This window comes from Pseudomonas sp. GW821-FHT02B10, from assembly GCF_059421865.1.
The window spans coordinates 431053-488723 of sequence record NZ_JBWKVU010000004.1; the positions used below are offsets into that span (position 1 = coordinate 431053).

41 protein-coding genes (1 of these 41 running past the window's edge) are annotated in these 57671 nt (G+C 64.4%); 17 read left to right on the forward strand and 24 right to left on the reverse strand.

What is annotated here, in order from left to right; all coding sequences use genetic code 11:
- Positions 1-146: 146 nt before the first annotated feature.
- Positions 147-1052: a LysR family transcriptional regulator gene (locus AC07VU_RS12370; protein ID WP_495029932.1), complete on the forward strand. Its 906-nt coding sequence runs from the start codon at positions 147-149 to the stop codon at positions 1050-1052.
- Between the two features lie 53 nt (positions 1053-1105).
- On the opposite strand, the gene AC07VU_RS12375 is transcribed toward AC07VU_RS12370, so the two are convergent.
- The 22 genes from AC07VU_RS12375 to tssA form a co-directional block, all read right to left on the reverse strand.
- Entirely contained in the window at positions 1106-2350 is a 1245-nt protein-coding gene (locus tag AC07VU_RS12375; RefSeq protein WP_495029933.1) for a TIGR02270 family protein, read from the reverse strand.
- 75 nt (positions 2351-2425) lie between these two features.
- Entirely contained in the window at positions 2426-3349 is a 924-nt protein-coding gene (locus AC07VU_RS12380; protein ID WP_495029934.1) for a hypothetical protein, read from the reverse strand.
- Between the two features lie 43 nt (positions 3350-3392).
- The gene (locus tag AC07VU_RS12385; RefSeq protein ID WP_495029935.1) at positions 3393-4388 is read right to left on the reverse strand and encodes a DUF4150 domain-containing protein; all 996 of its coding nucleotides are present in this window, start codon (positions 4386-4388) and stop codon (positions 3393-3395) included.
- 36 nt (positions 4389-4424) lie between these two features.
- Complete coding sequence (locus AC07VU_RS12390; protein WP_495029936.1) at positions 4425-5432, reverse strand: beta-ketoacyl synthase N-terminal-like domain-containing protein; 1008 nt, start codon at positions 5430-5432, stop codon at positions 4425-4427.
- 41 nt (positions 5433-5473) lie between these two features.
- The gene (locus tag AC07VU_RS12395) at positions 5474-6619 is read right to left on the reverse strand and encodes a DUF2169 family type VI secretion system accessory protein (protein WP_495029937.1); all 1146 of its coding nucleotides are present in this window, start codon (positions 6617-6619) and stop codon (positions 5474-5476) included.
- A gap of 329 nt (positions 6620-6948) precedes the next feature.
- Complete coding sequence (locus tag AC07VU_RS12400) at positions 6949-7842, reverse strand: beta propeller repeat protein (RefSeq protein ID WP_151264290.1); 894 nt, start codon at positions 7840-7842, stop codon at positions 6949-6951.
- 20 nt (positions 7843-7862) lie between these two features.
- A complete protein-coding gene (locus tag AC07VU_RS12405) occupies positions 7863-8942 on the reverse strand; it encodes a PAAR-like domain-containing protein (protein ID WP_495029938.1) in 1080 nt (359 codons plus the stop codon).
- A complete protein-coding gene (locus AC07VU_RS12410; RefSeq protein ID WP_495029974.1) occupies positions 8942-9982 on the reverse strand; it encodes a hypothetical protein in 1041 nt (346 codons plus the stop codon). The genes AC07VU_RS12405 and AC07VU_RS12410 overlap by 1 nt, the downstream gene beginning before the upstream one ends.
- The gene (locus AC07VU_RS12415) at positions 9979-11091 is read right to left on the reverse strand and encodes a DUF2169 family type VI secretion system accessory protein (protein WP_495029939.1); all 1113 of its coding nucleotides are present in this window, start codon (positions 11089-11091) and stop codon (positions 9979-9981) included. Before AC07VU_RS12415 ends, AC07VU_RS12410 begins: the two co-directional genes overlap by 4 nt.
- Before the next feature lie 15 nt (positions 11092-11106).
- Positions 11107-11553: a DUF6484 domain-containing protein gene (locus tag AC07VU_RS12420; protein ID WP_495029940.1), complete on the reverse strand. Its 447-nt coding sequence runs from the start codon at positions 11551-11553 to the stop codon at positions 11107-11109.
- A 17-nt stretch (positions 11554-11570) separates the two neighbouring features.
- On the reverse strand, positions 11571-13796 hold the full coding sequence (locus tag AC07VU_RS12425) for a type VI secretion system Vgr family protein (RefSeq protein WP_495029941.1): 2226 nt from the start codon (positions 13794-13796) through the stop codon (positions 11571-11573).
- 30 nt (positions 13797-13826) lie between these two features.
- Positions 13827-16550 (reverse strand): type VI secretion system ATPase TssH, encoded by a 2724-nt coding sequence (gene tssH / locus AC07VU_RS12430; RefSeq protein WP_495029942.1) that lies wholly within the window; start codon positions 16548-16550, stop codon positions 13827-13829.
- Positions 16543-17577: a type VI secretion system baseplate subunit TssG gene (gene tssG / locus AC07VU_RS12435; protein WP_420801028.1), complete on the reverse strand. Its 1035-nt coding sequence runs from the start codon at positions 17575-17577 to the stop codon at positions 16543-16545. The genes tssH and tssG overlap by 8 nt, the downstream gene beginning before the upstream one ends.
- On the reverse strand, positions 17559-19418 hold the full coding sequence (tssF, locus tag AC07VU_RS12440; RefSeq protein ID WP_150051949.1) for a type VI secretion system baseplate subunit TssF: 1860 nt from the start codon (positions 19416-19418) through the stop codon (positions 17559-17561). Before tssF ends, tssG begins: the two co-directional genes overlap by 19 nt.
- Complete coding sequence (tssE, locus tag AC07VU_RS12445; RefSeq protein ID WP_009044342.1) at positions 19415-19930, reverse strand: type VI secretion system baseplate subunit TssE; 516 nt, start codon at positions 19928-19930, stop codon at positions 19415-19417. Before tssE ends, tssF begins: the two co-directional genes overlap by 4 nt.
- Positions 19918-20046 carry a hypothetical protein gene (locus tag AC07VU_RS12450; RefSeq protein ID WP_255313573.1) on the reverse strand — a complete coding sequence of 43 codons (129 nt, stop codon included), beginning with the start codon at positions 20044-20046 and terminating at the stop codon, positions 19918-19920. The genes tssE and AC07VU_RS12450 overlap by 13 nt, the downstream gene beginning before the upstream one ends.
- Positions 20047-20092: 46 nt before the next feature.
- Positions 20093-20533, reverse strand: a complete 441-nt coding sequence (locus tag AC07VU_RS12455) for a hypothetical protein (RefSeq protein WP_150051947.1) — start codon at positions 20531-20533, stop codon at positions 20093-20095.
- Complete coding sequence (locus AC07VU_RS12460) at positions 20530-20961, reverse strand: type VI secretion system amidase effector protein Tae4 (RefSeq protein ID WP_037005248.1); 432 nt, start codon at positions 20959-20961, stop codon at positions 20530-20532. The genes AC07VU_RS12455 and AC07VU_RS12460 overlap by 4 nt, the downstream gene beginning before the upstream one ends.
- Before the next feature lie 75 nt (positions 20962-21036).
- Positions 21037-21525: an Hcp family type VI secretion system effector gene (locus AC07VU_RS12465; protein WP_007923461.1), complete on the reverse strand. Its 489-nt coding sequence runs from the start codon at positions 21523-21525 to the stop codon at positions 21037-21039.
- 97 nt (positions 21526-21622) lie between these two features.
- A complete protein-coding gene (tssC, locus tag AC07VU_RS12470; RefSeq protein WP_495029943.1) occupies positions 21623-23116 on the reverse strand; it encodes a type VI secretion system contractile sheath large subunit in 1494 nt (497 codons plus the stop codon).
- Positions 23117-23131: 15 nt separating this feature from the next.
- The gene (gene tssB / locus AC07VU_RS12475) at positions 23132-23647 is read right to left on the reverse strand and encodes a type VI secretion system contractile sheath small subunit (protein WP_009049566.1); all 516 of its coding nucleotides are present in this window, start codon (positions 23645-23647) and stop codon (positions 23132-23134) included.
- A 65-nt stretch (positions 23648-23712) separates the two neighbouring features.
- Positions 23713-24735, reverse strand: coding sequence for a type VI secretion system protein TssA (gene tssA / locus AC07VU_RS12480; protein ID WP_457276765.1), 1023 nt, complete (start codon positions 24733-24735; stop codon positions 23713-23715).
- 381 nt (positions 24736-25116) lie between these two features.
- Here tssA and tagH point away from each other — a divergent pair, with 381 nt between their 5' ends.
- The 16 genes from tagH (at position 25117) to AC07VU_RS12560 (ending at position 48810) form a co-directional block, all read left to right on the forward strand.
- Positions 25117-26508, forward strand: coding sequence for a type VI secretion system-associated FHA domain protein TagH (gene tagH / locus AC07VU_RS12485; protein WP_495029944.1), 1392 nt, complete (start codon positions 25117-25119; stop codon positions 26506-26508).
- Between the two features lie 107 nt (positions 26509-26615).
- Positions 26616-27086 carry a type VI secretion system lipoprotein TssJ gene (gene tssJ, locus AC07VU_RS12490; RefSeq protein ID WP_495029975.1) on the forward strand — a complete coding sequence of 157 codons (471 nt, stop codon included), beginning with the start codon at positions 26616-26618 and terminating at the stop codon, positions 27084-27086.
- Between the two features lie 21 nt (positions 27087-27107).
- Complete coding sequence (gene tssK, locus AC07VU_RS12495; RefSeq protein WP_053261650.1) at positions 27108-28442, forward strand: type VI secretion system baseplate subunit TssK; 1335 nt, start codon at positions 27108-27110, stop codon at positions 28440-28442.
- Positions 28443-28448: 6 nt separating this feature from the next.
- Positions 28449-29816, forward strand: coding sequence for a DotU family type VI secretion system protein (locus tag AC07VU_RS12500; RefSeq protein WP_007930440.1), 1368 nt, complete (start codon positions 28449-28451; stop codon positions 29814-29816).
- Positions 29813-33325 carry a type VI secretion system membrane subunit TssM gene (gene tssM / locus AC07VU_RS12505; protein ID WP_495029945.1) on the forward strand — a complete coding sequence of 1171 codons (3513 nt, stop codon included), beginning with the start codon at positions 29813-29815 and terminating at the stop codon, positions 33323-33325. The genes AC07VU_RS12500 and tssM overlap by 4 nt, the downstream gene beginning before the upstream one ends.
- Positions 33322-34014, forward strand: a complete 693-nt coding sequence (tagF, locus tag AC07VU_RS12510; protein ID WP_495029946.1) for a type VI secretion system-associated protein TagF — start codon at positions 33322-33324, stop codon at positions 34012-34014. The genes tssM and tagF overlap by 4 nt, the downstream gene beginning before the upstream one ends.
- A gap of 34 nt (positions 34015-34048) precedes the next feature.
- Positions 34049-34774, forward strand: a complete 726-nt coding sequence (locus tag AC07VU_RS12515; protein ID WP_274303659.1) for a PP2C family protein-serine/threonine phosphatase — start codon at positions 34049-34051, stop codon at positions 34772-34774.
- 34 nt (positions 34775-34808) lie between these two features.
- Positions 34809-37865, forward strand: a complete 3057-nt coding sequence (locus tag AC07VU_RS12520; RefSeq protein ID WP_495029976.1) for a serine/threonine-protein kinase — start codon at positions 34809-34811, stop codon at positions 37863-37865.
- Positions 37865-38581 (forward strand): ABC transporter ATP-binding protein, encoded by a 717-nt coding sequence (locus AC07VU_RS12525; RefSeq protein WP_495029947.1) that lies wholly within the window; start codon positions 37865-37867, stop codon positions 38579-38581. Before AC07VU_RS12520 ends, AC07VU_RS12525 begins: the two co-directional genes overlap by 1 nt.
- Positions 38581-39768: an ABC transporter permease gene (locus AC07VU_RS12530; protein WP_495029948.1), complete on the forward strand. Its 1188-nt coding sequence runs from the start codon at positions 38581-38583 to the stop codon at positions 39766-39768. Before AC07VU_RS12525 ends, AC07VU_RS12530 begins: the two co-directional genes overlap by 1 nt.
- 73 nt (positions 39769-39841) lie before the next feature.
- On the forward strand, positions 39842-41506 hold the full coding sequence (locus tag AC07VU_RS12535; RefSeq protein WP_495029949.1) for a formylglycine-generating enzyme family protein: 1665 nt from the start codon (positions 39842-39844) through the stop codon (positions 41504-41506).
- A 144-nt stretch (positions 41507-41650) separates the two neighbouring features.
- A complete protein-coding gene (gene tagQ / locus AC07VU_RS12540; RefSeq protein ID WP_274303652.1) occupies positions 41651-42589 on the forward strand; it encodes a type VI secretion system-associated lipoprotein TagQ in 939 nt (312 codons plus the stop codon).
- 448 nt (positions 42590-43037) lie between these two features.
- The gene (locus tag AC07VU_RS12545) at positions 43038-44813 is read left to right on the forward strand and encodes a type I secretion system permease/ATPase (RefSeq protein ID WP_495029950.1); all 1776 of its coding nucleotides are present in this window, start codon (positions 43038-43040) and stop codon (positions 44811-44813) included.
- On the forward strand, positions 44806-46119 hold the full coding sequence (locus AC07VU_RS12550; RefSeq protein WP_495029951.1) for an HlyD family type I secretion periplasmic adaptor subunit: 1314 nt from the start codon (positions 44806-44808) through the stop codon (positions 46117-46119). Before AC07VU_RS12545 ends, AC07VU_RS12550 begins: the two co-directional genes overlap by 8 nt.
- Positions 46120-46122: 3 nt before the next feature.
- Positions 46123-47520: a TolC family outer membrane protein gene (locus tag AC07VU_RS12555; RefSeq protein ID WP_495029952.1), complete on the forward strand. Its 1398-nt coding sequence runs from the start codon at positions 46123-46125 to the stop codon at positions 47518-47520.
- Positions 47521-48093: 573 nt separating this feature from the next.
- Positions 48094-48810 carry a response regulator transcription factor gene (locus tag AC07VU_RS12560; protein WP_495029953.1) on the forward strand — a complete coding sequence of 239 codons (717 nt, stop codon included), beginning with the start codon at positions 48094-48096 and terminating at the stop codon, positions 48808-48810.
- Between the two features lie 244 nt (positions 48811-49054).
- Here the strand turns inward: AC07VU_RS12560 and AC07VU_RS12565 are convergent, their stop codons facing one another.
- Both AC07VU_RS12565 and AC07VU_RS12570 read right to left on the reverse strand, forming a co-directional pair.
- Positions 49055-56941 carry a beta strand repeat-containing protein gene (locus AC07VU_RS12565; RefSeq protein WP_495029954.1) on the reverse strand — a complete coding sequence of 2629 codons (7887 nt, stop codon included), beginning with the start codon at positions 56939-56941 and terminating at the stop codon, positions 49055-49057.
- Positions 56942-57270: 329 nt separating this feature from the next.
- Positions 57271-57671, reverse strand: partial view of a T1SS-143 repeat domain-containing protein gene (locus AC07VU_RS12570; protein ID WP_495029955.1) — the final stretch only. 4189 nt of this gene lie beyond the right edge of the window; only the last 401 of its 4590 coding nucleotides appear in the window; the start codon falls outside the window, past its right edge — the gene reads right to left on this strand; it ends in the stop codon at positions 57271-57273.

Genomic DNA, 57671 nt, shown 5'->3' on the forward strand with positions numbered 1-57671 from the left:
ATCGCGGTCCCTGTAGCCGCTGGCGTAGCCTGCGATCGGCGGCGTAGCCGGCGTAAAACCAGGCGATGTGGTTTTCCAGGTGGAATGAGGTGCCGGAACGCGAAAAAGCCGCTATAAAGCGTTCAGCTGTCAACCAGAGAGTGACAATGAACCCGTTCGAAGACATGCGTATTTTTTGCCAGGTCATGGACGCCGGCAGCTTCACCGCGGCGGCGGATCAGCTGGGCCTGTCCAAGCAGTTCGTCAGCCGGCGCCTGATGCAGCTGGAAGAGCGCTTGGGCGTGCGTCTGCTCAATCGCTCGACCCGACGCCTGGACGTGACGCCCCTGGGCCAGAGCTACTACGAGTCGGCCCTGCGCCTGCTCAGCGAAGTCGAACAGGTGGAGCAGGGCATCGCCGGCCAGACCGTCGAACCCCGGGGCACCATTCGCCTGAGCGCGCCGCTGTCGTTCGCCATGGCCCATCTGGGGGAGCTGTTGCCGCTGTTCCTGCGGCGCTATCGCGACGTCACGGTCGAGGTCGATCTCAGCGACCGTCCGGTGGACTTGCTCGGCGAGGGCTACGACCTGGCCTTGCGCATCGGCGTGCTGGAAGATTCGACGCTGATCGCCCGGCGCATCGCCTCGATCCAGCGGGTGTATTGCGCCAGCCCGGCGTACCTGGCCGAGCGCGGCACCCCGCTCAGGCCCGAGGAACTGCAGGGCCACGATTGCCTGCCTTACGGCCATGGCCGCCAGGTGCAGTGGCGTTTCGAAGGGCAGGGCAATAAGCCCTTGCTGGTCAACGTCACCGGCAGGATGCGGGTCAACAACGGCGAATTGCTCAAGGACGCGGCCATCGCCGGCATGGGCATTACCTACCTGCCGACCTTCATCGTCGAAGCGGCGCTGAACGACGGGCGGCTGGTATCGCTGCTGGACGGCTTCGAACCCGCGCCCCTGGCCTTGTCGGCGGTCTACCCGCAGCACCGCCAGGGTTCGCGGCCGGTGCAGGTGTTTATCGAATTCCTGCGCGAACAGTTGAATCGCGGCGTGGTGCCGGGATCGCGATAAGCGCTAGGGAGAATGCAGTGCGTTAGCGGGGGCAGTCCGGGGCAGTTGCCTGTTCATCGTCGCCCGAACGCCGCCGGCTCTCCCAACAATGCCTTTTGCCGCCAGGCGGGTGCGCTGGTGGGGAACAGCACTTCGCTCGGCCGCAAGCGCGCGATGCCGCAGGCCGCGGCGATTCGCTGGCGTTGCTGGCCGCGGACAAGCGCTTGCCGATAACTGCTTTCGCTCTGTTGCAACCCCAGCACATAGCCCACGCCCGCCTGGAAATCGCCTCCATGGGCTTGCCACCAGGCTGCGATCAACTTCGGGTCGGGCCAGGGCAGGTTCTCATCGGGATCCATGACGACATTGGCATCCTCAGGGTCGTCGTTCGGGCCGGCATCGAAATCCGGCAGGTCCTGCAATTCCAGATCGAGCAGCGCCAGGTCGGCGCCAGTCATCAGGCTGAAGGCCTCGCCAGCGACGCGGGCATGCGGCAGGTCGCTCATCTGCTGGATCAGCCAGGGCACGCTGACCGGATCGCCCAGCAGCCCGACGGCCTGGATGCCAATGCGCCGCTGCCCGGGGTTCTGCATCAACTGGCGGATCCAGGCGATGCTGTGCTCGCGCTGTTGCCAGGCCAGCCATACGCAGAGCGCGCGGTACTGGAATTCGCCCGGTTGCTCGGCGAACTGGCGCAGCGGCTCCAGCGCTTCTTCATCGCCCATCTGCGCGGTGGCCCAGTTGGCCCAGAAGCGGGTGGCTGCATCCTGATGCTGGCGGTGGGCACGAATCGCCGGCATCAGGTCACGACGGCGCAACTCGCCGGCAGTACGCGCGGCCCGCGCCAGCACGCCGGGGTCGGCATGGGACAGTCCGGCCAGCAGGGCGGAGCCTGGATCGTGGCGGTGCATACTGCAGGCGGCCAGGCCCAGGCGGCGGAACAGGGGCTCGGGGGAGGCGAGCATGCGCTCGATCCAGGGCTCGACCAGGGGCCATTCCAGCCAACCCAGGGCGGCAGCCATAAAGCGCTCGCTGCCTTCGTGGGTGCGCACCTGTTCGGCCAAGGTGGCCATGGCTGCGATATTGCCGGTTTCGAATGCCGGCACCGTGGCGGCAAATACCTCGCCCTGTGCGTGGGGGCTGAGTTGCTGCAGCACGGCGTCCAGTCCGGGCAGGCCAGCGATGCGCAGACCGTCCAGATGGGCTTCGATGCGCTCGTCGAGCTTGTCCAGGTCATCCAGGTCGTAATGCGGCGCATGTATCGCCTGGTCGCGCAGAAGGGCGAGGAAGCTGGCTTCTTCGGCGTGTTGGTCAATCATCTTCACAATCAGGGGCATTATAAGAGTCCCGTAGGGAAGTGGCCGTGGTAAGGCGGCGAAAACATTCCGCTGATTTCACTCTGGAATACGATGACTAAAAAAATAGCGGACGCCATCTTCGTATTGTGTTGACGCGTTGCTGTCTAGGAATACTTCGAGGATGGCGGTAGCGTTGAGCGGTTGGAGCACGCCGTTGCGATAACATCCCGAGCAGTTGATCCCTGTTGTGGCCTCGAATTTGTGGCGCATTGGGATGAATAGACCATGGAGTGGGCCAGCTGCTGGGTCGCTCACCAGGGCGTACATCTTCTTAGCAAGACGGCTTACACTGAAGGGCTCACCCTCCCACAGTACTGTGTGTTCACCGAGTTGTTTCCGAAGTTCATCGAAACGGGTGAGAACCTGCATCTCGAAATCGGTGGCTGTCTGCTTGGCAATGCGCTGTTTGGTCATTTCCAACATTTCTGGGTTCTTCAGACGAGTCAGAATGTTGGGATCAAGGTTGTACGAACCAGCATGCTGGGCTATCAGGCCGCCGGGAGCCTCGAGAAGAAGAGAAATGGCGTTGCCGATTATTTCGTGATGGTCGCGGCTGGTTACGCATTTCCATGCTTCAAGCATGAAAGGTACGAGCCACAGTCGCCCAGTCATTGACGCCGCATTTGCGGCATGAGCTCGGGTAGAGTCCGAACCATATTCTAGTGCTGCCTGAAGAATTGAAAGATCAGTTTCCCTGCCAGCGTCGCCGATCAACTGCATCGCGGCAATTTCGAAACCTTGTCCACCGTTGAACTCACAATAAGCCGACATGCGTGGAATATGGCTGTGGTTAGTGCGCTTGGCGTGCTCTAGGACCGCCGCAACAATCAGCCAAGGATTGGCCGAGGACAGAACGGTGGATGCTAACAAATCTATTGGGGGGCGTTCGGCAAAGAAATAACCGAGGTAGGTCCAAGCAAAGGTGCCTTTGAGAAACGAAGGCTGCTGATATTGTGTCATTTGACATTCTCTCTAGTTGGTTCCGAGCAAGGCGAGATCGAATCTAATCGAGGGTGTGGTCGCGTGCGATTAGTACAACTTCGTTTTGCACGCTACCCAATACACCATCGAACTCTGCACAGTCCGAATCCGTAACCGCTCGGGTATTACCCATTCCGACTGGGCAACCACCACCTGACCGTGGTACTCGGTGGGCAATCATCTTTACATTGGATTTTGCCCAGGCTTCTGGACGATCTTTATTGGTCGGGTTGTTCAAGGCCTCAAAGAGTTTATCAGCGGCTTGCTTTTCCGGAGCTGATACTCGGTAGTAGTAGTCGCAAGGCCCTTCAGGAGGATTATTGGGTACCTGATCGGGACATTCCTCTCGCATCAACTCGATTGCAGCCTGAGCTTCCCCAACTTTGCTCTCCATATTTTTCGTGAGAGGTTGGGGTTCTAGAACTAGCTTATTTCTCTTTTTATTCACTTTCCGCAACCCCGTCTGACTCGGGGCATGGAACTCTTCTTCGGTTATATGCTCTCCCCGAGCCTGAGCTGCCGAATGTGCAGCACCACCACAACACTCACACTTAGCGCTTTGAATCTCTTCAGATGGTGCTTTGGATGCTACGTTGGGGGTTGGGAGGTTGGCATTCGCCATCGGACTGGCATGATTAGACGTCGTGATGTCTGTATGTCGATCGACGTTCTGCCCTTCGAACAGCACATCCATGGACCAGGAGACAAAATAGGTCTTGCCGGTGATGACGTGGGTGATAACCCCTGCGCCCTGGCTTTTCGTCGCCGCCTCGTCACCCAGAGGGGAGGTCTTGTAATAGGAGAGGTCCTTCAACATGACTTCCTTTCTCTTGATCTTCACCGTCTTGCTGCCCTTCTTCATGTCCTTGGAGAAGGAGGTGTCGGGGTATGGCACCGGAATCGGGCCGGCTGGTGGGGCAGGAGGGGTCAGGCAGACGTCTGGAAAGGCGGCGATCACCTTGCCAGCGCCGGCTTTGCAGGCGATCTCGTCCCCGTTTGCATAGACCTTACAGCCCATGGTTGGTCCCTCCGTCCGTTGGTGGGTTGAAACGGCTCACTGTGCAGCGCGCAGGACGCTGACCGCCCTGCCGCCCGCGATCGAACTGGTCAGGCCTATTGCTCGTGGCCCTGGAGCATAGCCTTTGCGAAACGCCTGATCGGCAAGCACCAGTTGTGCAATGCCGGCAGCGGCCCCGGAGTCGCCGATGGCCTCTGCCCAATGCCACAGCGGTTGCGCCTGTTTTCGGACAACCCGCATGAGCCGACCCTCCATGAGGGGGAGTTCCTTGAACCCATACAACTCGCCGGTGACATCCGACAAGCGCAGATCGATCTCATGCAGGCCGAGTTTTGCTTCGGCGAGCGCAGAGCGTGCGGCGGCGGTGAGGCCAAGCCCGAGCAACGGTTCGCCTGAAAGGATCGATGCTTGCTCCTGGCCGAAGCCGATCCCGATGACCTCGGCGTGCCTATCGCCCCAGGGCTCTGCCTGGACCAGCACGGCGGCGGCGGCTTCGCCGGGAATCACGCCGTCCCGGTTGGCTGGCGTCTTCAACCGGTGGTGCTCATCCAGCCACTGGAGCGTCGTCGCGTTGAGCAGAGAATCGACTCCGCAGACCAGGCACGCGGGGACCTGCTCCTGCTGAATCAACCGTCGTGCTTCATGCAGGGCCAAGAACCCCGCGGTGTGGCCCGTTGGAAACACCCGTGAACTGGAGGGATGGAAGTGAACGTCGAACGCGTCGTATAAGTGGTTCACGATTGATTGGACCAGGCCCGCGTTACGGCTCCCACCTCCGGGGCGTTCCGGTTCGGCCAGGCACAGGAGCAGCGGTATCTGGTCCCAGGGCATATCGGCTGGCCCGTGCAGCAGATCCGCCAGCGCCTGGCTCAGCAATTCAATCAAGCGAGAGGCGCGTGGCAGCGTCCAGTCCAGGCCGGGCACCATGGCGCCAACGATGGGTTCGCATGAGTTGTCGAGGTAGGGCAGGTTTTCCAAGGCCGAGAGGCCGGCGCGTTTGGCCGCGCAGGCGCTGGCGGAACTCAGGCCGACAGGACAGGCCATACCGCTGCTCGTTATGAATATGTTGTTATTTCTTTGCATGATCAGTCATCGTCCAGGTCGTTCGGATGGCGCGTTGTTTTTGACCACTCGACGACTTCGGCCAGTGACTTGAACCGGCGCTTCCCGCGCATGCGTTCATCCCTGGCCCGATCAAGCGCCATTTGCCGGCTGCTTGTCCCGAGCTTGACTTGCGATATCTCATGGATGTTGCGTCGCAGCGGTATAGATGCCCGCCACACCAGGGTCAGCCGTCCTTCGTCCGGCTCCAGCAACACGGTATCGACGACCGCCGGAACCTCGGTGATTCCATCTTCCCGGGAGAGGAACAGGACAGGTAGACGAAGATCGGCCGGAAGCCTGAACGCTGTCCTGCCTTGACGGGTCAGGTTCATCAGCGCCACGTCCTCGCCTCCGTGGGGATAGTCGATCTGCTGGTCCTCCGGGGCGCTTTGGAAGTAGCGGGTGTCAAAGTCTGCCGGTAGAAACGGGAATTGATGATCCAGCCACTTCTGATCGTAGGTACCCGCCCACCGTATGCGTTGTTGCCAAGCGCGACCGATCGGACCGAATGCCATGGGTCTATAGCTGCCTTGCGGCTTGGTTACAGGATTGTCCAGTTCCTCGGTGTTGGGTAGCGGCTTGCCATGCAGTTGTGCCGCATCAGCCTTGGGGTGAAAACCGACGCCAGCGTGGTTCAGTGGGTACCAGCGATGCTTGGCTGGGTCTTGATGTGTTCGGTCGACTCCCCCGTAGGCGTTGTTGTAGCTGATTGGCAACGTGGTGAACGGCTGAGGTGTGGCGGGCGAGGCTGATAGCAGTCCTGCCTCGTACGCGCGAGGCCCCACCACCTTGAATGCTTTGACGAGGGAGCCCGCCTTGATCGCGACGGTAACGGCGGTTGCCGGCTCCCCGTGCGGGGCATAGCAACTCCCATTGAGCAGTACGTCACAGCGAGGCTTGCCAGGTGCGAAGTCATTCTCGTATAGCGGCGCCGATGAACCGGGCTCGCCAGTGAAGATGTCCGTCATCACCAAGGGACGCTGATCTTCCAGCAGTTGCGGTTCCCGCTCTGGACGGTCGGGAATGGCATAGGTTCCCTTCGCCACGACCACGAGCCATTCGCGGCCGACCTTGTCGGTGGAGGTCGTATAGCCGGCTACCAGCCTAGTGGTGTTGAGCAGTTCCATGCGTGTGGTGCCTCGGTTGATCTGCAGCGAACCGCCGCTGACGCGGTTCGCCCCTCAGGAGCGGCTGGACAGGTGGGCATCCGGGGTGATCGCCTGGCCTGCGCTGGGCGCGCCGCTGGTTGCCGTCGGCGCGGGTTTCGCTGCTGGTTGTCCAGGGGCGAGAGTGGCTGGCGCTCATCGCGCGGCGCACGCCCGACAGGGGGGCGCATGGGCGGGAGGCAGGACGCGCGCTCCCTGACTCGTTCGAGCCCAGCGCAGGTGACGGGTAGGCCCATTCTGTGTCCGTCGCCGCCGCGCGGCTGCAGGAGATGCGCGTAGTCGACATGGATTCAGTAGGCGGGGTCATTGTAATCAACCGGCGTCCAGTTCTTGCCGTCCGAGGTAAACGCCAGATGCCGATTGCCGACCGACCAGAGAACGCCATCGCCTGCTGATAAAAAAGACGCCGACCCTATTCCGTCAGATCCAATAGCGGCTTGCTCGAGGCGTTCATCCGCTAGCTTGAAGACTGCTTTGGAGGAGGAAACGAACACATCGTCATTCAAGCTTTCCACTCCCCACAGATCATCGCTGAAGTCGCCCAGATCGATGACTTCCCAGCGGTCTTCCCTTCCGGCAAGAACCACCCCGGCTTGCCCAACGATATAGGTCTTGCCATTGGGCGCGCAGTGAACACGCTGCAGGGCAACGGAGGTCGGGCTGTCTATGGGCTGCCATTGCGCGCCGTTGAATAGCCATATTTCACCATCCAAGCCCACCGCATAGATTTCATTCGCCGAGTATCCATCGATGGAATTGAATCCCTTGATCCCCCCTCTGTTGAGAATTGGGGCGCTGAGCGGTAGCCAGTCACCGGAACTGCTACGCCGATAGACCTGTCGCTGCATACCCGCGACGTAATTGCTACCCGCGATAACCCGCATGTCACGCAGTGGGCCAGTTTCCCTTGGGCCAGTGATGGACTCATGGGTCTTGGCGCCACCCTGGAATACATGAATGTCGCCATCCAGGCCCATACAGAACAGTGTCATTGGGCTAGCGAAAGCAGTGATGGCGGTAGCCGTCCAATCGATCATGAAATGCGCAAACGCACCGTTTTTCCAACGGATAACCTTGGTATGGCCGATATCCTGATTATTCAAATCGGTTATCTGCGCGGTGATAAATACCAAGTCTTTCCTGATGACGGTGCACTCCGAAAATGTAACTGCCCCGTTATTCATATGAGTACTCCATGAGGTTCTCAGCCATCGAGGTCCATCAACTGTTCTGCGCCATATTCCTTTTGCTCGTCGTTGAGGGGAGACCTGTCGGCACGCAACGGCGTCTTGTTATCGGTGACGCCGACCTGTTTGTGATAATTATCCATTTGAGCTTCAAGGCATTCTTTTTTACAGGGCTTGCCGTCTTTACCCGAAGCAGGGAAGGTCTTTTGATGCGCAAATACTGCGCTTTCCTTGGCCGCGCCATAGTTCCACGCATTGTCCTTGCCCCCCATCTGAGAGCGTGGGCCATCGGCATCCATGGCCCCCTTCTCGGCAGTGTTCTGAATGGCATGCATCTGACCGTGTGTCTCTTTGTAGCGGGAGCCAGTGACGCAGACACAAGGTGCACGCGTATCGTCATAGCTCTTGAATTCCTCCAGGCGTTTTTTCGAGGAACGTCCCGAGGCCTCCGTAAAACAATGAACTTCGATCAAATGGTGAGGCGTCTCACCTTTGCAGCAGCCCTGTTGGTTTTCAGTCGAACGTGGGGTATGAGGAACCAGCATGCATTTCTTGGCGCGCTGGCAATCGTCGTTCTTGCAATCTTTGTCATGATCGCCAGAGCATTTGTCTTCGACTTCCTTGCGCTCGTCTTCGCAGCCCTTGCCGGGCGGACCGCCGGCAACCTCGTCGAGATACGGCCAGGTGGGCGTGTTGCCGGGATACGACGCATGATTGTGGGTGGTCATATCCAGGTTTCTAACTACGTTTTCGCCTTCGAACTTCACATCCATGGACCAGGAAGTGAAGTAGACCTTGCCTTTGATTTTGCTAGTGACTACCCCCTTCTTCGGGGCACAGCCTGCTTCGTCACCATAGCTGGTCTTGAAGTAACTCTTGTCCTTAAGCATCACCTCTTTACGGCTGATCTTGACCGTTCGCGTACCCTTGGTCGTGTCCTTGGCCATGCCGGTATTGGGGTAGGGAATGGGCACTCCCATCGGAGTCGGCGGCGCCTGGGGCGGGGTAAAGCAGACATCGGGGAAACAGGCGATGGATTTCCCAGCCGCCGCCTTGCAGGACACTTCCATATTGTTGGCAAAGACCTGGTTGGCCATCACGCAGCCCTCACCGTCTGATAACTGAGCAGCGCAGTGGCGCGTTGGCCGGCGTCGTTGCCGAGGTGGCAGAAGATATTCGGGCCTTCGCCATAGCCCTTGCGGCTGGCGGCCAGGGCCACGGCGAGCATCGCCGGGCCGATGGCGGCGCCGGTTTCGCCGATGCAGTCGGCGGGGTGCCAGAGGTGGAAGAATTCCTTGCGCACCCGCAGGGTGCGGCTCAGGGCCAGGGAGGCTTCCTTGAAGTAGTACTGCTCGCCGGAGATATCGGTCAGGCGGTAGTCCATCTGCTCCAGCCCGCAGCCGGCTTCGCTCAGGGCAGCGCGCACGGCCTGGGTCAGGCCGTCGGCGCGCAGCGGAAGGTCTTCGGCCTCCACCGTGGCTTTTTCCACGCCGAAACCCAGGCCGATGCAGGCCAGCTGCGGTGCTTCGCTGGCGGTCGGGGCGTTGACCACCACGGCGGCGGCGCCTTCGCCGGGGATAAAACCGTTGGAGTTCTGGCTGGTGAGCAGGCGTTCGCGCTCTTCGAAGGCGGCCAGGGTCGCTCCGCTCAGGAAGGAGTCGACGCCGGCGATCAGCACGTGGCGATGGCCTTGCTGGTAAATCAGTTTACGCGCATTGAGCAGGGCGACCGCGCCGCTGACCCGACCACGGGCAATGACATTGGAGCTGCCATGAAAACGCAGGCCCAACTCATGTTCAATGTCGTGCAGCAGGCTGAGGTCCAGGCCGTCGAGACGGCCGGGGCGGTCGGCCTCCGCCACCCCGAGCAGCAGCGGGGTTTGCTCCGGGTCGACGCCCGGCGTGTCCTGCAGCGCCTCGGCGATGGCCCGCGCCGCCATCTTGATCAGCTTGCTGCGCCCGCGCCAGGGCTGTTCCAGGGGCACGCTGGCAGCGATCAGCCATTCGCCGCCGCGGTCGATAAAACGGGTTTCCTGGAAGTTATCGATAGCGCAACGGATCGCCGCGCAGCTCGCGGGGGCGCTAAGGCCTACGGCGCTGACCATGCCGGAACCGACGATGCACAGCGCGGTCATCAGGGCGTCTCCTCGGGCGTGCGTTTGGCTTTCACCAGGGCCGACAGCGACGGGTAGTAATCCTTGCCCAGTTCGCGGGCGCGCCACCAGCCCGTGGACATAGTACCGACCAGCACCTGGGCGATTTCGAACAGGTTGCGTTGTAGCGGACGGGAGACACGCCAGGTCAACTGCACCTGGCACGTGTCGGTGTCGATCAGCAGGGTGTCGATCACCGCTTGCACAGTCTCGTGACCGCCTTTTTTCAGGAAGAAGGTCACCGGCACCTCCATCTGGGGAATGCGAAAGCCCGCGCGCTCCTGGGGCGTGAGGTTGAGCAACAGCACATCCTCGCCACCGCGCAGGTAGTGGGTCTGTTGATCGTCGGGGGCCGCCTGAAAGTAGCGGTTGTCGAAATCCGCCGGCAGAAAGGGAAAGCAGTCGGCCAGCCAGGCCTCGTCGTAGGTGCCGGCGAAGCGGGCGCGTTGTGGCCAGCCACGGCCAAGGGGGCCGAGGGCCATGGGGCGGAAGTCGCCAGAGGGACTGTCGATCGGTTTGCCCAACTCCTCGGTACTCGGCATCGGCATGCCGACGATGTCGGCACTGTCGGCGCTGCGTGGGTACCAGCCGCAACCGATCGGATTGTCCAGGTAGCAGTGGCGCAATGCGGGGTCGTTGGCGATCGGATGGCTGCCGCCAAACGCCCGGGCGTAGGAGATGTCCTGCTCGGTAAACGGCTGCGGCAAGCCGGGAGCAACGCCCAACAGCCCCGACTGCCATTGCCGTGGACCGAGGACGGAAAAAGCCTTGCTCATCCGCCCGACGCGAATGCCCGCGGTCAGCTGCGTCACGGGGCGCCCGCCTGGGGCGTAGGCCTTGCCGCGGACCAGGACATCGCAGCATGGCTTGACCGGGGCGAAGTCCATTTCCTGCAGCGGCGCGCTGAGGCCGGGCTCGCCGAGAAAAGTGTCGGCCATCAGCAGCGGTTGCTGGGTGTCGGCGAGGGTGGCCGCGCGGCCGTCCAGGGGCAGGTTGAACGTGCCCTTGGCCACCACCACCAGGGATTCGCGGCCATCGGGCGCCAGGCCCTGGGTATAGGCCGCAAGCAGTTGGCTGGTATTGAGCAGTTCCATAGGCCGGATACCTGTCTAGTTGATCTGCACCGAGCCACCCTTGATGCGGTTGACCCCGCTGGAGCGGCTGGACAGGTAGGCGCCCTGGATGATCACCTTGCCCGCGCGGGTCAGGGTGATGCTGGCCTTGCCGCAACGCAGCACGATCTCGCGTTCGGCGCTCAGTTCCAGGCAATGGTCGTCCAGCCGCACGCTGGCGGCTGGCTCGGGCGGGGCATCCGCGCCGAGCAGGCGGCCGATCACCAATGGGCAGGCCGGGTCGCCGCCTTCGAACATCAGCGCGACCTGGCCGCCGATATCCGCAGGCTCCAGCAGCGCGGTGCAGCGGGCAACGACGCCGCTGCCATCCGGGCAACCCGGGTAAACGACCCTGGGCGCACTGGCGTGCGGTAGCTCGAGCAGGGTGCCGATGACCACTGCATCGATGCGGGCTTGCATGGGTAGCGGGTGTTGAACCGTCATTGCATGCCTCCACTGTGCTAGTTCTGCAGGATCTTCTGGCCCTTGACCACCACGTTCCTGTTGGCCTTGATGTTGATGGCGCCGGAGCCGTCGATGGTGATGTCCTTGCCGCGAATCATGATGGTGCCGTCCTTCTTCATGGTGATGCTGGCCGCGCCTGTGGTCAGGGTGATGGAGTCGCCGGCGGTGAGGGAGAAGTTCTTGCCGACGTCCAGGCTGTCGTTCTGCTGGATGTTGGTGGTGCGGTTCTGGGATACGTCGCGGGATTCGTTCTGGCCGATCTGGGTGCTCTGGTTGCCGTTGATCTCGATACCTTCGTTGCCCTTGACCGTTTCGTTGCGGTTGCCGGTGATGTCGATGGTCTCGTTGCCGCCCACGTCCTCGGTGCGGTTGCTGACGATGCTGATGGTTTCGTTGGCACCGACCTTTTCCGTGCGGTCCGCGCCTATGGTGATGGTCTCGTTGTTGCCCACCTTCTCGGTGCGGTTGGCGCCGATGGTGATTTTCTCGTCGCTGCCGACATCCTCGGTACGGTTCACCCCGATGGAGATGGTCTCGTTATTGCCGACCTTTTCCTTGCGGTCCACGCCTATGGTGATGGTTTCGTTGTTATCGACGGTTTCGGTGCGGTCGTGTTTGACGTGCACGGTCTCGTCGTTGTCGATGGTCTTGCTGCGGTCGTGGCCGACCCAGTGGGTCTCGTCGTTCTCGACCTCGATGTCCTGGTTCTTCTCGGCGTGGATGAACAACTGCTCCGCGCCCTTTTTGTCTTCCATGCGGATTTCATTGAAGTTGGCGGGCGAGCCCTCCTTGCTCGAGCGGCTTTTCACCCCGCTCTGGGTGGCATTGGCCGGCAGTTCGTAGGGCACGGTCTGTTCGGCGTTATAGACCCGGCCGGTGATGATCGGGCGATCCGGGTCGCCTTCGAGGAAACCGACTATCACTTCCTGGCCGATCCGCGGGATCTGCACCGACCCCCAGTTCTTGCCGGCCCAGGCCTGTGACACGCGCATCCAGCAGGAGCTGTTTTCGTTGGACTGGTCGTGGCGATCCCAATAGAAATGCACCTTGACCCGGCCATACTGGTCGGTCCAGATCTCCTCGCCAGCGGGGCCTACCACCCTGGCGGTCTGCGGCCCGCGGACAATCGGCAGGGGCGTCAGGGGCAGGGGGCGGAAGGCCTGGCTGGCATCCATGCAGTCCAGTTCGCTGGTGAACTGCTCGGCCAGGTCCAGTTGCCCGCTTTCATAAAGCTCCTGGCGGATCTGATAGCGGGCGACCACCACCAGGTATTCGCGATTCTGGTCGGCGCGTTCGTAGCCGGTCAGCTTGAACAGATGCCCGCAGCCCAGGCCTCGCGCACGACCGCGCAACTGCACGCGCTCGAACTGGCTGTGAATGGCCTGGATACGGGTGCGTGCGTAATGCTCGCCATCCTTGCTCTGGACGTATTCGCCCGGGTAGTCGTAGAGCGGATGGTCGCCGTTGCTGTGGCTGCGCGACACGCTGGAGCGCACTTCGAGGCTGGCGCCGGGGCGCTGGAAGTCGTAGTCGTTCAACGCCAGCGAGCCCGGCTGGACTTCCCGCGCCAGTTGCCAGTCGTAGAAGTGGTCGCGCTCGCGCATCTGCTGGTCGGGCGGGTAGAAGGGCACCGAGGCGTAGTCGGTCACCGTCGAGTGGGCGCCGTAGGCGTCGGCCAGCACCAACACGTGACGCGCTTTCTCATGGCGGAAGTAGTAGTAGATGCCTTCCTGCTCCATCAGCCGGCTGATGAAGTCGAAGCTGGTTTCGCGGTATTGCACGCAGTATTCCCACTCGCGGTAACTGCCGCTCAGGTTGTCTTCGAAATCGGAGAAACCGAGGTCGCGGAACACCTGCTTGATGATGTCCGGCACCGTTTTGTTCTGGAAAATCCGGCAGTCCGAGGTGCGCGTGAGCAGCCAGAACCAGGGCCGCAGGCTGACCCGATAACCGGCGAACTGGCCGTGGCCGGTCAGTTGCCGGCAGCCGCAGGCAATCCCGTGGAAATAGCGTTTGCCGCCGCCGTGTAGCTCCAGGGTCAGGCCCATCGGTTTGCCCAGCAACTGGTCGAACTTGATCGCCCGGTCTTCGGACGTGAGGTCCAGTTCGTAATGGAACAACCGCCCCAGCTCCTCGCTACCTTCCATGCCCTGCAGCAGCAGGACCTCGCCGCCGAGGGGGCTGTCGACCTGCACCAGGCGGGTGCTTTGCGTGATTGCCATAAACGGCTTCCTCCGGCTCGCGTTCGGGCGTCAGTCGGTCGTCTCGCCAACATGCGGGTCGAATGCGTAATGCAGCGCATTGTCCCGTTGGCTGATGCGCACGCCCGCCAGCGGCTTGCCCTCGAGCATGCGGGTGAGAAATTCCCGGCTCATATCCGGCAACAGGGTATTGGTCAGGATGGCGTCGATCATCCGTCCGCCGCTCTCGATCTCGGTGCAGCGCGAGACGATCAGGTCGACCACGCTGTCGTCGTAGGCGAAGGGCACTTTGTGCCCGCTTTCCACGCGCTGCTTGATCCGTTCCAGTTGCAGGCGGGTGATGGCCTTGAGCATCACGTCGCTCAGCGGGTAGTAGGGGACGGTCACCAGGCGCCCGAGCAGGGCCGGCGGGAACACCCGGAGCAACGGCTCGCGCAGCGCCTTGGCGATGGCATCGGGATCGGGCAGCTGTTGCGGGTCACGGCACAGGCTGGCGATCATCTCGGTGCCGGCATTGGTGGTGAGCAGGATCAGGCAGTTCTTGAAGTCGATCAGGCGGCCTTCGCCGTCCTCCATCACCCCCTTGTCGAACACCTGGAAGAAGATTTCGTGCACGTCCGGGTGGGCCTTTTCCACCTCGTCCAGCAACACCACGCTGTAGGGTTTGCGCCGCACCGCCTCGGTCAGCACGCCGCCTTCGCCGTAACCGACATAGCCGGGCGGGGCGCCCTTGAGGGTGGAGACGGTGTGCGCCTCCTGGAACTCGCTCATGTTGATGGTGATGATGTTCTGCTCGCCGCCGTACAGGGCCTCGGCCAGGGCCAGGGCGGTTTCGGTCTTGCCCACGCCCGAGGTGCCGGCGAGGAGGAACACGCCAATCGGCTTGCTGGGGTTGTCCAGCCCGGCGCGGGAGGTCTGGATGCGCTTGGCGATCATCGCCAGGGCATGGTCCTGGCCGATGATGCGTTTTTTCATGTGCTCGTCGAGCCTGAGCACGGTGTCGATTTCGTTGCGCGCCATGCGTCCGACCGGGATGCCGGTCCAGTCGGCGACCACCGCGGCCACCGCCTGGTAATCCACGGTGGGCAGGATCAACGGGTTTTCGCCCTGCAAGGTGGCGAGGCGGCTCTGCAGCTCGCCAAGCTTGTCGCGCAATGCCGTGCGTTCGGCTTCAGCCAGCTGTGGCGATGGCGTATCGGCCTCGCTACCGCTGTCGTCCAGCGGTTCGGCGGCGGCGCGCAGGGTGGCGCGGGTTGCCAGCAGTTCATCGACCAGGGCTTTCTCTTCGCTCCAGCGACTCTCCAGGGTCGCCAGGCGTTGGCGTTCCTCGGCGAGGGCCGCCTCGACCTCCTGCTGGCGAGTGCCGATGGCGATGCCAATGGCCTGCTCGCGGCCGATGATCGCCTGCTCGGTGCTCAGCGCCTCGATGCGTCGGCGGCTGTCGTCCACTTGCGCCGGTACCGCATGCAGGCTGATGGCGACCCGCGCGCAGGCGGTGTCGAGCAGGCTCACCGATTTGTCCGGCAGCTGCCGGGCCGGAATATAACGGTGCGACAGCTTGACCGAGGCCTCCAGCGCCTCGTCGAGGATCTGCACCTTGTGGTGCTGCTCCATGGTCGAGGCGACGCCGCGCATCATCAGGATCGCCTTGGCCTCGGACGGCTCGTCGACCTGCACCACCTGGAAGCGCCGGGTCAGGGCCGGGTCCTTCTCGATGTGCTTTTTGTATTCGGCCCAGGTGGTTGCCGCCACGGTGCGCAGGGTGCCACGGGCCAGGGCCGGCTTGAGCAGGTTGGCGGCATCGCCGGTACCGGCCGCGCCGCCGGCGCCGACCAGGGTATGGGCCTCGTCGATAAACAGAATGATCGGCTTGGGCGAGGCCTGCACATCCTCGATGACCTGGCGCAGGCGCTGCTCGAACTCGCCCTTCATGCTCGCGCCGGCTTGCAGCAGGCCGACGTCCAGGGTGCGCAGTTCGACGTCCTTGAGGCTCGGCGGCACGTCGCCGGCGACGATACGCAGGGCGAAGCCCTCGACCACCGCGGTCTTGCCGACCCCGGCTTCGCCGGTGAGGATGGGGTTGTTCTGCCGGCGGCGCATGAGGATGTCGACCAGTTGGCGAATCTCCTCGTCGCGCCCGACTATGGGGTCGAGCTTGCCGCTGCGGGCCTGTTCGGTGAGGTCCACAGTAAAGCGCTTGAGCGCCTCCTGCTTGCCCAGCGCGCTGGGCGCCAGGGCGCCGCTCGCTTCGCCCGGCGCGGCGGTGGCGTTGAAACCGTCGCTGGCGGCCAGGCCGTTTTCCGGCGAGTCGCCGAGGTATTCGTCGAAGCGCTCGATCAGGTGCTCCACCTTGATCTTGTCGAACTCGCGGGAGATGGCCGAGAGGGCGTGGCGCAGGCTCGGTGTCTTGAGCATGCCGACGACCAGGTAGGCGCTGCGCACCTGGCTCTCGCCGAACAGCAAACTGCCATAGACCCAGCCGCGCTCCGCGGCTTCCTCGACCTGCAAGGACAAGTCGGTGATCGAGGTCGAGCCGCGCGGCAGGCGGTCCAGGGCGTCGGTGATATCCCTGGACAGGCGCGCCGGGTCGAGGCTGAACTGGCGGACCAGGCGGTGCAGGTCAGAGTCCTGCAATTGCAGGAGCTGATGCAGCCAATGCACCAGTTCCACATAGGGGTTGCCGCGCAGTTTGCAGAACACGGTGGCGGCTTCGATGGCCTTGTAGGCCGGGCTGTTCAACTTGCCGAACAGCGCGGCGCGGCTGATCTCACTCATGATCGCTGCTCCTTGAGGGGATGGTATGGCTGGCGTATTCGCGGGCCAGCAGCAGGTCGCCGGCATCCGTCGACGGGCTGCCGAGCCAGGTGTCGAAGCCCAGGCGGGTCTGGCCGTCGAGATCGATGCGCGGCACGTCCTGGTGCCGCAGCAGCAGATTGACTTCCCAATCCAGCTCCTCGCCCTGGTACTCGGCGACCCAGGCGGCCAGTTCGCCGAAGCTTTCCTGGCCGGGCAGCAGGCGGCGGTATTGCTCCAGGCTCAAAGGCCCCAGGCGGATGCGGAATTTATGCTGGCGATCCCAGACGTGGGTGCCCAGGCTCAGGTCGCTGCCGAGCGAGCAGAGCGCCACGCCCAGCTGGCTGCGCTGTGGCAACTCCAGCCACTGGCCGACGTATTCCTCGATGCTCACCGGCACGCCGAAGTAGTCTTCCAGGATCGCGCGCAAGCCGTCCGGGTAGCGGGTTTGCGCCGCCAGGTGGCCGGTGAAGTGGTAGCGCGCCGAGTCGGCGATCGGGCCCTGGCCGAGCAGGCTGGTCATGCCCCGCCCGGACAGCGCGGCCAGGCGCATCGACCAGTAGTCGTGGGCGGGGCGGTCATGGCTGACGGTCGGCCGCGCCTCGGCCCAGGCGCGGTAGAACAGGCATAACAGGCGGTGATTGAACACGTCGAGAAAGCGCGTGAAGCTGGCGTCGTCATTGTTGCGCTGGCGATCGCGGGCGTATTCGGTCAGGTGCAGCGGCAGCGGGCCGTTGGGCCCGGTGAGGCCGAAGAACAACTGCTCGATGCGCGGCGCGGCGCCCTCGGGGCCGGTCTCGATGCTGGCCAGGGTCGAGGGGGCGAAGCCGCAGTCGGGTTTCTGCCCCAGGCGCAGCGGGTCGTCGTGCAAGCGCAGGGAATGGCCGATGCGCGGCCGGTCGCTGGCCTCGCACTCGATGCGCCGTAGCGCCTGGAAGAAATCGAGGGCCCAGGGCTCGTCGGCCATCCGCTCGATGCTGTGCAGCGGTTTCAGAGGTTCGGTCGACATCCGGGGTGCGCCTGCCATCGCATGATTTCGCCGCGCTCGGTGGTGCGCAGCACGGTTTCGGTGAAGCTGTTGATCGACACGTAACGGGCCAGGAAGCGCTCGAACACTGCGCCCAGCAGGTACACGCCGGTGCCGCGGAAGGCGTTTTCGTCGAACTCCAGGCTGATCTCCAGGCCACGGCCAAAAACGATCGGTCCCGGCATCGGCAAGCGGCGGGTGCAGGGCGTGCTGCGCACCTGGCGCAGGCCCTCGATCTGCAACTGCAGCGCCGCATCACCGGGGTCGCCGTACAGGCGCAGCAATTCACGCAGCGCCGCGGCCCCCTGGCCCTGTTCGCTCAGCGACAGGTAGTTCAGCGACAGCTGGCTGATCAGCCGCCAGGCGCTGGCATCGTGCGCGCGGCTCGGCCGCGGCCGGCTTGGCCCGGCCAGGCAGCGCACGGCCAGCACCGGGGCGCTGTCTTCCAGGGTGAAATCGCTTTTGCCGGTACCCACCGGCATCAGCAGCGGCAGATCGCGGTTGGTGCACAGGGCGCTGAGACCAAGCTGGCGCAAGTCGTGGCGATAGGGCGCCTGGTTGACATCCACCAGCGAGACGAAGGTTTCGCTGCCGATATAGGTCGAGCGTGGCCCGCGTCGCCGTTGCTGGCTGGACAAGCGACGCGGCTCGCGGCGGACGATGTAGTAGGCCTGCTCGCGGCCATAACGCAGCGGGTCGCGGATCGCATAGAACGGCTGGAACGGCTGCTCGGGGCCGCTGCCATGGCCGGTGACCTGGGTCAGGGAATGGATCTCGAAATCCAGCGGCCGGGTGCGGTCGGCGATCACCTGGTGCTCATGCACCCGCTCGCTCAGGTGAATGCGATCGGTGCGGCGTGCAAACAGGTTCACCGCCGGGGTGCAGAAGGGCACGAATTGGGTCGCCGACACCGTGCCTTCCAGGGTGCTGTCGAGGCGATCGAACAGCACCACCACCTCCAGTTCCTGGCTGGTGCAGCGCTGTACACCGGCGCTCAGCCCGGTGAAGTCGACGAACAAAAAACGATTGGGCAGGGCGAAATATTCCTGCAGCAGGCGATACCCCTGGAAGGCCTGGGGCACCACCGGCAGCACCGCGTCCCGATCGTCGAAGCCGCGCGCCTTGAGGCTCTCCACAGGCAAGCGCTCGGCCCAGTCGCCGTCGACGCTCTTGATAAACACCGCGCAGGCGTTGCCGAGCAGCTGTTCGTACAGACGGAAAGGTTGCTCGTCGGCGCCGTTGAGGTAGAGCGGCAGGCTGTCCAGCGCCAGGGCGTTGAACGGCAACCCGGCGCCGCAGCGCAGGCGCAGGCGCAACCCGGCCTTGGCCTTGGGTTCGCTGGCGGCCAGTCGACCGAGGGTCGCGGCCGGGTTGCCGAAGTATTCGGCATGGCTGACCTGCAACGGCCACAGCGTCACGGCATGGGCGCTACGGTATTCGCAGGCGGTCTGCTCGCCATGGCCCAGCTGGCCGCGCAGGGCGGCGTGGCGTTCGACCGTGAAGCCGCTGGTCAGCGAGCCCTCGTTGGGGTCGGCGACCAGCTGGACCACCACCACCGAAGGCGTTGGCGCCAGGTAATGGGGGTAGGCGATTTCCAGCAGATTGTGGGTGAAGGTCGGGTATTCGGCGTCCAGCTTCAGGTGGACCCGCGCGCTCAGGTAGGCGAAGCCCTCCAGCAGACGCTCGACATAGGGGTCGGCGCATTCGATGTCGGACAGGGTCAGGCGGCTGGCAATCTTGGGGAACTCCTGGGCGAACTCGGCGGCGCTCTCGCGGATATGCTGCAGCTCCTGGTTGTAATACTCGAGCATGCGCGGGTTCATTGGCGTCTCCTGGCGGGCTCGGCCGGCGTCACCTTGACGTGCCCGGTTTCCAGGTCGAGGGCGGTGCTGAGCAGCAAGCGCAGGGGCACCGGCTCGGCCCACAGATCGCCCTCGATCTCGAAGCTCAGGGCGTTGTGGCTCATGTCATTGCCGTCGAGTCGCGCGCGAACCTTCAACGAGCCTTTGAGGATGCGCGGCTCAAAAGTGGCGATGGTGTCGCTGAACAAGGCTTCGATGGCCTGAACATCGACACTTGAGGCGGTGTGTCCGGCCAGGGGCGGCAGGCCGAAATTCAGCACCGAGTTGCCCGCTGGCATCTGCGCGGCCTGCTCCGGATCGAACAGCACGCAGGTGTTGAACAGCCAGGCCAGATCGCGCAGCACGCAAGCTTTCAGCTGGGTCAGCGACATGACGCGGCGCTCGGCGGCTTCTTTCGGGTTGTGCGGATCGTCGTCGGTCAGGCGATCGAGCAACGAGGGTTGCAGGCGTTCTTGCAGGGTCAGCTCGGCCATCTTCGGTTATCCCTGTCGGTGAAGCTGAGGCTGTGCCGTTCGAACAGCCCGGTTTCGCCGTTGTCGGTGGTCAACGGGCGCTGGCCGACGGCGTGCGCCGGCTCCTCGGCGTTCATCGTCATCTCCTGGTTCGCAGGCTTCGCGCCGAGCCCTGGCGTGCGTTCAAGCGTCGGGTTCGAACAGGCCGATAAACATTTTCTCATCCCACTGGAAGGGCGGGCAGGCCGTCACCCGGCTCACCGCCGACGAGGCTTCCAAACCCTGCCCGGTACTGCGTATCGCCTGGATCTCGGTGCGGCAATCCCGACTGGGCGAGGGCAGTTGCTCGCTGCTTTCCACCAATATCACCTGGCGCGTACCCACCTGCTTGGTGCGCAGGGTGCCGCTGGGGTCACGGTGGAACTGGCAAGGCCATTTCAGGCTCAGGTCGATGCCGGGTTGCTGCGGGACCAGCACACGACAGTTGCCATTGCGCTCTTCCAGCAGCAGGTCCCGGGCCAGGAAGCGCGCCTGGGTGGCGCTATCGGCCGGGTTCTGCGCACAGGCGGGCAACATCAAACCCGCCAGGCCCGCGACGATAAGGCGAAGCAGGTGCCGACTCATGACAGCTCCCAGAACCACACCTGGGCGGAGTGGTTGGCCGGGTCGTCGTAGGTCTTGGTGAAACCGCGGCTCCACAGGTCGATATGGTCGCCGGCCGCGCGACTCTCGCCACTGCGGGTAAAGCAATCCTTGAAAAAAATGATCCCGTTCTTCTCATTGAGCTGCAGCTTGGCCTTGGCCGCATCGGTGAAAATGCTGGGTCGGCCCAGATGCTGGCGCCACAGCCAGTTCGCCAGCGACTCGGCACCGCGGGCGTGGCCGTGGCTGCAGCGCGGTTCCGAATAGGTGTGGCCATCCACGAGGATGCTTCGCTCGGCGTTGAGCGTAATGCTCAGGCGGATCGCGCATTGATTTTCCCAACCGCCATCGCAAGGCTGGCTTTCAGCCGGGTAGTTGTTCCACAGATTGATGAACGCGGGTCTGGCCATCATCGAACCTCCTGTTGCGCCGTGGCCCCTGGTACAAGCCGAGCACCCTGCGGCAGGGCTGCAGGGTGGCTGGCGTCACACCTTGACGTTTTGGCGGATATTCCAGCCGTACTTGACCGGGCCGCCGTCCTTGGAGCCGTCCTGCTTCTGCGGTTGGTAGTCGACCAGCACCTGGCCGAAATTCAGCGCGATGTTTTCGGTCAGGCGATCCGCGCCGCCACTGCCGCCGGTGCCGATCGAGGACACCAGGACCTCCTTGAGGGTGATGGTCAGGTACTCGACCGGATCGTCGCCGCCGGCCTTGCGCACCGTCAGCTTGGCCTCGTCGTAATGCTTGCCGCTGGAGCAGGCCATCATCAGGTTGGGGGAGGATTTATCCACCCACTTGGTCAACGTCAGGTCGTGGATATTGACCTTGCCGGCACCGCCGCCACCGCCCACATGCATGTTGCCGGCCTGGGCCATGGCCCAGCTCCAGGAGAGCACGTCGATCTCCTCCTTGTGGTTCTTGTCCTGGGACTCGCCCTTGACGTCGCCGATCTTGATAAACATATCAACAGCCATCATGCCTCCTTAAGTGGTTTGCACCACTGTGTGCCAGTGATTCGCCACGCTGCGTCGCAGGGCACCCGCCACCACGGCGAATGCCTCCTGAGATGAATCAAACCGCCTTGGCGGATGGAAGTTTGGATACCAGCCGCAGCGATACCGTGAGCCCTTCGAGCTGGTAGTGCGGGCGCAGGTAGAACTTGGAGCTGTAGTAACCGGGGTTGCCCTCGATCTCCTCGACCACCACCTCCGCCGCAGCCAAGGGGTGCTGCGCCTTGGTGGTTTCGGTGGAGTGGGCCGGGTCGCCGTCCACGTAATTGAGAATCCAGTTTTGCAGCCAGCGCTGCATGTCGTCCTTTTCCTTGAACGAGCCGATCTTGTCGCGAACGATGCACTTCAGGTAATGGGCGAAGCGGCAGGTGGCGAACAGGTAGGGCAGGCGTGCCGCCAGGTTGGCGTTGGCGGTGGCGTCGGGGTCGTCATACTCGGCCGGCTTCTGCAGCGACTGGGCGCCGATGAAGGCGGCGAGGTCGGTGTTCTTCTTGTGCAGCAGCGGCATGAAACCGTTCTTCGCCAGCTCCGCCTCGCGCCGATCGGCGATGGCGATTTCGGTCGGGCACTTCATGTCCACCCCACCGTCGTCGGTCGGGAAGGTGTGCGTCGGCAGGTTCGGCACCTCGCCGCCGGACTCCACGCCGCGAATCCGCGAGCACCAGCCATAGAGCTTGAACGAGCGGTTGATGTTCGCCGCCATGGCATAGGCCGAGTTGGCCCAGGTGTACTTGGAACTGTCGGCGCCGTTGGTTTCCTCTTCGAAGGCGAAGGCGTCCACCGGGTCGGTCTTGGCGCCGTAGGGCAGGCGGGCGAGGAAACGCGGCATGGTCAGGCCGATGTAGCGCGAGTCCTCGGAGTCGCGCAGCGAACGCCAGGCAGCGTATTCCGGCGTGGTGAAGATCTTGGTCAGATCGCGCGGGTTGGACAGCTCCTGCCAGGAGCCCATGCCCATCATCGTCGGCGAGGCCGCGCTGATGAAGGGCGCATGCATCGCCGCGCAGACCTTGGCCAGCTCGCCGAGCAGCTCGACGTCCGGCGACGACTGGTCGAAGTAGTAATCGCCCACCAGGCAGCCGAACGGCTCGCCGCCGAACTGGCCGTATTCCTCTTCGTACATTTTCTTGAAGATCGGGCTCTGGTCCCAGGCGGTGCCCTTGAACTTCTTCAGGGTCTTGTGCAGGTCGCCCTTGGCGATGCTCATCACGCGGATCTTCAGCTGCTCGTCGGTTTCCGTGTTGTTGACCAGGTAGCTCAAGCCGCGCCAGGCGCTTTCCAGTTGCTGGAAATCGGCGTGATGCATGATCAGGTTGACCTGCGCGGTGAGCTTGGCATCGATCGCGGCGATGATCGATTCGATGGATTTGATCGCGTCGTTGGAGATCAGCTCGGTCTTGCTCAGGGCCTGTTCGGCCAGGGTGCGCACGGCGCTTTCCACGGCCTCGCGGGCGTGCTCGGTCTTGGGTTTGAACTCTTGCAGGAGCAAGGCGGCGAAGTCGCTCGGTGCGGTCGCGGCGTCTGCCTGGACCTGCGGGTCTTTCATCAATTCGGCCATGGTCTGCGTCCTCTGTCAGGCTTGCGGCTCGGGTTCGGTCGGTTTCGGCGCACTGGCCAACGCCTGCAACAGGGCCGGGTCCTTGATCGCCTTCATGATCATGTCCTCGGCGCCGGTCTTGCCGTCCATGTAGGTCAGCAGGTTGGCCAGCTGGGTGCGGGCTTCGAGCAGTTGGTTGAGGGCATCGACCTTGCGCGCCACCGCGGCCGGGCTGAAGTCGTCCATGCTCTCGAACGTGATGTCCAGGCTCAGGTTGCCTTCACCGGTCAGGGCATTGGGCACATTGAACGCCACCCGCGGTTTCATCGCCTTGAGCCGCGAGTCGAAGTTGTCGACATCGATCTCCAGGAACTTGCGGTCGGCCACCGCCGGCAGCGGCTCGGCAGGCTTGCCGACAAGGTCGGCCATCACCCCCATGACGAAGGGCAACTGCACCTTCTTCTCCGCGCCGTAAAGCTCTACGTCGTACTCGATCTGCACCCGGGGAGCACGGTTACGGGCGATGAATTTCTGGCTGCTGGTGTTAGCCATTTTTCCTCCTGCGCTGCCTATGCGGCTGTGTTGGATGGGCGTCGGTTAAAGCGTTTTCACTCGGACTATTCACCCTCGGGCCCGCGCAATTTTTCGAACTGGGAAAAGCCGTCCGGAATCAGGTTGCTCACGATGGTGGCGAAATCGGCGCTGACCAGTTTCTTGGCGCGGCTCAGGAGCACCGGCACGGGGCTTGAGGGCTCGTGCCTGGCGTAATAACCGAGGATCCGGTCGAGGCTGCGCAGCACATCGTCACGGCTGCCGATCTCGCCGGCGATGCGCGGCGCGGCGGCGCCGGGGGCCGGGGACATGGCGGCATCGACAGGCTCGCCGGCCTGCGCGACAGCGCCGGGAGCGTCCGACCGAGGGGCGTGCTCGGCGATGATTTGCACGGCATGCCGAAGCAGTTGCTTGATCGTGCCCAGGTCCGCGCCGTGGGTGGAGCCGACCCGTTCGTTGACCTCACGCTCTATGGTCAACAGCGTGCCATGGGCATCGTTCAGGGCGGCGCGGCAGGCCTCGAGCTGTTCGCCCGCGCAGTCCTGAAAGGCCGCGCCGAGCTGGTCCGGGCTGAGGCTTTCACTGGCGAAGCGCTGCAAGCCCGCGGCATTCAGCGCGGCCCGCAGGCCGACGCTGCCAAATGCCCGCGAGCTGATCAGCGGCATGCCCCAGAGCAGGCGAATGACCGGCTCGGCGTTGAGGCCGGCGAGAGCGTTGATCCTAAAGGTGGGGTCATTGTTATCTTCTGCATCCAGCTTGGGATGCAGGTCGTCCCAATACTGCGCGAGCAACTGCTGGATCAGCTGTAACCCTTGCACCAGGCCGGGCAAGCCGTGCAGGGCAATGGCGCTTTGCAGGAAGTAGTTGGCGATGCGCAGGTCTTTGCTGCGCGTGAACAGCTCGACGCAGAGGTCGCGGACCTGGCGCCATTCCGGCGGTGCGGCGGGTAACACGGCATCGCCCATCTGCCGTTCGGGTTGGCCTTGCGCCGCGCGTTCAAGCTCGAGAAAGGCGGCGTCGTACTCGAGGTCGCCGCCACAGGGGGAGTCGGGGGAAATGGTTTCCAACAAGCGCTGTACATCCACCACGGACGTGATCTCCATATCGGCCCGGCAATCGGCGCCCGGTCAGGGTGAGCGCACGACTAAATCCCTTTTGCTGCGGATGAGTGTTCTATCCAGAGCCACTTTCTGGCGTCATTTCTTAATTCAACAATTGACCTGAAGTTTTAGCCCAGTTCAATTGTTGTCAAGAAACTCTCCGACCAGTGGGGGAACACTGTGATGTTTGAAGATAGGCGGTCGGCGGTGGTTTTTTTAGTTTCTTTTGTTATAGGGTTTATTTGAAAAAAGCGAATATAAGCGCAGGAACTTTGAGGGCGCGGAAATCTTTTAGGGGGCTATACTCGCTTTGCACTCGCTGGCATGCCCGAGCTGTTGTTATTGAGCAATACCGTACAAGGAGTTCCAATGCCGCTGCGTTTGACAATCACCAGTTATCACAAGCTGACTCCCGGCCAACGCGCGGAGTTCGAGCTTGATCGCGGTGAGCTGAAAATCGGTCGCAACCCCGAGAACGACTGGGTACTTCCAGACCCGGAGCGCCTGGTGTCCGGCCAGCATTGCGTCATTCAACTGCGCGACGGCACCTACTACCTGACCGACACCAGCACCAATGGCGTACAGCTGGTGAATGCCGGCGTGCGCATGCACCGCGGCAACAGCGAACCCTTGCGCGACGGCGAACTGCTGCGCGTCGGCGAGTACGACATCCTGGTGCAGATCAACGGCGCGCCCGGGATGAGCGATCCCTTTACCGGCTTCGATGCGCTGATCAAGCGCCAGGCGCCCGGCGAGATGCCCGGCGCAGCGGCGGCGCCCCCCGCCAGGGTGCAGATCCATGCGGGCGGTTCGCCCCTGGACACCAAGCCCGACCTGTTCGATTTTCTTGCGTCCCCGGCCGTTCCCCCTCCGGCCCTGGCCGACCACGTGCCGCCCGAACGCCATGATTTTCGCCCGCCTGAGCCACAACGCCCGAGTGCCCCTGCGGCCAGCGAAACCGGCGCGGCACCGGCGATTCCGGCGGATTGGGACCCCTTCACCGAACTGGGGGCGGGCCCGGCGCCGGTGGCGCCGGCCACTGTGCAAGCCACCGCGCAGGCCCAGCCGCAACCATTGCCAGCGGCATCGGAGAATATTGCCGGCAGCGCACCCGAACCGGCCGTGCAACGGGCCGCGGTTGCACCTGCGGCGCCGGCAAGCGGGGGCGACAAGGAAGAGGTGCTGGAAGCCTTTCTCAGGGGCGCGGGGCTCGAGCCATTGCGTATCGACAGAGGCGAAACCCGCGCGCAAATGGAGGCCATCGGCCGCAGCTACCGGCATATGGTCGAGGGGTTGATCGAGGTGCTGCGCGCCCGTGCCAGCCTCAAGGGTGAGTTCCGCATGGCCCAGACCATGATCCGCCCGGTGGAGAACAACCCCCTCAAATTCGCCCCCAATGTCGATGAGGCGCTGCTGTTATTGCTGCGTTCCGGCAACCAGGCCTTCATGCCGGCCGACCAGGCGATCAAGGAAAGCTTCGACGACCTGAAAGCGCATCAACTGGCCGTCATGGCGGGCGTACAAGCCTCGATCCAACACCTGCTCAAGCGTTTTCAGCCAGCGGTATTGGAAGCGCGTTTAAGTCAACCTTCGGCTATTGGCGCTTTGCTGCCCGGTAGACGTCAAGCGCAATACTGGGAGTTGTTCACGGAACTCTATGCGAGCATTTCCAGGGAGGCCGAAGATGATTTCGAGGATTTGTTCGGGCGCGAATTCAGTCGTGCCTATGAAGAACAAAATACCAAGTTGCGAAAAGGCTGAGCGCCATCGGTTAGTTGGATAAAGGCCAGTGGCTATTAAATAGTGAGTTGATCTTGTTTGGCGATCGGTAGTTTCGATTTGGAATAATAAGCGTCATGGAGGACGACATGCCAAAGTTCTTGTTGTTCGCAACAGTACTACTGCTGACTGCCTGTGCTTCGAGCCCGCCGCCGCCCGCTGCGCCTACTGTCGTTGTCATGCATATCCAGGCTGCTGCCGATCTGAATCTTTCGGCGGGCGGCCAGGCGACGCCGGTGCGGGTGCGTTTGTATGAGTTGAAGAGCGGTGGAGCTTTCAGTCGCGCCGACTATTTCTCCCTGGTGAATGCCACCGGCGCGACCTTGTCCGCGGACCTGGTGGCGCAGGACGAATTACTGGTCCAGCCGGGTCAAAGGCTGACCCTGGAGCGCACGCTCGACGAGCAGAGCCGTTTGCTCGGCCTGGTGGTGTCCTACCGTGAACTGGACAGCGCCGTGTGGCGCCAGATGGTCAATATCCCGAGCCATGCAACCACGCCATTGACGGTTTCCCTGACAGCCAGGGCGATCAGCGCGGCCGCCACGAAACCTGCGAATTAGTCCTGTCGAGGAAGCCAGTCCATGTCCTGGAATAACCGTGTGGTGTGGTCCGAAGGAATGTTTCTGCGGCCGCAGCATCTCCAGCAACATGATCGCTACATGGAAGCCCTGATCGATGGCCGTTGCCGCCCGTTGAGCGCCGGGGGCTGGGGGTTCTCCGAGCTGCGCATCGACGAGTCCCTGCTCGGCCAGGGCAAGGTGGCGATTGTCAGCGCGCGCGGGGTGCTACCCGATGGCACGCCTTTCGACATTCCCGGCGACGATCTGCCGCCGCCGCCATTGAACGTCAACGACAACCTGCGCGATGCGCAGGTCTTCCTGGGTTTGCCGCTCAAGCGTGCCGGCAGCCGCGACACCGTGGGGGAGGGCGAAGCACCTGGCGGTGCGCGCTATATCAGCCAGGTACGGGAAGTGCGCGATGACAACGCCGCCTTCGAGAGCCGGGCGTCGCTGGCGATCGGCGGCAAAGCCCTGCGCCTGCTGACCGAGCGCGATGGCCTCGGCGAATATGCCTGCCTCGGTGTGATCCGGGTGCTGGAAAAGCGTGCGGACAATGCCGTGCAACTGGACGAGGACTATATTGCGCCGCTGCTCGATGTGGCCGCCTCCAGCGTGCTGGCGGCCTTTCGCAGCGAGTTGCAAGGGTTGTTGCACCAGCGCGGCGAGGCCCTGGCCGGTCGGGTGGTGGCCTCGGGGGCCGGCGGCGCCTCGGAGATCGCCGACTTTCTGCTGCTGCAACTGGTCAATCGCGCCGAGCCCTTGCTCAGCCACCTGGCCCGGTTGAGCCCCTTGCACCCGCAGGACTTCTATCGCGAGGCGGTCTGCCTGGCGGGGGAGTTCGCCACCTTTTCCGCAGCCGGGCGTCGCCCCAGCGACTACCCGGCCTATGCCCACGACGACCTGGCGAGCAGCTTCGCCCCGGTGATGCATGACCTGCGGCAAGCCTTGTCGATGGTCATCGATACCCGCGCCACGCCGATTCCGATCGTCGAGAAATCCTACGGCGTGCATGTGGCGATGCTGGCCGACAAGAGCTTGCTGGAGATGGCCAGCTTCGTCCTGGTGGTGCGTGCCGAGGTGCCGGCCGAAACCCTGCGCACGCATTTCCCCCAGCAGGCCAAGATCGGCTCGGTGGAACACATCCGCGACCTGGTCAATCTGCAGTTGCCCGGCATCGCCTTGCTGTCCATGCCCGTGGCGCCGCGGCAGATTCCCTATCACGCCGGCTCAAGCTACTTCGAACTGGACCGTGGCAGCGAACACTGGAAACAGCTGGCCCACTCAGGGGGATTCGCCTTTCACATTGCCGGCCAGTTCCCGGGCCTGAACCTGGCCTTCTGGGCCATTCGAGGATAGTTCGTCATGCACCCGATCGATGATCCCTTCGGCAGCTCTGGCATAGGCGGCACTTCAGGCGGCGCCTCGCCGGGCGGCAACGACCATACCCTGATCATGCCGCGGCCCGGCGGGCGCTCCGTCGATGCCTCTGCCCCAAGGAAGGATGGCGCCAGCGCCGCCGATCCGCACATTGCAATGCCGGGCGCTCCGGTGGCGAGCAGCCTGGCCCAGGGCCTCAACCCGCTGGAGCGGGCGGCCGGCCCGATACTGGCGTTGCTGGCCCGCTTGCGCAGCACCCTCGCTCACCCGCAGCCGGCCAGCCTGCGCGCCCAGTTGCTGGCCTACCTGCGCCAGTTCGAGGAGCAGGCGCGCGCCGCCGGCGTAGCCCAGGATGAGGTGATGCTCAGCCGTTATGTGCTCTGTACCGCACTGGACGAGGCGGTCCTCAGCACCCCCTGGGGCAGTACCAGCGACTGGGGCAAACAGAGCCTGCTGATCACCCTGCACAACGAAGCCTGGGGCGGCGAAAAAGTCTTCCAACTGCTCGAACACTGTCTGCAGAACCCGCAGCAGCGCCTGCACATTCTGGAGCTGCTGTACCTCTGCATCTGCCTGGGCTTCGAGGGCCGTTACCGGGTCATGAATGACGGCCGCAGCCAGCTGGAGGCCTTGCGCGAACGCACCAGCGCGACCATTCGCAGCGTGCGCGGCGAATTCGAGCGCGAGCTGTCGCCGCATTGGCGGGGGCTCAGCGTGGTGCGCGATCGCTTGTCGCAGTTCCTGCCGCCCTGGGTTGGCGTGGCCATTTGCCTGGCCGTGCTGTTGCTGCTGTTGTTCGGTTTGCGCCTGAAGCTGGCGGCCGACGCCGAGCCGGTGTTTCGCAATATCCACGCCCTGGGCGAGATCCCGGTGCAAACCATCGACCGTCCACCGCAGCAGCCCAGGTTGATCGAACGCCCGCGCCTGGCGCGCTTCCTCGCCGAGGACATCAAGGCCCAGCGCGTTGCCGTGGAGGATGCGCTGGATCGCTCGGTGGTGACCATTCGTGGCGACGAGTTGTTCGCCTCGGGCAGCGCGAGCATTTCCGAACAGTTGCAGCCCTTGCTGCTGCGCGTCGCCGATGCCCTGCGCCAGATCAAGGGCACGGTGCAGGTCACCGGGCACAGCGATAACCGACCGATCGCCACCTTGCGCTACCCCTCGAACTGGAAGCTGTCGCAGGATCGCGCGCAGCAAGTGATGGAGATCCTCGCTGCCCGCAGCGGGCAACCCGAGCGCTTCACCGCCGAAGGACGCAGCGACGCCGAACCGGTCGCCTCCAATGACAGCGCCGCCGGACGCGCCAGGAACAGGCGCGTGGAGATCACCGTGCTAGCGGAGGGCAACCAGTGAAGGCCTTTATCAATTTCCTGGTGCGCTGGGTGGTGCCGCTGCTCGGCCTGCTCGCCCTGAGCCTGGTGATCTGGTTCCTCGGTCCGCTGATCATCGTCGCTGCCTATGAACCCCTGGCCCCGGCGGCCGTACGCTGGGCGCTGATCGGCCTGTTGTTCCTGGCCTGGATCGGGGTGCGCGTATTGCGCATCGTCCAGGCCCGGCGCAACGCCGCCAAGGTCATGCAGGGCCTGGCGGCGGTGGCGCCGGATGCGGCCAGCGTTGCCACCGCCGAAGAGCTGGCGGCCCTCAAGCAACGCATGGACGAAGCGCTGCTATTGCTCAAGCGCAGCAAGCTCGGCGGTAACGAGCGGCGCAACCTTTACGAGCTGCCCTGGTACGTGATCATCGGCCCGCCGGGCTCGGGCAAGACCACCGCGCTGGTCAATTCCGGGATGCACTTTCCGCTGGCCGAACAGATGGGCAGTGGGGCGATCCGCGGAGTCGGCGGTACGCGCAACTGCGACTGGTGGTTCACCGACGAAGCGGTGCTGCTGGACACCGCCGGGCGCTACACCACCCAGGACAGCCATGCGGCGGTGGACAAGGCGGCCTGGCTGGGCTTTCTCGACCTGTTGAAGAACCAGCGCAAGCGCCGGCCGATCGATGGCGTCTTCGTCGCCATCAGCCTGTCCGACCTGCTATTGGGCAGCGAGGCCGAGCGCAGCGCCCATGCCCGGGCCATCCGCACGCGGGTGCAGGAGTTGTATAGCCAGCTGGGTGTGCGCTTCCCGATCTACGTGATGCTTACCAAGTTCGACCTGGTGCCGGGATTCATGGAGTTCTTCGACGCGCTGAGCAAGGAAGAGCGCGCGCAGGTCTGGGGCGTCACCTTTGCCCTGGACGATGGCAAGAGCCCCCAAGGCCCGCTGGCCCGTTTCGACGAGGAATTCACCGCCCTCGAGGCGCGTCTTACCGAGCGCTTGGTCGAGCGCCTGCAACAGGAGCGCGACCCCAATCGACGCGATCTGATCTACGGCTTCATCCAGCAGTTCGCGGCGTTGCGTCACAACCTGTCGTCCTTCCTCGAGGGGGTGTTCAAGCCCAATCCCTATGAAGAGCGGGCGCTGTTGCGCGGGCTGTACTTCACCAGCGGCACCCAGGAAGGCAGCCCCATCGACCGTCTGATCGGCAGCATGGCGCAAAGCATGAACCTGGATCGCCAGCACCTGGCGCGCCAGACCGGCACAGGCCGCAGTTACTTCATCACCCGCCTGTTCCGCGATGTCGCCTTCGGCGAGCGCGGCCTGGTCGGCAGTAACCCCAAGGTCGAGCGCCGGCATCGCTGGATCAATCGTGGCGTACTCGCCGCCAGTGCCTTGGTCTTGCTGACGGTGACGGCCATCTGGGTCGCCAGCTACCGCGCCAACCAGGCCTATATCGCCGAGGTGGACGCGCGCCTGGCGCCGCTCAAGGGGCAGGTCGAATCCCTCAGCCCGGCGCAGCGCGAGGTATTGGCCGCGCTGCCGCTGCTCAACGCCGTTCGCCATGTCGCCGACAATTCGCTGTCCTGGGCCGAAGGCTATGGCCTGTTCCAGGGCGACATGCTCGGCGCCGAAGCCGCCAGCGTGTACCGCAAGCTGCTGATCGCGGTGCTGGCGCCGCGTCTGCTGACCCGCATCGAGGAACAGTTGCGCAGCGGCGGCAACACCGAGTTTCTCTACGAAGGCCTCAAGGTCTACCTGATGCTGGCCAGCGCCGAGCACTATGACGCCGATGCCATCAAGACCTGGATCAACCTCGACTGGGACCACAGCCTGCCGCGCGACCTGGCCCCGGAACAGCGCCTGGCCCTGGCCGAGCATCTCAATGCGCTGTTCGCCCACAAGCCACCGCCGGCGAGGCTGGATGAGGAACTGCTGGCCGACCTGCGTCGGCAGTTGCAACAGATGTCCGTGGCGCAGCGGGTCTACAGCCGGGTGAAACGCCAGAAGCTGCCCGAGGGCGTAGCGGATTTTCGCCTCAGCGAAGCGGCCGGGCGCGACGCTGCCCTGGTGTTCACGCGCAAGAGCGGCAAGCCGCTGAGCGATCCGTTATCCGGTTTCTATACCTACCGTGGCTACCGCCAGGCGTTCATGGTCGCCAGCCTCAGCCAGTCCGGCGCCCTGGCCGAGGAACAATGGGTACTCGGCCGGCCATTGAACGACAACCAGGATGTCGCCAGCCTGGCCCTGGAGGTGCGTGCCCTGTACTTCCAGGATTTCCTCAACCAATGGGAAACACTGCTCGGCGATCTCGATTTCGTCGCGATCAACGGCATCGCCCAGGCCGCCGATGTGCTGCGGGTGCTCTCCGGGCCAAACTCGCCACTGAAGAAACTGCTCGCTGCGGTGGCCAGGGAAACCAACCTGCAACAAGAGGATCGCCTGCTGGCCGAGAAGCTCAAGGCCGCCGACGGCACCGTGGACAAACTCAAGCAGCAGCTCGGCTCGCTGGTCGGCCAAGCGGCCCAGGAAGATTCGTCGGCAACCTCGCAGGTCGACCCCATCACCGCTCGCTTCGCCGAGCTCAATAGCCTGGTGACCAGCCATGGGGATGGCCCAGCGCCGATCGACGATCTGCTGGCCCAGCTCAATGAGCTTTATGTGCAGGTCAGCGCCATGAGCGGCGCCAGCGGCGAGGCCCTGCTGGGCGAGGCGAAGAACCAGGCGGTGGCCACGGCATCACGGGTCAAGCTCGGCGCCGAGCGTCAGCCGCCACTGGTGCAGAAGCTGGTCAACTCGGTGGTCAGCGCCACCACCAGCAGCATGATGGGCAGCATCCGCACCCAGCTCAACGCGGCCTGGATCAGTGAGGTGGTGAATGTCTACCGCCAGTCCCTGGCCGGCCGTTATCCCTTGGTCAACTCCAGTTCGCGGGAGGCCACCCTGGAGGACTTCGGCAACTTTTTCGGCGTGGGCGGGGTGATGGACAACTACTTTCGCAAGTACCTGCAACCCTACGTCAACACCTCGACCAGCAACTGGCGCTGGCAGCCGGGCGCCGCGGAAAAACTCGGCATCGGCCCGGGCGTGCTGCAAACCTTCCAACGCGCCGCGGCCATTCGCGATGCCTACTTCCGCGCTGGAGGCACCCAGCCGGCGGTACGCTTCGAGCTCAAGCCCGTGGCCATGGACGCCTCCATCAGCCAGTTCCTGCTCGATCTGGACGGCCAGCAGCTCAGCTACGACCATGGCCCCAGCCGGCCGATGGCGATGCAATGGCCCAGCCCCAACAGCCTGGGGGTGGTGCGCCTGTCCGTCACGCCGCCCACCAGCGCCGGTCGTTCGGGACTGACCCTGGAGGGACCCTGGGCCTGGTTTCGCTTGCTGGAGCAGTCCGACCTGACCCAGGGCAATGCTCCGGACCGCTTTACCCTGCGGATGCGCGTCGACACTGCGAGCATCTCCTGCGAACTGCGCGCCAGTAGCGCGTTCAACCCGTTCAAGGGTCGGCTGGTGTCCGGCTTCAGCCTGCCGGAGCGCTTGTGAGCAGCCCGGGTTTCTACGGCAAGCTGGCCGGCCGCGGGGATTTCATCCACCGCGGCCTGTCGTCGACCTTTATCGAGCGCTGGGATGCCTGGCTCTCCGCCGGCATGGCCAGCAGCCAGGCGGCGCTGGGGGCGGCCTGGCTGGACGCCTACCTGGTCAGCCCGCTGTGGCGCTTTGCCGTGGCGCCGGGCCTGCTCGGCAGTGAGGCGGCGGTGGGGGTGATGATGCCCAGCGTCGACCGGGTCGGGCGCTACTTCCCGCTGACCATCGCGCTGCTGCTGGAGGCCGAGACCGATCTGGGCGCGCTGGTGGCCGGCCCGGATGACTGGTTCGAGGCCGCCGAGGTCCTGTTGCTCTCGACCCTGGAGCCCGAGGCCGCTGTCGAGGCCTTCGAGGCCGCGGTGCCGGCCCTCGGTAGCCCGGTCTGTAGCACCCAGGTGCCGGGCATTCAGGCGCTGCAGGGGCAGGTGCGTTTCGCCGCCACGACTGCGGCGGCGCGCGGGGCGGTGCTGATGCAGCACGCCTGCGAGGGCGCGAGCCTCTGGTGGGGCAAGGGTTCCGGACGGGTCGCCGCCGGCCTGCTGCGTTGCCAGGGGTTGCCGGCGGCGCAGGATTTCAGCGGTTTTCTGCTGGGCGAGGGCGGCTACGCGTCGCTTGCGCAAACCGCGCAGTTCGATTTCGGGAGCTGATTTTGGGAATTAGGAACATTTCGGGAGCCAGGGCATGTCGTCAGCCGTAACGCGTTACGAATCCGCCAGTCACAGCCATGTCGGCATGGTGCGTCAGGTCAACGAGGACGCCTGCCTGGATGCGGTGCAAGCCGGCCTCTGGGTGGTGGCCGACGGCATGGGCGGGTATACGGCGGGCGATTTCGTCAGCAGCCTGATCGTCGATACGCTACGCGCCATCCCGCCCGAGCCCTCCTTGGCGGCCTATGTCCAGGCGTTGCGGGCGGGGCTGGAGCAGGCCAACGCGGCGGTTCGCCAGGAAACCGCGCAGCGCGGTGTCGGCATCATGGGCAGCACCCTGGTGCTGCTGGCCGCCCGAGCAGACAACGCCACCTGCCTGTGGGCCGGCGACAGCCGCCTGTATCGCCTGCGCGAGGGCCAGCTGGAGGTCATCAGCCACGACCACAGTTATGTCCAGGAGTTGCTGGACAGCAGGCTGCTCAGCGAGGACGAGGCGCGGGAGCACCCCATGGCCAACATCGTCACCCGCGCCGTGGGCACCCAGGACCGGCTGGAACTCTCGGCCGTGGACCTGGAGGTGCGTCCCGGCGACAGCTTCCTGCTGTGCAGCGACGGGCTGACCAAGACCGTCGAGGACCATGAACTGCGCGAGGTGCTGGGCAACGCGAGCCCCTATGAGGTGGTCCGCAGCCTGGTGCACCTGGGGCTGACCCGGGGCGCTCCCGACAACATCACGGCGGTAGTCGTCAATGCCCACTGAAAACGCATCAGTCGAAGAACGCTCGAGCACGGACATGGACATTCCCGGCTATGGGATCGAGCGCGAGCTGGGCGAGGGCGCCATGGCCACGGTCTACCTGGCGACCCAGCGCTCGCTGGAGCGCAAGGTGGCGCTCAAGGTCATGGCCGCCGCGCTGGCCGCCGACCGCAGCTTCTGCGAGCGCTTCCTGCGCGAGGGCAAGACCCTGGCGCGGCTCTCCCACCCGCACACCGTGACCATTTACGACATCGGCAATGTCGGCCACTTCTACTACATGGCCATGGAGTACCTGCCGAACGGGACGCTGAAGGAACGGATTGCCGAGGGGCTCAGCCCGCAGCAGGGCCTGGTCTACCTGCGCCAGATCGCCCTGGCCCTGGGGTATGCCCATGCCCAGGGGTTGGTACACCGGGACGTCAAGCCGGCCAATATCCTGTTTCGCGCCAACGGTTCGGCGGTGCTCTCGGACTTCGGCATCGCCAAGTCCCTGGAGGACAGCACCCAGTTCACCCAGGCCGGTTTCGCCGTGGGCACACCCAGCTACATGAGTCCCGAACAGGCCCGCGGCCAGCAGATCGACGGTCGCACCGACCTCTACGCCCTCGGGGTGGTGCTCTACGAGATACTCACCGGCAAGCTGCCCTATACCGGCAGCGACTCGCTGTCCACGGCCCTGGCCCACTTGACTGAGCCGCTACCCGAACTGCCCATGACCCACGGCCGTTACCAGGGGATTCTGCGCAAGCTGCTGGCCAAGGACCCGGCCGAGCGTTTTGCCGATGCCGATGCCCTGATCGCCGCGCTGGACAACCTGCCGCCCGCCGGGCCGGCCGATGCCGAGGCGACGCAGATCCGCCCATTGCCGTTGCCCGCCGCGGCGGCCGCCGGCCAATCCGCGACGACCGGCCTGGGCGGGCTGACGCCGGTTTCCCTGGACATGCCGCCGCTCGCTGCGCCAGAGCCCGAGCCAGCCGCCACGGCCAGACCCGAGCGGGCCGCAAGCCTCGGCGCAGAGCCGCCCAGGTCGCGCGGGCCGTTGTGGGCGCTGCTCGGTGTGGCCGTGGTCGGGGTACTGGCCCTGGCTGGCGGGGGCTACTGGTGGCTGCGCTCGGCGCCGCCGGTGGAGCCGGAAAACGGTCAGGTCGAGGCCAAAAAAACGCCGGCTGGCGAGGTGCAGGGCTCGTCCGCCAAGACGGCCAGCGCAGCGCAACCGCCGCTGGCGACGAACGCCGACGGCGGCGACCGGCCGCTGCTGATGCCGGGCAAGAAAACCCTGTTCCAGCGCGTGCTGAGCAAGCCCGGCGCACAGGTGTCCGGCCAGCCCGGGGCGGCACCCAGCGGTGCCGCGCTGCCGGCGTTCTCGGTGCTATATGTCTATCAGCGCCAGGCGGTGGCGGGTGGCACCTGGCTGGAGGTCGGCGCCGCCAGCGATGGCCAGCGCGATGGCTGGTTGCCGGCCGAGCAGGCAAGCGACTGGAAGCAGAGCCTGGTGCTGAAGTTCACCGAGCGCTCCGGTCGTTCGCCGGTCATGTTCCTGCGCGAAGCAAGCACCCTCGAGCGGTTTCTGGCGGACACGGCGCAGGCCCGTAGCGCACTGCACAAGGCGCAGAACGAAGGCAGCGTGGACCCGCAGATCGTCGCGCTGGAGCCTGTGGCCAGCGCCATTCCCCAGGACCAGTTCTACCTGCTGCCGATTTTCGAGGCCCGCGAGAGTTTCGATGCCGACGGTCAGCCGGTGCAACTGCTCAATGTGGCCTCCATCGACCCCGGCAATACGCCCCTGGGCAAGGCCGGGGGGGCGGCCAAGGCCGCCAGCGATGCCTTCCGCACGGCGATCGTGCTGGTGGTCGACACCTCGGTGTCGATGCAGCCCTACATCGACCGGGTGCGCCAGGTGGTGCAGGCGTTACATCGGCAGATCGCCAGCCGTGGCGACCTGGACAGCGTCAGCTTCGGTCTGGTGGGGTTTCGCAGCAATGTCGAGAAAACCCCGGGCCTGGAATATGTGGCGCAAACCCTGGTGAGCCTGGAGCAGGGCCGCGATCCACAGCGCTTCCTCGAGCTGGCTGGCCAGGTCAAGGCCGCCCAGGTGTCCAGCCACGCCTTCAATGAGGATGCCTTCGCCGGTGTGATGGCGGCGGTCGAGGGCATGGACTGGAGTCCCTATGCCGGGCGGCTGATCCTGCTGGTCACCGATGCTGGCGCCCTGCGCAAGAACGATCCGCTGGGGCGCACCCAGATGAACGAAGCCGAGGTGCGCGAAGCTGCCCTCAGTAAACGGATCAAGCTCTATGCGCTGCACTTGCGCACCGAGGCCGGTCGGAAAAATCATGACTTCGCCGAGCAGCAGTACCGCAGCCTGACGGCCGACGCCAACCCGCAGATCGGCGACCTGTACATCCCGGTGGCGGGCGGCGATGTCGGTCGCTTCGGCGATACGGTCGCCGAGATCGGCTCGGTATTCGCCGAACAGGTGCATCAGGCGCGCAACAACCAGCTGCCGAGCCTGCCGCCGCCACAGGGGGCACCGAGCGTCGCGAGCAAGGCCACGGCCATCGGCTACGCCATGCAGATGGACTTTCTCGGTCGCCAGTCGGCGGTCCGTGCACCGCAGCTGATCACCGCCTGGACCTCCGACCATGACCTGACCAACCCCTCGCTGCCGGCCTTCCAGGTCTGCGTGCTGCTGACCAAGCTGCAACTCAACGACCTGCAGCAGTCGCTGAAACTGATTGTCGATGCGGCCCGCCGTACCCAGACCTCGCCCAAGGATTTCTTCCAGGAAATCGCCAGCGCCAGCGCTCACATGAGCCGCGACCCGACGCGGTTGAAGCAGGGCGGCAACCTGGTCGAAGGCGGCATCCTCGGCGAGTACCTGGACGGCCTGCCGTATCGCAGTAAATCGCTGACCATGACCCAGGACCTCTGGCTGTCCCTGAGCGTGGCCGAGCAGCAGGACTTCATCGACGAGCTGGAGTCGAAGATCCGCCTGTACGAGACCTTCCACAACGACAGCGCCAACTGGGTCCGCTTCGGCGAGGCCCAGCCGGGCGATGCGTTGTACCGCGTACCCCTGGCGACGCTGCCCTGATGCTCAAGCTCAGGGATATTCGCAAGACCCGCGGCGAGGGACCACAGCGCTACAGCCTGGTGGTGCCCCGGCTCGACCTGCGGCCGGGCCAGCGCCTGGCCCTGGTAGGTCCCAGCGGCAGCGGCAAGAGCACCCTGCTGGACCTGCTGGCCCTGGTGCTGTCCCCGGACCCGGGTGGTGTCTTCGAATGCCACGCCGACGAGCGGACGCTGGATGTCGCCGGGCTCTGGCGCAGCGGCCGCCAGGATGTGCTGGCCGGGCTGCGCAGCCGGGTCATGGGCTATGTGCTGCAGACGGGCGGGCTGCTGGGGTTTCTCGACGTGCAGCGCAACATCGGCTTGTCACGGGCGCTGCTCGGCCTGCCGGCCGATGCCACGGTCTGGCGCCTGGCCGAACAGCTGGAAATTGCCGACCAACTGCACAAGCTGCCAGCGGCACTGTCCGTGGGCCAGCGCCAGCGGGTGAGCATCGCCCGGGCCCTGGCCCATGGGCCGAGCATCGTGCTGGCGGACGAGCCCACCGCCTCGCTGGACCCGCTGAACGCCGAACGGGTCATGCAACTGCTGGTGGCCCAGGCCGAGGAGCGCGGCGTGTGCATTCTGGTCGCCACCCATGACGAGGCGCTGGCCCGGCGCGTCGGGCTGCAGCTGCATCCCTTGCAGGTGCAGCGCGGCGCGGATGGCGGGGTCACCGCGACCCTGGCGGGAGGTGGCTGATGCGGCTTGCCCTGATGGCCCTGCTGGCTTGGCACGACTACCGCGCCGAGGTGCGCCTGTCGGTTTGCGCGGTTTTGGCCCTGGTCGCCGTGCTCGCGCCCTTGCTGGTGCTGTTCGGCCTCAAGTTCGGCCTGGTCACCACCCTGACCGAACGCCTGGAGCGCGACCCCGCCGTGCGGGAAGTGGTGCCCATGGGCGGCGGGCGCTTCAGCGCCCAGGCCATCGCCGAACTGGCCGCGCGTCCCGAGGTTGCCTTCGTCGTGCCGCGTACCCGACAGATCGCCGCGACCGCCGACCTCTACCCGGACTCGGCCGGCCAGGCGTTGACGGTCGAGATGATCCCCACCGCCGCGGGCGACCCGCTGGTGGCGCCCGCGCTACTGCCCCAAGCGCCGGACCAGGTACTGCTCAGCCAGCGGGCGGCGGAGAAACTCGGGGTCCAGGGCGGCGACGTGCTGAGCGCCGCGTTCGGCCGTCAGGTCGGCGGGCGCCAGGAATACCAGCGCACCCGCCTGCGGGTGCAGGGGGTCTTGCCACTCGCGGCCTTCCCGCGTGATGCGCTGTTCGCGCCCCTGGCCCTGCTGGAAGCCGCCGAAGACTACCGCGACGGTCAGGCCTGGCCTGGGTACGAGCCACAGGTGAACACGGCGCGGGTGTATCCGGGGTTCCGTCTCTACGCCGCGGACCTGGACGGCGTGGAGCGCCTGCGCCGGTATTTCGCCGAGCGCCAGCTGGAAGTCGCGACCCAGGCCGGCGTCATCGCCCAGGTGCGCTCCCTCAGCCACAACCTGACCCTGGTGTTCTGGGTCATCGCCAGCCTGGCCCTGGCCGGGGCCTTCGCGGCCATGACCGCCAGCGCCCTGGCCGCCGTCGAGCGCAAGCGCAGGGCCTTGTCGGTATTGCGCCTGCTGGGTTTTTCGACCGGCGCCCTGATCGCCTTCGTCGTACTGCAGGCGCTGTACACCGGGGTGTTCGGCCTGCTGCTGGCCTGGGGCTTGTACGGCATGGCCGAAACCGGGCTGAACCGGCTGTTCGCGCCGGCGACGGGGGAGTTCGCCTGCCGGCTGCTGCCGGTCCACTACCTGCTGGCCCTGCTGCTGACGCTGCTCTGCTGCCTGCTGGCGGCGGCCTCCGGTGGCTGGCGCGCGGCGCGGATCGAAGCATCGGAAGGACTGCGCGATGTGTAACTGGCGGAGGGTTCTGGTCTGGCGGAGGGGCCTGGTCTGGCTGAGGGGCTTGGTCTGGCTGAAGGCTCTGGTCATGCTGGCGCTGGCCGGCGCGGCGCAGGCGCAGGACGCCCCTGCGGATAACCCGAAACCGCTGCCCGATGACCTCAGCCTGCCGCTGCCTTGCGAAGGCGAATTGGTGTTCCGCTACGTCTATGTCCTCGCCAAGGGCACCCTGGACGACCGTGAGGTCAATCTTGGCTATCCCTTCAGCGATGACGATCCGGGCTACCGGCAATCCTTCATCTCCGGTTATCGGCGCGACTACATCAACGGTCAGTTCGTCCTCGATGATCTGTCGGCCGACTGGCAAGCCCGAATCGCCCCGACCCTGCCCAAGAGCGAGGCCGACAGCCTGCTCAAGCCGATGTTCTATTTTGTCGGCAAATACGAGGTCACCGAGCGCCAATACGCCCTGGTCATGGCCCAGGAGGCGGCCTTGGCGGGGCAGGGCGAGGCACCGGCCTGTGCGCCCATGAGCGACATGTCCGCGCGCTTGCCCAAGGTCAAGCTGTCGCGCCTCGAGGCCGAGCGCTTTGCCGCGGTGTACAGCGCCTGGTTGCTCAAGCACCACCGCGACCGGTTGCCGGTCAGCGGCCGCGGCAAAGCGGCCGAGGACGGCGGGATGGGCTTCGTCCGCCTGCCGACCGAAGTGGAGTGGGAATTCGCTGCCCGCGGTGGCCATGCGGTCAGCCGCCAGGCGCTGGAGGCGCGCTTGTTTCCGCGCAAGGTGCAAGGCAGCGACAGCGATGGCCCGCTAGGGGACTGGGCGGTGTTCAGCCAGGTCGCCGGGGGCACGGGGCAGGGCGCGCGGCTGTTGCCGGTCGGGCTGAAAAAGCCCAATCCGTTGGGACTGTTCGACGTGATCGGCAATGCCGCGGAGATGGTCCAGGAGTCCTTCCAGCTGGTCCATGCCGGTCGCCGCCAGGGCAGTTACGGCGGCTTTGTGGTCAAGGGCGGCAACTACCTGGAAGGCGAGCTGACGCTGTTCACCGGTATGCGCCGGGAATACCCGCTGTTCGCCGCCGACGGCAGCGAACAGCGCAACGCCACCACCGGTTTCCGGGTGGCCCTGGGCGCGCTGTCGGCACCGCGCTCACGCTATGAGGAACTGTTCGAGCAGTGGCAGAAGGAAGGCCGCCTGGCAGGCCTGACCGATGAAATCGAGGCTGCCGAAGACCCAACCCAGTTACTGGACAGTCTCATTGCCAGCAGCACCGATCCGAACCTGCAGGCCCGCCTGGCGCGGGTGAACGAAGAGCTCAAGCGCAATGTGTCGCTGATCGCCCGGCAGCGCGAGGAGGCCGCAGGCAACCTGATCCAGTCGGCGGCCCTGGTGGCCGAGACGGTCAACAACTACAACATTCGCCTGACCAACCTGAAGAAGGATCGCGATCAGGCGCGGGCCGCCCAGGACGAAGCCACCGCCAAGCTCTATGAAACGGCCATCGCCAATGGGCGCAGTGCGCTCGAGGGTGCCCTGGCGATCTACATCGACAACCTGGCAACCGGAACGCGCTACACCGACGAAGTGATCCAGACGCAGTTCCAGCGGACCCGGGAAGAGCTCAATCACAAACCGGTGCTGGGAAAAAGCCTCATGGCCCGTGCCACGCTTTTCGTCAGGCACGTGGGGCAGTTTCGCCAGCAGCACCGAGCCGATCCGGAGACGATCCTGAAGGAGCTTCTTGGACCCTGAGCAGGGTGTCGGAACGGTCGTCGGTGGCGGCGAAGACCCGCTAGGCTGGATGTAGCGTCGGCAGGCTTCGCTCACGTGGGACAGCGCTCACTCTGCGCCGAAGCCGAAACGCAATTGATACGCACAAAAAGGAGAGACATGACCATGGATACTTCACTCAAGAACTGCGCTTCGACCCTTGCTCGTACCCTGCCGTTGCCTACCGCGGTCTGCTGCGCAGTGCTGCTGGGCGGATGCGCGGGCTTCGGGGCTCCAAGCTCGAAGGTCGCGGCCCAAACCAAGGTCGAGTACTACCCGCAATGCTATGAGCCGGTCAGCCAGCTGCGCAGTTCCGACAAGTCGATGACCAAGTCGGTGGCCACCGGCGCCATTGCCGGTGGCCTGCTCGGCGGCCTGACCGGGGCCCTGGTCGGCAATAGCGGCGATGCCGGCCGCAATGCCCTGATAGGCGCCGCCGCCGGGGCCCTGGTCGGGGGCGCGACCGGCTACTACAGCGAACGCCAGAAGCAGATCAGCGACGACCGTGCGCGTATTGCTTCCTACGCCAGCGACATCGGTCAGAGTACCGGCGAAATCGACCGCAGCATCAGCTACACCCGTACCGCGCAGAACTGCTACCAGCGTGAGTTCACCTCACTGCTCAATGCGCGCAAGGCGAAGAAGATCAGCGACAGTGAAGGGCGCCTGCGCTTGGCCGAGATCGTCAGCGGCCTGAAGGAAACCAATGCGCTGATGGCCGCCGCGGACGGGCGTGCCGGCGAGAGCATCGATGTCTACACCCAAGCCTATGAGAAAGACCTGCAGACGGTCGGTGTGCAACGCCAGGACGTTGCTCAGGTGGCCGCCGTGAAGCCTCCGGCCGCCACCGATAAGAAGGCGGCCAGCAAGAAGGCCAGCACCAAGACAGCGACGAAGACGAATGTGCCCAAGGAAGCCGTCACCACCGAGCGCACCTTGCAGCAAGCCACGGCCAAGCGTGAGGAAGGCCAGAAAATCGCTGCCCGTGGCCAGACCATGGTCAACGACGTGTGCAGCAACCCCGACATGGGTGACTGGGCACCGCCTGCCTGCTCGAAAGCCTGATGCGGGAAAGGGGGAGCGGGATCCTGTCTATGCCGATCATCAGTCCCGCCTACCCGATATCCGCTACGAGCACACCGCTGGTCATCGCAAGGCCGGCCGGCCAATCCAGTAACTAGACTCATCGGGATACCCAGGCGCTGTGCGCATTGCAGCTGTCGCTACCGACAATAGGATTCTCCAGGGCGGAGCAGGTGTGCGGCGAACCTGTCGCGCGCCTGGAAAGCCTGTCCCGCCCCTGCAGCAGCCACCTTCCAGCCGCCCACTATGGCGCCAATAGCCCGTGCCAGAGCCCTCCGGTCTCCAAGCCGCGAGGCTCTTGTGCGTGCTCGCGCGCCGGGCCGTTGCCGGGGGCATGCCGGTTGTCCGAGGCGATCCGGCCAATGGCTGCGCGCAGCTGTCCGGCGTGATCTAAGCTCCACAAAGGCTGGCCTTTCGAGCAGAGGTTTCAATGCAAAGCACACCAGAAAACAGTCTGAAAAATGCGTTGAAGGTCTGTAGAGACAGCTTTGTTTTCGTCGGCTTTTTCAGTTTCTTCATCAATGCGCTGATGCTGGTCCCGACCTTCTACATGCTTCAGGTGTATGGACGGGTGATGACCAGCGGCAGCCTGACCACCCTGACCATGTTGACGCTGATCATGACCCTGCTGGTGATCACCCTCGGCTCCCTGGAATGGGTTCGTTCGCGCATCATGGTCCGGGTCAGTACCCGGCTGGATGTGCTGCTCAGTCGCCAGGTCTACAAGGCCAGTTTCAAACGGGCCCTGGACAGCGGCGGCATGGATGCCTCGGCCCAGTCGCTCAACGACCTGACGGGCTTGCGCCAGTTTCTTTCCAGCAGCGGTCTGTTCGCCTTTTTCGACGCACCCTGGCTGCCGATCTATATCGCCGTGATGTTCCTGTTCCACCCCTGGTTCGGCTGGGTCGCGACGGGCAGCGCGCTGCTGTTGATAGTGCTCGCCTTCGTCAACGAGAAGCTCACGGGGCCGGTACTGGCCCAGGCCAACAGGGAGCATATCGGCGCGACCCTCCATACCACCAAGAACCTGCGCAACGCCGAAGTCATCGAGTCCATGGGCATGCTGGAAACCCTGATGGATCGCTGGGGGCGCCGGCAAAGAAACGTTCTGCTGCTGCAATCCCTGGCGAGCGACCGCGGGGGCATGGTCACCACGCTTTCGCGGACTTTCCGCCTGCTGGTGCAATCGCTGGTGCTGGGCCTGGGGGCCTACCTGGCGGTGGACCATCAGGTGGGGGCCGGCCTGGTGTTCGCCGGGGCCGTGCTGCTGGGGCGGGCACTGGCGCCCATCGACCTGATGATCGGCAGCTGGAAGGGCTTTATCGCGGCCCGTTCGCAGTACAACCGCTTGAATGACATCCTTGGCAAGCAACAGGCGCAACCCGAGCGTCTGTCCTTACCCGCGCCTGAGGGCCAGGTGCAGGTCGAGAACCTGATTGTCACGGCGCCTGGCTCGAGCACCCCGATCCTCAAGAACATCAGTTTCAGCGTACCGGCCGGTTGCGTGGTGGGCATCATCGGCCCGAGCGCCTCGGGCAAGTCGACCCTGGCCAGGGCGCTGATCGGCGTCTGGCCGCCGCAGCATGGGGTGGTCCGGCTGGATGGCGCGGACATCAGTACCTGGGACAAGCATGAGCTTGGCCCGTATATCGGTTACCTGCCCCAGGACATCGAATTGTTCGAGGGCAGCATCGCCGAGAACATCGCCCGCTTCGCCGAGATCGATTCGGCGAAGGTCATCCAGGCCGCCAGGACCGCTGGCGTCCACGAAATGATCCTGCTGTTGCCCGATGGCTACGACACCGTCATCGGCAGCGAGGGCTTCATGCTCTCGGCAGGGCAGCGCCAGCGCATCGGGCTGGCCCGCGCGCTGTACGGCAACCCGCGGCTGATCATTCTCGACGAACCCAATTCCAATCTCGACGAGGTCGGCGATCGTGCCCTGGCGGCCGCCATCGGGCAGATCAAGCACACCGGCGCGACCCTGTTCGTGATTACCCATCGCACCAACATCGTGTCGCAACTCGACCGGCTGCTGGTGATGAAAGCCGGGATGGTCGGCCTTTACGGGCCGCGCGAGGAAGTCCTGGCCGAACTCAGCGGGCAGCAACCGCCGGTACCCAAACATGCCGGGCCAGTACCGGTGGTGACCAACGTGGCGTCGATCGATGCCCGCAAGGACGATGGCGGTGAATCCTATGCCTAGTCGTCAAATCGAAAGCTTTTCCGACCTGCCGGTGTCCGATCGCAAGGCCCACCGCCTGGGCATGGGCATTGTCGGCGTGACCTTCGGCCTGTTCGGCACCTGGGCGGCACTCGCGCCCCTGGACGGTGCCGCCTACGCGCCGGGGGTGGTCACCGTGCAGACTTACCGCAAGACGGTCCAGCACCTGGAAGGCGGCATCGTCAAATCGGTGCTGGCCCATGATGGCGACATCGTCAAGCGCGACGATCCGCTGATCATCCTCGACGATGCCCAGCTGCGCTCCGAGTACGAGGCGACCCAAAGCCTGCTGATCGCGGCCAGGGCCATGGAGTCGAGGCTGATTGCCGAGCGCGATGGGTTGCCGGCGATCGACTTCGGACCGATGAGCGATTCGGCCAGCGTGCGGGGAGAGGAAGCGCGCCAGGGCGAGACCCAGGTATTCAACGCGCGGCGGGGCTCGCGGCTGGGCCAGATCGCGGTGCTGCGCGAGCGCATCGGCCAATTGCACCAGCAGATCAAGGGCCTGGAATCGATGATCGCGGTCAAGGTGCGCCTGGAGAAATCCTACAGCGGTGAAATCGGCGAATTGTCCGACCTGCTCAAGCAGGGGTTCGTCGACAAGCAACGCCTGCTCGAGCAGGACCGCAAGCTGGGGATGCTCAGGTCGGAGGTGGCCGATCACCGTTCCACCATCGACAGGATCCGTCTGCAGATCAACGAAACCCAGTTGCAGATCCTCCAGGTCGACAAGGATTTCGATTCCGACGTGGCCAAGCAGCTGGCCGAGGTGCAGACCAAGATCTACGACCTGCAAGAGAAGAACTCGGCCCTGGAAGACCGCCTCAGCCGCATTGTCATCCGCGCCCCCGACGCCGGCATGGTGATTGGTATGACCGTGCACACCATTGGCGGTGTCGTGCGTTCGGCGACGCCCTTGCTGGACATCGTGCCCTCGGTGTCCGAACTGGTCATCGAGGCCCAGGTGGCGCCGGTGGACATCGACCGTATCGCCATTGGCAAGCGCGCCGATATCCGTTTCGGCGCGTTCAAGAGCTCGACCACGCCGGTGATCGAAGGCGAGGTCAGCAGCGTCTCGGGTGACCGGTTGACCAACGAAAAGACCGGGACCGCCTATTACCTGGCGCGGGTCCGGGTCACCGAGCACGGCGTGCGTACCTTGGGGGAGCGCAAGTTGTTGCCGGGGATGCCGGCGGACGTGCTGATCGTTACCGGGCAACGCACGCTGTTGCAGTACCTGATGCAGCCGGCCCGGGATGTGATGTCTCAATCAATGATCGAGGAGTGACCCGTGGGAGCGTCGTCAGTTCTGCTAGGGAGTGCATTCATGCTGGCAGCGGGGGCCGCCTTGGCGCAAACCGTTGCGGTAACGTCGACCGGGGTCAATGCCTCGACCTATTCCACCGACCTCATGCAGTTGTATCGCGAGGCGCGTCTGGAAGACCCACAGGTCCTGGCCTCTTTTGCGCAAGCGCAGGCGGGCCAGGAGCATCAACGCGAGGCGCTGGGGGCGCTGTTGCCGCAACTGTCGCTGAATGCCGGGACGAACCGGATCCACCAGGAAAACGACCTGATACAGCAGCGCAGCTTCGATAGCGAAAGCTACAGCCTGGTGCTGCGCCAGTACCTCTACAACAAGGCTGCGTGGGAGAACTACCAGAAGTTCAAGAGCCTGGCCAAGCAATCCGAGTCCGAAGCGCTGGACGCCCAGGCCGAGGCCGCGGTGGAGCTGGCGCGGCGTTACTTCACCGCGCTGGCGGCCGAGGATGAGCTGGAGCTGGTGAGGGCCGAGCGCCGGACCACGCAAAAGAGCCTGGACCGGGTCAATGCGTTGTACGAAAAGCAGATGGCGATGATTACCGACCAGCTCGACCTCAAGGCCCGGGTGGACCTGCTCGCGGCCCAGGAACTGGATGCCCGCAACCAGGCCCGCATCAGTCGCGAGGCGCTGGCGGAGCTTGTCGGCCGTCCGGTCAAGGAGAAGCTCAACCGGATTCGCGATGGCGTGCAACTGCGGGTTTCGGCGCAGAGCCTGGAGTCCTGGGTGCGTGATGGCATGGAGCTGAACCCGACGCTCAAGGCCAGCGAAAGCGGCGCCGAAGCCGCGAACGCAGCGTTGCGCAGTGGCAAGGGCGGGCACTATCCGACGGTGAGCCTGAACCTCAGCGCGCAACAGACCAACGAGGGCTACAACAATACCCTGGCGCCCCGCACCGACAGCTATGTCGCCGGCATCGGCGTCCAGGTGCCGCTGTACAGCGGCGGCTCGACCTCGGCGCGGGTCCGTGGGCTCTACCAGGACCAACTGGTCGCCGAGCAGCAGTTGGAAGCGATCCGGCGCCGGGTGGTCAAGGAGATCACCAGTGCCTACCTGACCGCCAATTCGAACGGCGAGAAGATCGACGCCAGTCGTTCGGCCCTGGCCTCGGCACAGCTGTCCAGGGTGGCGGCGGAGAAGGGGCTGAGCTACGGCATGGTCAATGCCGTCGATGTACTGACCAGCGTGCGCAACGAGTTCCGCGCCCGGCGCGACCTGCTCAAGACGCAATACGAGTTCCTCAGCAACGTCTTCACCCTCAATCGCTGGGCGGGAAAACCACCGGTCGAAAGTGTCGAAAATGTGAATGCCTGGCTGAGTCCCGGTAGTGCCGGCCAGGCCATGGGCGTTGGCATCGAGGACCAGGAGTAAGACACCGGGGCATTTCTGCCCCGGCTGAAGAATCGCTTGCGCAGAGGACCGGCGTTGAACCGGTGATTTAATGGCGCTGCCGGCCCCGTCGATAAATTGACGCTCTCATTGCCTACTGACTTATCTGCGCGCCATTCGTCTGTTACTTGACGAGCCTGGTGGGGTCCGACTTTGCCCGCCGCTCGCTCGTGGCGCGCCTAAGACTTTGATTTGCGGGGGGCAGGGCGCCTTGGGGGAGCATCGATCACGCGACCCACATCCGGCTTGAGTCGAAGACCGACGGATGGGTTGGCAGGCAGCGCAGTGGGCTGGCCTAGACTCAATTGAGGGCTCGCGGATGCCCTGCAGCACATGCAAACTATTGATAGTTATTCTTATTTGTGCAGTTTCAATAGCTTTGCCCGGCTTCGGGAAACCTCCGCAACGTCTGCCTGTACCCCGGGTCGCCAAGACCCGGGCGGGCACGTTTCAGAGCCTTTCGGCGCTCGCATCCGTCCTTCAAGAGCGAGTGGCCGATCAAGGAAGGCCAACGCGTATGAAGGTCATCGTTTTTCAAGGGGAGGCAGGAAGATCATGCCAGACCATACAAAAACGATACGCGTGATGCTGATCGATTGCCGCCCCCTCGTGCTTATGGGGCTCCATGATTTGATCAATGCGAGGAGGCCCCGGATGGAGGTGAGTGGCCAGGCCACCACCTACACCAATGCGCTGGACCTTGCCGATCAGCTGCGTCCCAATGTGATCTTTTTCAGTTTCTTTCCGGATGCGCTGAACCCCCTGGAGGTCGTCGCAGGGCTGACCCGCAGCCCGGAAATGAAATTGCTGGTGCTCAAAGGCCTGTACGAATCCGTCCCGGTTGCCCAGGCGATCGAGGCGGGCGCGCGCGGCATCGTGCTGGCGGAAGACCCGACGGAATCGATCATCCGGGCCATCATCAAGGTCCACCATCACGACGCTGGACTGGACCGCGCCTGGTCCGGCGGGCTTTCCGGCTATGCCGCGACCCGGCATGTACCCGTGCGATGCAACCTGGAGCAGGCGAAGCAGGCGCGGCTGACATTGCGCGAGCGGGAACTGATTCGCGCCATCGTCGGCGACCCTTCCGCCAAATACATGAGCATCGCCGAGCGCCTGGGCATCAGTGAGCACACCGTGCACAACCACCTCAGCAACATTTATCAGAAGCTCAACCTGATCAACCGCATCGACTTGCTGATGTACGCCCTCAAGCACGGGCTCACCGACAACGAAGAACCGCCCGACTCCACGTGGGTGGAACTGAAATGAGCTGATCAAGACAAGGCAGCCCTGTGGCTGCCCTTGCCGCTGTCCAGGCTGCCCGGATCGAGGGTGATGCCGTTCTCGTCGTTTCCTGCCCCATGAATGCGCAGGCATGTCGCCGTGCTCTGTGAGCCTTGGGCTGCCTGGGCGTTTGGCGTGGAGGTGAGTGAGAGCGTTTCGGACGGTAGGGGCAAAAAAAAGCGAGGGTGGTTTCCAGGCCACCCTCGCTTTCATTCGCATGTGCGAGGTTTCAGACGCTGCCCATTACGATATCGGTATTGAGCAGATCGACTCCGACCAGGGTAATGGTCGTTATCTGTCCGCCCGTCTCGGCCACCGTCACGATGCTGTCGGCGCCGGCGTTGTTGATCGACTGCACAGTGGCGCCCGGGTCACCAATGAGCACCACTGCATCGCGCTGGCCGGCTCCGGCATCGAAGCCTGTGACCTGGTACTGGTTCTCGGCGACCGACAGGTCGATGTTGAAGGCATCCCGCTCACCCGTGGTGCCCACCAGCCTGAAGTCGAAGAGCACGTCGGTCGTGTCGTTGGCGAACAGGTTGGCGTCGAACGCGCTGGTCGCCGTGTCGCCATCCTTGTCCGTCACCGTCGCGTTGAACGCCAGCTTGACGTCGCTGGCCAGGCTCTCGGTCTCGTGGGTGAACTCGATCGTCGGGATCTTGATCTCGCCCCGGGCCATCGTCAGCTGGACCGCATCGATCAACGATGTAGCCGATTGCTCGACGGTGAAGGACACCTGTCCACCGGCCTCTGGCGTCAGGGTGTTGACCTCGATCAGGTTGGAGAAGGTGCCATCTTCGTAGAAGACCCTGTAGTACAGGTCCTCGGTGGCCGTGTTGTAACCGCCCACGGAGTTGTCGATAAACACCTTCATGCTCGTCAGCAGGCTTTGCGGGTTGACCACGAAGCTTTCATCGGCCGCGCCGATCGCCGCCTGGTTGTCGCCCTGGAGCAGGTTGTTGGCGATGCCGATACCGGCCGTGCTGACGTTCAAGGCCGACGAGCCGATGAACGACGGCAGAGGGTTGGTTTGCAACTGCGCTTCGGTAGGGTCGGACGCTCCAAGCCCGATGCCGGTCTGAATGCTGTTCGCGCCGCTTGCCGGAGCCAGCGGGTTGGCGCCGAAGAACACGATGTCCTCGCTACCGATGGTCAGCGTACGCACCGGGTCCGGGCCACCGGCATCCAGCGAGCCGTCGGCACTGCTGAGGACGATGGTCGAGCGGAAGCCTTCCTCCAGGTCCAGCGCATAAGTGCCGTTGGCATAGGCGCTCAGGGTGTAGTGGACGGTGGTGTCCGCGGTCGCCGCGTTGTTGTCGAAGTCACCGGTCAAGGTGCCCGCGAACTGATACGCGCCATTGGCGTCCGGTGACGGCGACTGCTCGACCAGCGTACCGGTGCCGGTGGTGGTCGTATCGTCCGGCCGGACCAGGGTGAACTGGCCGTTCACCAGCGAGATGTCCAGCCCGGCCGCACCCAGCCCGTCGGCGCCGGCCGCCATGTTCCAGTAGCCTTGTTGCGCCTGGTCGGTCCCCGTGCCGATCAGGTTGCCGAAGGCCAGGGTCGGGGTGTCGTCATCGACGGTGATCACCAGTTTGTCGGCCGCGGCGGTCACCGTGTCGCCGTCCTTGTCGGTGGCTTGCAGCAGGCTGCCCAGGTTGATCGTCAGGTCGTTCTCGTCGTTACCGGCCGCGTGATCCAGGGCCTGGAGCAGGCTGAAGGTGTAGGCACCCGCTACCGTCAGGCTGAGGGTGAACACGTCAGTCGCGCCGGCCTTGGCGGTCAGGGTGCTGCCCAGGACGCTGTAGGTCAGTGCCACTCCGCCGGAGCTCAGGGCTGGCAAGCCGCTGGTGTTACTCGACAAGGAGTAGCTCAGCGGTACGTCGGCCCCGGACTGGAAGATGCCGCTGACGTTGCCGCTGACCGTGGTGACCTCGCCCGGTACGTCGCCGATACCCCCGGCGATGCCATTGGCCAGGCCGTCCTCGTCGACGGTGCCGGCCTCGGCGCTGCCATTCGCCGTTGGCGTGTCGTCATCGACGGTGATCACCAGTTTCTCGGCGGCGGCCGTTACCGTGTCGCCATCCTTGTCGGTGGCCTGCAGCAAGGTGCCCAGGTTGAGGGTGATGTCGTTTTCATCGTTGCCCGCTGGATGATCCAGGGGCTGGAGCAGGGTGAAGCTGTAGTCACCCGCAGCATTGAGGCTGAAGGTGAATACATCGGTTGCGCCCGCCTTGGCGCTCAAGGTGTCGCCGGCAACGCTATAGACCAGCGCGACTCCACCCGAGCTCAGGGCTGGCAGACCGCTGGTGTCGCTCGACAAGGCGTAAGTCAGCGGTATGTCGGCGCCGGACTGGAAGATACCGGTCACGCTGCCGCTGGCCGTGGTGGCTTCGCCAGCCACGTCGCCCACACCACCGGCAATACCGTTGGCCAGGCCGTCCTCATCGACAGTGCCGGCCCCAGCGGTGCCATTCGCCGTTGGCGTGTCGTCATCGATGGTGATCACCAGCTTGTCGGCCGCGGCGGTCACCGTATCGCCATCCTTATCCGTGGCTTGCAGCATCGTACCCAGGTTGATCGTGATGTCGTTTTCGTCATTTCCGGCCGGGTGATCCAGCGGCTGCAGCAGGGTAAAGCTGTAGGCACCGGCGGCACTGAAGCTGAAGGTGAATACCTCGGCGCCACCCACGCCTGCATTGGCGGTGAGGGTGTCACCGGCGACGCTGTACACCAGCGCCACTCCGCCCGAACTCAGGGCTGGCAGGCCACTGGTATCGCTCGACAGGGAGTAAGTCAGCGGCACGTCGGCACCGGATTGGAAGATGGCAGTCACATTGCCGCTGGCCGTGGTGGCTTCTCCGGGCACATCGCCGACACCACCGGCGATGCCATTGGCCAGGCCGTCCTCATCGACGGTGCCGGCCTCCGCGGTTCCGGCGGCTGTAGGTGTGTCGTCATCGACGGTGATCACCAGTTTTTCCGCCGCGGCGGTCACGGTGTCGCCATCCTTGTCCGTGGCCTGCAGCAAGGTGCCCAGGTTGAGGGTGATGTCGTTTTCATCGTTGCCGGCTGGATGGTCCAGGGGCTGCAGCAGGGTAAAGCTGTAGTCACCTGCGGCGCTAAGGCTGAAGGTGAATACATCGGTTGCGCCCGCCTTGGCCGTCAGGGTATCGCCAGCGACGCTGTAGACCAGTGCCACTCCGCCCGAACTCAGGGCTGGCAGACCGCTGGTATCACTCGACAAGGAGTAAGTCAGCGGTACGTCGGCACCGGACTGGAAGATACCCGTCACGCTGCCGCTGGCATTGGTGGCTTCACCGGCCACGTCACCGACACCGCCGGCAATACCATTGGCCAGGCCGTCCTCATCGACGGTGCCGGCCTCCGCGGTTCCGGCGGCTGTAGGTGTGTCGTCATCGACGGTGATCACCAGTTTTTCCGCCGCGGCGGTCACGGTGTCGCCATCCTTATCCGTGGCCTTCAGCAGGGTTCCCAGGTTGAGGGTGATGTCGTTTTCATCGTTGCCCGCTGGATGGTCCAGGGGCTGCAGCAGGGTAAAGCTGTAGTCACCGGCGGCACTGAGGCTGAAGGTGAATACATCGACCGCGCCAGCCTTGGCCGTCAGGGTGTCGCCAGCGACGCTGTAGACCAGTGCCACTCCGCCAGACGTCAGGGCTGGCAGACCGCTGGTATCGCTCGACAAGGCGTAAGTCAGCGGTACGTCGGCACCCGACTGGAAGATACCGCTGACGCTGCCATTGGCCACGGTGGCCTCACCGGCCACGTCGCCCACACCACCGGCAATGCCATTGGCCAGGCCGTCCTCATCGACGGTGCCGGCCGCGGCAGTTCCGGTTGCGGTGGGCGTGTCGTCATCGACGGTAATCACCAGTTTCTCGGCCGCGGCGGTTACCGTGTCGCCATCCTTGTCGGTGGCTTGCAACATCGCGCCCAGGTTGAGGGTGATGTCGTTTTCATCGTCGCCCGCCGGGTGATCCAGCGGCTGCAGCAGGGTAAAGCTGTAGGCGCCCGCCGCGCTGAGGCTGAAGGTGAATACATCGACCGCGCCTGCCTTGGCCGTCAGGGTGTCACCGGCGACGCTGTAGACCAGGGCCACTCCGCCGGATGTCAGGGCTGGCAGGCCGCTGGTATCGCTCGACAGGGCATAGCTCAGCGGCACATCGGCCCCGGACTGGAAGATGCCCGTGACGTTGCCGCTGGCCGTCGTTGCTTCGCCCGCCACGTCACCCACACCACCGGCGATGCCGTTGGCCAGGCCGTCTTCATCGACAGTGCCCGCTTCGGCGGTTCCGGCGGCGGTTGGGGTGTCGTCATCGACGGTGATCACCAGTTTCTCGGCCGCGGCCGTTACCGTATCGCCATCCTTGTCGGTGGCTTGCAGCATCGCGCCCAGGTTGAGCGTGATGTCGTTTTCATCGTTACCGGCCGGATGATCCAGCGGTTGCAGCAGGGTAAAGCTGTAGTCACCCGCAGCATTGAGGCTGAAGGTGAATACATCGGTTGCGCCCGCCTTGGCCGTCAGGGTGTCGCCGGCAACGCTATAGACAAGGGCGACTCCGCCCGAACTCAGCGCTGGCAGGCCACTGGTATCGCTCGCCAAGGCGTAAGTCAGCGGTACGTCGGCACCCGACTGGAAGATACCCGTGACGTCGCCGCTGGCGGTGGTGGCCTCGCCCGCCACGTCGCCGACACCACCGGCGATGCCGTTGGCCAGGCCGTCTTCATCGACAGTGCCCGCTTCGGCGGTGCCGGTGGCGGTTGGGGTGTCGTCATCGATGGTGATCACCAGTTTCTCGGCGGCAGCCGTCACCGTATCGCCGTCCTTGTCGGTCGCTTGCAACAGGGTTCCCAGGTTGAGGGTGATGTCGTTTTCATCATTGCCCGCTGGGTGATCCAGCGGCTGCAGCAGGGTAAAGCTGTAGGCACCGGCGGCACTGAAGCTGAAGGTGAATACCTCGGCGCCACCCACGCCTGCATTGGCGGTGAGGGTGTCACCGGCGACGCTGTACAGCAGTGCCACTCCGCCGGACGTCAGGGCTGGCAGGCCACTGGTATCGCTCGACAGGGAGTAAGTCAGCGGCACGTCGGCACCGGATTGGAAGATGGCAGTCACATTGCCGCTGGCCGTGGTGGCTTCTCCGGGCACATCGCCGACACCACCGGCGATGCCATTGGCCAGGCCGTCTTCATCGACGGTTCCAGCTTCCGCGGTTCCGGTGGCGGTTGGGGTGTCGTCATCGACGGTGATCACCAGTTTTTCGGCGGCAGCCGTTACCGTATCGCCGTCCTTGTCCGTGGCTTGCAGCATTGCACCCAGGTTAAGGGTGATGTCGTTTTCATCGTCGCCCGCCGGGTGATCCAGCGGCTGCAGCAGGGTAAAGCTGTAGGCGCCCGCCGCGCTGAGGCTGAAGGTGAATACATCGACCGCGCCGGCCTTGGCGGTCAGGGTGTCACCCGCGACGCTGTACACCAGGGCCACTCCGCCGGATGTCAGGGCTGGCAGGCCGCTGGTATCGCTCGACAGGGCATAGCTCAGCGGCACATCGGCCCCGGACTGGAAGATGCCCGTGACATTGCCGCTGGCCGTCGTTGCTTCGCCCGCCACGTCACCCACACCACCGGCGATGCCGTTGGCCAGGCCGTCCTCATCGACGGTTCCGGCTTCGGCGGTTCCGGCGGCGGTTGGGGTGTCGTCATCGACGGTGATCACCAGTTTCTCGGCCGCGGCCGTTACCGTATCGCCATCCTTGTCGGTGGCTTGCAGCATTGCGCCCAGGTTGAGGGTGATGTCGTTTTCATCGTTACCGGCTGGATGATCCAGCGGTTGCAGCAGGGTGAAGCTATAGGCACCCGCCGCGCTGAGGCTGAAGGTGAACACATCGACGGCACCCGCCTTGGCGGTCAGGGTGTCGCCGACCACGCTATACACCAGCGCCACTCCACCGGAGGTCAGGGCTGGCAGGCCGCTGGTGTCGCTCGACAGGGCATAGCTCAGCGGTACATCGGCCCCGGACTGGAAGATGCCCGTGACGGTGCCGCTGGCCGTCGTTGCTTCACCCGCCACATCGCCGACACCGCCGGCAATGCCATTGGCCAGGCCATCCTCGTCGACGGTGTCGGCCGCGGCGACGCCGGTCGCGGTGGGCGTATCGTCATCGACGGTGATCACCAGCTTCTCGGCGGCGGCCGTCACGGTGTCGCCATCCTTATCCGTGGCCTTCAGCAGGGTTCCCAGGTTGAGGGTGATGTCGTTTTCATCGTTGCCCGCTGGGTGATCCAGCGGTTGCAGCAGGGTAAAGCTATAGGCACCGGCGGTGCTGAGGCTGAAGGTGAACACATCGACGGCGCCCGCCTTGGCGGTCAGGGTGTCGCCCACCACGCTGTACACCAGTGCGACGCCGCCTGACGTCAGGGCAGGCAGGCCGCTGGTATCACTCGACAAGGAGTAAGTCAGCGGCACATCGACGCCGGACTGGAAGATGGCAGTCACGCTGCCGCTGACGCTGGTGACCTCGCCAGGCACGTCGCCGACACCGCCGGGGATGCCATTGGCCAGGCCGTCTTCATCGACGGTGCCGGCCGCCGCGGTGCCGGCCGCTGACGGTCCATCGTCCTCGAAGATCATCTGCGAGCCGATTTCGGTGGTGATCGTGGAGGGGTGGCGCAGCGAGAAACCACCGATATCGAAGTCGGCGTGGTTATCGCCCCTGGCGTTGACGGCGGCCCCGTTCTCGATCAGCACGCGGTTGTGATCCGCGCTGGTGGTGTATTCGATCTGGTAGCCGGCCTTGACGCCGGTGACCGTGGCCACGCCGCCGGTAAAGCTGATGGCAATGTTCGGATCGTTCACCGAGCCGTCGGAGTTCTCGATCACCAGCCCGGTGCTTTTATCGAAGATGCGCACATTGGTGATGGCCACCGATGCATCGTTCGCATAACCATTGATGAAATTCACGCCGGTTTCAACCGCAGTGCTGTAGGCACTGATCTTGACCATCGCGGTCTTGCCGCCTTGCAACTGCACGACATCGAAACTGGCGGTCGTCGCATTAAACATCGCGGTGTAGTCGATGTTGGCTTCGACGTCGGCTTCGTTCTGGCTCAGGTTGGGAACGGTCACATCCAGCCGGGCGCCGGTGACGAAGGTCAGGCGGATGCCTTCCTGTTCCACGATCATCTGGTTGTTGGTACCAATGGTGGTCGGGCCACCGCCCTGGCTGGTGTTGATGGTGTCACCGGTGTTGATGTTGGCGCCCGATGACTGGTCCGCAGGGTCTTTACCGGTGGCGATGATCGTCGGATCGCTGACCCGCAACACACCGCCGTCGTTGACCACCGTCGGGTTCGACCCGGTGAACATCAGGAACAGGTTCTGCCCGGAGGGGGCGTTGGTCAGGTCGAATCCGTCCTTGAGGGCGCTGACGAACACCTTGTCCAGCAGGCTGAGGGCATCGTCCGGATTACTCGCGTCCGGGTGCTTGAGCGGTTGGTATTCCACGGTCCAGATCTTGCCGCCGCTGACCGGCGATCCGGTTTCCTCGATATAGGCGGCGAACACGATCGCGCCGTCAGGGCCGCCGGCCCGGCCCAGCAGGATGTTGTTGTTGGTATCGGTATACAGCAGGATGCTGGTGCCATCGAGGGTATCCAGCCCGCTGTCCAGGCCGTTGAGCGCCGCGCCCAGGCTGTCGGTGAACTTGATATCGAGGACGTTGGTACCGGGTGTCAGGTTGAGGGTGAAGGCATTGCTGCCGGTATCGCCCACGGCACCGGTATAGCCGCTCAAGGCGGCGTCCATGGCGGTACCGGCGCCAAGGGCGGTCAGGCGGGTGGCGAAGGTCGAGGGCAGGGCGGACAACAGAATGTCATTGTCGTCAGCGTCTCCTGTCGGGCTCGGCGTGGTGGTGGCATTCTGCAATCCGCTGGTTTCGTCCAGGGTCACGCTTGCACCGGTCACCACGGGCGCAGTGCCGTTGGCCTGGGCGGTGCTGAGGGTCAGCGTGTCGTCGCTGGAGAAAACGGGGTAGAGAGCGGTACTGGTGTCGGCGTTCAGGTCGTTCGTGGGAGATGTGGTTGTTTTAGAAGTGATCATGACGTTCTCCTGTGCAATACCAGTCGTTGAGGCCGCAGCTGGGCCCTCTGTTGGCAGATGCAACCACTATGGGGATGCCGCGCAGGTTGCGCATTGGCCGATACTCCCAGGCCGGATGGGAGTTTCAGCCTATTCGGCAGGGGAGGCGGGATAAGGCAAAACAGCGCTCGCCAACTGAACCCCGAGGGGGGCTTTTGGGTAGCCCGCGATGGCGGCCACAGGCCGTCGTCGAGCGGCTCGAGCGCTCGCCGCGGTTCTCATATGGGCGCGCAAAAAAAAGCGAGGGTGGTTTCCAGGCCACCCTCGCTTTCATTCGCCTGTGCGAGGTTTCAGACGCTGCCCATCACAATGTCGGTATTGAGCAGATCGACCCCGACCAGGGTAATGGTGGTGATCTGTCCGCCCGTTTCGGCCACCGTCACGATGCTGTCGCTGCCGGCGTTGTCGACCGACTGCACAACGGCCCCCGCGTCACCAATGAGCACCACCGCATCGCGCTGGCCGGCGCCCGCATCGAAGCCTGTGACCTGGTACTGGTTCTCGGCGGCCGACAGGTCGATGTTGAAGGCATCCCGCTCACCCGTGGTGCCCACCAGCCTGAAGTCGAAAAGCGCGTTGGCCGGGTCGTTGGCGAACAGGTTGGCGTCGAACGCGCTGGTGGCCGTATCGCCGTCCTTGTCCGTCACCGTCGCGTTGAACGCCAGCTGGATATCGCTGGCCAGGTTCTGGG

Bases quoted from the DNA above. Each gene is read 5' to 3' on its own strand.
- AC07VU_RS12370 (WP_495029932.1), top strand. From the start codon at position 147: ATGAACCCGTTCGAAGACATGCGTATTTTTTGCCAGGTCATGGACGCC.
- AC07VU_RS12375 (WP_495029933.1), bottom strand. From the start codon at position 2,350: ATGATTGACCAACACGCCGAAGAAGCCAGCTTCCTCGCCCTTCTGCGC.
- AC07VU_RS12380 (WP_495029934.1), bottom strand. From the start codon at position 3,349: ATGACACAATATCAGCAGCCTTCGTTTCTCAAAGGCACCTTTGCTTGG.
- AC07VU_RS12385 (WP_495029935.1), bottom strand. From the start codon at position 4,388: ATGGGCTGTAAGGTCTATGCAAACGGGGACGAGATCGCCTGCAAAGCC.
- AC07VU_RS12390 (WP_495029936.1), bottom strand. From the start codon at position 5,432: ATGGCCTGTCCTGTCGGCCTGAGTTCCGCCAGCGCCTGCGCGGCCAAA.
- AC07VU_RS12395 (WP_495029937.1), bottom strand. From the start codon at position 6,619: ATGGAACTGCTCAACACCACTAGGCTGGTAGCCGGCTATACGACCTCC.
- AC07VU_RS12400 (WP_151264290.1), bottom strand. From the start codon at position 7,842: ATGAATAACGGGGCAGTTACATTTTCGGAGTGCACCGTCATCAGGAAA.
- AC07VU_RS12405 (WP_495029938.1), bottom strand. From the start codon at position 8,942: ATGGCCAACCAGGTCTTTGCCAACAATATGGAAGTGTCCTGCAAGGCG.
- AC07VU_RS12415 (WP_495029939.1), bottom strand. From the start codon at position 11,091: ATGGAACTGCTCAATACCAGCCAACTGCTTGCGGCCTATACCCAGGGC.
- AC07VU_RS12420 (WP_495029940.1), bottom strand. From the start codon at position 11,553: ATGACGGTTCAACACCCGCTACCCATGCAAGCCCGCATCGATGCAGTG.
- AC07VU_RS12425 (WP_495029941.1), bottom strand. From the start codon at position 13,796: ATGGCAATCACGCAAAGCACCCGCCTGGTGCAGGTCGACAGCCCCCTC.
- tssH (WP_495029942.1), bottom strand. From the start codon at position 16,550: ATGAGTGAGATCAGCCGCGCCGCGCTGTTCGGCAAGTTGAACAGCCCG.
- tssG (WP_420801028.1), bottom strand. From the start codon at position 17,577: ATGTCGACCGAACCTCTGAAACCGCTGCACAGCATCGAGCGGATGGCC.
- tssF (WP_150051949.1), bottom strand. From the start codon at position 19,418: ATGAACCCGCGCATGCTCGAGTATTACAACCAGGAGCTGCAGCATATC.
- tssE (WP_009044342.1), bottom strand. From the start codon at position 19,930: ATGGCCGAGCTGACCCTGCAAGAACGCCTGCAACCCTCGTTGCTCGAT.
- AC07VU_RS12450 (WP_255313573.1), bottom strand. From the start codon at position 20,046: ATGAACGCCGAGGAGCCGGCGCACGCCGTCGGCCAGCGCCCGTTGACC.
- AC07VU_RS12455 (WP_150051947.1), bottom strand. From the start codon at position 20,533: ATGAGTCGGCACCTGCTTCGCCTTATCGTCGCGGGCCTGGCGGGTTTG.
- AC07VU_RS12460 (WP_037005248.1), bottom strand. From the start codon at position 20,961: ATGGCCAGACCCGCGTTCATCAATCTGTGGAACAACTACCCGGCTGAA.
- AC07VU_RS12465 (WP_007923461.1), bottom strand. From the start codon at position 21,525: ATGGCTGTTGATATGTTTATCAAGATCGGCGACGTCAAGGGCGAGTCC.
- tssC (WP_495029943.1), bottom strand. From the start codon at position 23,116: ATGGCCGAATTGATGAAAGACCCGCAGGTCCAGGCAGACGCCGCGACC.
- tssB (WP_009049566.1), bottom strand. From the start codon at position 23,647: ATGGCTAACACCAGCAGCCAGAAATTCATCGCCCGTAACCGTGCTCCC.
- tagH (WP_495029944.1), top strand. From the start codon at position 25,117: ATGCCGCTGCGTTTGACAATCACCAGTTATCACAAGCTGACTCCCGGC.
- tssJ (WP_495029975.1), top strand. From the start codon at position 26,616: ATGCCAAAGTTCTTGTTGTTCGCAACAGTACTACTGCTGACTGCCTGT.
- tssK (WP_053261650.1), top strand. From the start codon at position 27,108: ATGTCCTGGAATAACCGTGTGGTGTGGTCCGAAGGAATGTTTCTGCGG.
- AC07VU_RS12500 (WP_007930440.1), top strand. From the start codon at position 28,449: ATGCACCCGATCGATGATCCCTTCGGCAGCTCTGGCATAGGCGGCACT.
- AC07VU_RS12515 (WP_274303659.1), top strand. From the start codon at position 34,049: ATGTCGTCAGCCGTAACGCGTTACGAATCCGCCAGTCACAGCCATGTC.
- AC07VU_RS12520 (WP_495029976.1), top strand. From the start codon at position 34,809: ATGGACATTCCCGGCTATGGGATCGAGCGCGAGCTGGGCGAGGGCGCC.
- AC07VU_RS12525 (WP_495029947.1), top strand. From the start codon at position 37,865: ATGCTCAAGCTCAGGGATATTCGCAAGACCCGCGGCGAGGGACCACAG.
- AC07VU_RS12530 (WP_495029948.1), top strand. From the start codon at position 38,581: ATGCGGCTTGCCCTGATGGCCCTGCTGGCTTGGCACGACTACCGCGCC.
- AC07VU_RS12535 (WP_495029949.1), top strand. From the start codon at position 39,842: ATGCTGGCGCTGGCCGGCGCGGCGCAGGCGCAGGACGCCCCTGCGGAT.
- tagQ (WP_274303652.1), top strand. From the start codon at position 41,651: ATGGATACTTCACTCAAGAACTGCGCTTCGACCCTTGCTCGTACCCTG.
- AC07VU_RS12545 (WP_495029950.1), top strand. From the start codon at position 43,038: ATGCAAAGCACACCAGAAAACAGTCTGAAAAATGCGTTGAAGGTCTGT.
- AC07VU_RS12550 (WP_495029951.1), top strand. From the start codon at position 44,806: ATGCCTAGTCGTCAAATCGAAAGCTTTTCCGACCTGCCGGTGTCCGAT.
- AC07VU_RS12560 (WP_495029953.1), top strand. From the start codon at position 48,094: ATGCCAGACCATACAAAAACGATACGCGTGATGCTGATCGATTGCCGC.
- AC07VU_RS12565 (WP_495029954.1), bottom strand. From the start codon at position 56,941: ATGATCACTTCTAAAACAACCACATCTCCCACGAACGACCTGAACGCC.